At 62.8% G+C, this 56,682-nt stretch carries 52 protein-coding genes and 1 other RNA gene (1 of these 53 only partly in view); 32 read left to right on the forward strand and 21 right to left on the reverse strand.

The window, feature by feature from the left end; genetic code table 11:
* From ACSYDV_RS05915 to ACSYDV_RS05925, 3 genes are all read left to right on the forward strand, one after another.
* Positions 1–371: MDR/zinc-dependent alcohol dehydrogenase-like family protein (locus tag ACSYDV_RS05915; protein ID WP_497198769.1), on the forward strand; the 371-nt coding region annotated here is incomplete at its 5' end.
* A 649-nt stretch (positions 372–1,020) separates the two neighbouring features.
* Positions 1,021–1,800 (forward strand): hypothetical protein, encoded by a 780-nt coding sequence (locus ACSYDV_RS05920; RefSeq protein WP_438322861.1) that lies wholly within the window; start codon positions 1,021–1,023, stop codon positions 1,798–1,800.
* Positions 1,801–1,891: 91 nt separating this feature from the next.
* Positions 1,892–3,199, forward strand: a complete 1,308-nt coding sequence (locus ACSYDV_RS05925; RefSeq protein WP_438322862.1) for a metal-dependent hydrolase family protein — start codon at positions 1,892–1,894, stop codon at positions 3,197–3,199.
* Positions 3,200–3,586: 387 nt separating this feature from the next.
* Here the strand turns inward: ACSYDV_RS05925 and ACSYDV_RS05930 are convergent, their stop codons facing one another.
* Positions 3,587–4,210 (reverse strand): hypothetical protein, encoded by a 624-nt coding sequence (locus tag ACSYDV_RS05930; RefSeq protein ID WP_438322863.1) that lies wholly within the window; start codon positions 4,208–4,210, stop codon positions 3,587–3,589.
* 279 nt (positions 4,211–4,489) lie between these two features.
* On the opposite strand from ACSYDV_RS05930, the gene ACSYDV_RS05935 reads away from it, so the two are divergent.
* From ACSYDV_RS05935 to ACSYDV_RS05945, 3 genes are all read left to right on the forward strand, one after another.
* Complete coding sequence (locus ACSYDV_RS05935) at positions 4,490–5,044, forward strand: response regulator (protein WP_438322864.1); 555 nt, start codon at positions 4,490–4,492, stop codon at positions 5,042–5,044.
* Between the two features lie 89 nt (positions 5,045–5,133).
* Positions 5,134–6,636: an ATPase domain-containing protein gene (locus tag ACSYDV_RS05940; RefSeq protein WP_438322865.1), complete on the forward strand. Its 1,503-nt coding sequence runs from the start codon at positions 5,134–5,136 to the stop codon at positions 6,634–6,636.
* A gap of 68 nt (positions 6,637–6,704) precedes the next feature.
* On the forward strand, positions 6,705–8,639 hold the full coding sequence (locus ACSYDV_RS05945) for a response regulator (RefSeq protein WP_438322866.1): 1,935 nt from the start codon (positions 6,705–6,707) through the stop codon (positions 8,637–8,639).
* An 18-nt stretch (positions 8,640–8,657) separates the two neighbouring features.
* Here the strand turns inward: ACSYDV_RS05945 and ACSYDV_RS05950 are convergent, their stop codons facing one another.
* The gene (locus ACSYDV_RS05950; RefSeq protein ID WP_438322867.1) at positions 8,658–10,565 is read right to left on the reverse strand and encodes an AsmA family protein; all 1,908 of its coding nucleotides are present in this window, start codon (positions 10,563–10,565) and stop codon (positions 8,658–8,660) included.
* Between the two features lie 371 nt (positions 10,566–10,936).
* On the reverse strand, positions 10,937–11,113 hold the full coding sequence (locus tag ACSYDV_RS05955) for a hypothetical protein (RefSeq protein WP_438322868.1): 177 nt from the start codon (positions 11,111–11,113) through the stop codon (positions 10,937–10,939).
* A 198-nt stretch (positions 11,114–11,311) separates the two neighbouring features.
* Here ACSYDV_RS05955 and ACSYDV_RS05960 point away from each other — a divergent pair, with 198 nt between their 5' ends.
* A complete protein-coding gene (locus ACSYDV_RS05960; protein WP_438322869.1) occupies positions 11,312–11,470 on the forward strand; it encodes a hypothetical protein in 159 nt (52 codons plus the stop codon).
* Between the two features lie 227 nt (positions 11,471–11,697).
* Here ACSYDV_RS05960 and ACSYDV_RS05965 read toward each other — a convergent pair whose 3' ends face one another.
* A complete protein-coding gene (locus tag ACSYDV_RS05965) occupies positions 11,698–11,946 on the reverse strand; it encodes a DUF6894 family protein (protein WP_438322870.1) in 249 nt (82 codons plus the stop codon).
* A 37-nt stretch (positions 11,947–11,983) separates the two neighbouring features.
* A complete protein-coding gene (locus ACSYDV_RS05970; protein ID WP_438322871.1) occupies positions 11,984–12,757 on the reverse strand; it encodes a Crp/Fnr family transcriptional regulator in 774 nt (257 codons plus the stop codon).
* A gap of 206 nt (positions 12,758–12,963) precedes the next feature.
* Here ACSYDV_RS05970 and ACSYDV_RS05975 point away from each other — a divergent pair, with 206 nt between their 5' ends.
* Complete coding sequence (locus tag ACSYDV_RS05975) at positions 12,964–13,200, forward strand: hypothetical protein (RefSeq protein ID WP_438322872.1); 237 nt, start codon at positions 12,964–12,966, stop codon at positions 13,198–13,200.
* 190 nt (positions 13,201–13,390) lie between these two features.
* Here the strand turns inward: ACSYDV_RS05975 and ACSYDV_RS05980 are convergent, their stop codons facing one another.
* The 7 genes from ACSYDV_RS05980 to ACSYDV_RS06010 form a co-directional block, all read right to left on the reverse strand.
* Positions 13,391–14,752 (reverse strand): HlyD family type I secretion periplasmic adaptor subunit, encoded by a 1,362-nt coding sequence (locus tag ACSYDV_RS05980; RefSeq protein WP_438322873.1) that lies wholly within the window; start codon positions 14,750–14,752, stop codon positions 13,391–13,393.
* On the reverse strand, positions 14,749–16,506 hold the full coding sequence (locus ACSYDV_RS05985) for a type I secretion system permease/ATPase (RefSeq protein ID WP_438322874.1): 1,758 nt from the start codon (positions 16,504–16,506) through the stop codon (positions 14,749–14,751). The genes ACSYDV_RS05980 and ACSYDV_RS05985 overlap by 4 nt, the downstream gene beginning before the upstream one ends.
* Positions 16,507–16,586: 80 nt before the next feature.
* A complete protein-coding gene (locus ACSYDV_RS05990; RefSeq protein WP_438322875.1) occupies positions 16,587–22,310 on the reverse strand; it encodes a peroxidase family protein in 5,724 nt (1,907 codons plus the stop codon).
* Between the two features lie 300 nt (positions 22,311–22,610).
* A complete protein-coding gene (locus ACSYDV_RS05995) occupies positions 22,611–23,363 on the reverse strand; it encodes a LuxR C-terminal-related transcriptional regulator (RefSeq protein ID WP_438322876.1) in 753 nt (250 codons plus the stop codon).
* A 142-nt stretch (positions 23,364–23,505) separates the two neighbouring features.
* A complete protein-coding gene (locus tag ACSYDV_RS06000) occupies positions 23,506–24,573 on the reverse strand; it encodes a sensor histidine kinase (RefSeq protein WP_438322877.1) in 1,068 nt (355 codons plus the stop codon).
* Positions 24,570–25,247 (reverse strand): response regulator transcription factor, encoded by a 678-nt coding sequence (locus ACSYDV_RS06005; RefSeq protein WP_438322878.1) that lies wholly within the window; start codon positions 25,245–25,247, stop codon positions 24,570–24,572. The genes ACSYDV_RS06000 and ACSYDV_RS06005 overlap by 4 nt, the downstream gene beginning before the upstream one ends.
* A gap of 483 nt (positions 25,248–25,730) precedes the next feature.
* Positions 25,731–26,357 carry a TetR/AcrR family transcriptional regulator gene (locus ACSYDV_RS06010; RefSeq protein ID WP_438322879.1) on the reverse strand — a complete coding sequence of 209 codons (627 nt, stop codon included), beginning with the start codon at positions 26,355–26,357 and terminating at the stop codon, positions 25,731–25,733.
* Between the two features lie 201 nt (positions 26,358–26,558).
* On the opposite strand from ACSYDV_RS06010, the gene ACSYDV_RS06015 reads away from it, so the two are divergent.
* Together ACSYDV_RS06015 and ACSYDV_RS06020 are read left to right on the forward strand one after the other, a co-directional pair.
* Positions 26,559–27,416 (forward strand): metal-dependent hydrolase, encoded by an 858-nt coding sequence (locus ACSYDV_RS06015; RefSeq protein ID WP_438322880.1) that lies wholly within the window; start codon positions 26,559–26,561, stop codon positions 27,414–27,416.
* The gene (locus ACSYDV_RS06020; protein ID WP_438322881.1) at positions 27,413–27,838 is read left to right on the forward strand and encodes a DUF2147 domain-containing protein; all 426 of its coding nucleotides are present in this window, start codon (positions 27,413–27,415) and stop codon (positions 27,836–27,838) included. The genes ACSYDV_RS06015 and ACSYDV_RS06020 overlap by 4 nt, the downstream gene beginning before the upstream one ends.
* Before the next feature lie 49 nt (positions 27,839–27,887).
* Here ACSYDV_RS06020 and ACSYDV_RS06025 read toward each other — a convergent pair whose 3' ends face one another.
* Both ACSYDV_RS06025 and ACSYDV_RS06030 read right to left on the reverse strand, forming a co-directional pair.
* Positions 27,888–28,637 (reverse strand): RES family NAD+ phosphorylase, encoded by a 750-nt coding sequence (locus ACSYDV_RS06025; RefSeq protein ID WP_438322882.1) that lies wholly within the window; start codon positions 28,635–28,637, stop codon positions 27,888–27,890.
* Positions 28,615–28,992 (reverse strand): antitoxin Xre-like helix-turn-helix domain-containing protein, encoded by a 378-nt coding sequence (locus ACSYDV_RS06030; protein ID WP_438322883.1) that lies wholly within the window; start codon positions 28,990–28,992, stop codon positions 28,615–28,617. Before ACSYDV_RS06030 ends, ACSYDV_RS06025 begins: the two co-directional genes overlap by 23 nt.
* 223 nt (positions 28,993–29,215) lie before the next feature.
* Here ACSYDV_RS06030 and guaB point away from each other — a divergent pair, with 223 nt between their 5' ends.
* The 4 genes from guaB (at position 29,216) to ACSYDV_RS06050 (ending at position 32,975) form a co-directional block, all read left to right on the forward strand.
* Positions 29,216–30,673: an IMP dehydrogenase gene (guaB, locus tag ACSYDV_RS06035; RefSeq protein ID WP_438322884.1), complete on the forward strand. Its 1,458-nt coding sequence runs from the start codon at positions 29,216–29,218 to the stop codon at positions 30,671–30,673.
* 129 nt (positions 30,674–30,802) lie between these two features.
* Entirely contained in the window at positions 30,803–31,993 is a 1,191-nt protein-coding gene (locus ACSYDV_RS06040) for an RsmB/NOP family class I SAM-dependent RNA methyltransferase (protein ID WP_438322885.1), read from the forward strand.
* A 10-nt stretch (positions 31,994–32,003) separates the two neighbouring features.
* On the forward strand, positions 32,004–32,540 hold the full coding sequence (locus ACSYDV_RS06045; RefSeq protein ID WP_438322886.1) for a tetratricopeptide repeat protein: 537 nt from the start codon (positions 32,004–32,006) through the stop codon (positions 32,538–32,540).
* Positions 32,541–32,630: 90 nt separating this feature from the next.
* Entirely contained in the window at positions 32,631–32,975 is a 345-nt protein-coding gene (locus tag ACSYDV_RS06050; protein ID WP_438322887.1) for a hypothetical protein, read from the forward strand.
* A 168-nt stretch (positions 32,976–33,143) separates the two neighbouring features.
* Here ACSYDV_RS06050 and mtgA read toward each other — a convergent pair whose 3' ends face one another.
* Positions 33,144–33,824, reverse strand: coding sequence for a monofunctional biosynthetic peptidoglycan transglycosylase (gene mtgA, locus ACSYDV_RS06055; RefSeq protein ID WP_438323645.1), 681 nt, complete (start codon positions 33,822–33,824; stop codon positions 33,144–33,146).
* Between the two features lie 94 nt (positions 33,825–33,918).
* On the opposite strand from mtgA, the gene ACSYDV_RS06060 reads away from it, so the two are divergent.
* A complete protein-coding gene (locus ACSYDV_RS06060; RefSeq protein WP_438322888.1) occupies positions 33,919–34,719 on the forward strand; it encodes a transporter in 801 nt (266 codons plus the stop codon).
* Positions 34,720–34,728: 9 nt separating this feature from the next.
* Here the strand turns inward: ACSYDV_RS06060 and ACSYDV_RS06065 are convergent, their stop codons facing one another.
* From ACSYDV_RS06065 to ACSYDV_RS06075, 3 genes are all read right to left on the reverse strand, one after another.
* Positions 34,729–35,127, reverse strand: coding sequence for a plastocyanin/azurin family copper-binding protein (locus tag ACSYDV_RS06065; RefSeq protein ID WP_438322889.1), 399 nt, complete (start codon positions 35,125–35,127; stop codon positions 34,729–34,731).
* Between the two features lie 61 nt (positions 35,128–35,188).
* Positions 35,189–36,091 (reverse strand): RNA polymerase sigma factor RpoH, encoded by a 903-nt coding sequence (gene rpoH, locus ACSYDV_RS06070; RefSeq protein WP_438322890.1) that lies wholly within the window; start codon positions 36,089–36,091, stop codon positions 35,189–35,191.
* An 84-nt stretch (positions 36,092–36,175) separates the two neighbouring features.
* Complete coding sequence (locus ACSYDV_RS06075) at positions 36,176–37,132, reverse strand: RluA family pseudouridine synthase (protein WP_438322891.1); 957 nt, start codon at positions 37,130–37,132, stop codon at positions 36,176–36,178.
* 275 nt (positions 37,133–37,407) lie between these two features.
* Between ACSYDV_RS06075 and ACSYDV_RS06080 the strand changes: the two genes are divergently transcribed.
* The 9 genes from ACSYDV_RS06080 to ACSYDV_RS06120 all read left to right on the forward strand — a co-directional run bounded on the left by ACSYDV_RS06080 (position 37,408) and on the right by ACSYDV_RS06120 (position 44,799).
* Positions 37,408–38,052 (forward strand): histidine phosphotransferase family protein, encoded by a 645-nt coding sequence (locus ACSYDV_RS06080; RefSeq protein WP_438322892.1) that lies wholly within the window; start codon positions 37,408–37,410, stop codon positions 38,050–38,052.
* A 63-nt stretch (positions 38,053–38,115) separates the two neighbouring features.
* Positions 38,116–40,509, forward strand: coding sequence for a chemotaxis protein CheA (locus ACSYDV_RS06085; RefSeq protein WP_438322893.1), 2,394 nt, complete (start codon positions 38,116–38,118; stop codon positions 40,507–40,509).
* The gene (locus ACSYDV_RS06090; protein ID WP_438322894.1) at positions 40,506–40,943 is read left to right on the forward strand and encodes a chemotaxis protein CheW; all 438 of its coding nucleotides are present in this window, start codon (positions 40,506–40,508) and stop codon (positions 40,941–40,943) included. Before ACSYDV_RS06085 ends, ACSYDV_RS06090 begins: the two co-directional genes overlap by 4 nt.
* 75 nt (positions 40,944–41,018) lie before the next feature.
* Positions 41,019–41,393 carry a response regulator gene (locus ACSYDV_RS06095; RefSeq protein WP_438322895.1) on the forward strand — a complete coding sequence of 125 codons (375 nt, stop codon included), beginning with the start codon at positions 41,019–41,021 and terminating at the stop codon, positions 41,391–41,393.
* 10 nt (positions 41,394–41,403) lie between these two features.
* Entirely contained in the window at positions 41,404–42,510 is a 1,107-nt protein-coding gene (gene cheB / locus ACSYDV_RS06100; RefSeq protein ID WP_438322896.1) for a chemotaxis-specific protein-glutamate methyltransferase CheB, read from the forward strand.
* Positions 42,507–43,364 carry a CheR family methyltransferase gene (locus tag ACSYDV_RS06105; protein ID WP_438322897.1) on the forward strand — a complete coding sequence of 286 codons (858 nt, stop codon included), beginning with the start codon at positions 42,507–42,509 and terminating at the stop codon, positions 43,362–43,364. Before cheB ends, ACSYDV_RS06105 begins: the two co-directional genes overlap by 4 nt.
* 79 nt (positions 43,365–43,443) lie before the next feature.
* Positions 43,444–44,133 (forward strand): N-acetylmuramoyl-L-alanine amidase, encoded by a 690-nt coding sequence (locus tag ACSYDV_RS06110; RefSeq protein WP_438322898.1) that lies wholly within the window; start codon positions 43,444–43,446, stop codon positions 44,131–44,133.
* A 40-nt stretch (positions 44,134–44,173) separates the two neighbouring features.
* Positions 44,174–44,570: RNase P RNA component class A (gene rnpB / locus ACSYDV_RS06115), an RNA gene on the forward strand.
* Between the two features lie 76 nt (positions 44,571–44,646).
* Entirely contained in the window at positions 44,647–44,799 is a 153-nt protein-coding gene (locus ACSYDV_RS06120; RefSeq protein WP_438322899.1) for a hypothetical protein, read from the forward strand.
* A gap of 20 nt (positions 44,800–44,819) precedes the next feature.
* Here the strand turns inward: ACSYDV_RS06120 and ACSYDV_RS06125 are convergent, their stop codons facing one another.
* Entirely contained in the window at positions 44,820–45,476 is a 657-nt protein-coding gene (locus ACSYDV_RS06125; protein ID WP_438322900.1) for a hypothetical protein, read from the reverse strand.
* Positions 45,477–45,646: 170 nt separating this feature from the next.
* Between ACSYDV_RS06125 and ACSYDV_RS06130 the strand changes: the two genes are divergently transcribed.
* Both ACSYDV_RS06130 and ACSYDV_RS06135 read left to right on the forward strand, forming a co-directional pair.
* Positions 45,647–46,783 (forward strand): caspase family protein, encoded by a 1,137-nt coding sequence (locus ACSYDV_RS06130; RefSeq protein WP_438322901.1) that lies wholly within the window; start codon positions 45,647–45,649, stop codon positions 46,781–46,783.
* A complete protein-coding gene (locus ACSYDV_RS06135; RefSeq protein WP_438322902.1) occupies positions 46,759–47,391 on the forward strand; it encodes a tetratricopeptide repeat protein in 633 nt (210 codons plus the stop codon). The genes ACSYDV_RS06130 and ACSYDV_RS06135 overlap by 25 nt, the downstream gene beginning before the upstream one ends.
* A 3-nt stretch (positions 47,392–47,394) precedes the next feature.
* Here the strand turns inward: ACSYDV_RS06135 and greB are convergent, their stop codons facing one another.
* Together greB and ACSYDV_RS06145 are read right to left on the reverse strand one after the other, a co-directional pair.
* Complete coding sequence (gene greB, locus ACSYDV_RS06140) at positions 47,395–47,877, reverse strand: transcription elongation factor GreB (RefSeq protein WP_438322903.1); 483 nt, start codon at positions 47,875–47,877, stop codon at positions 47,395–47,397.
* A 5-nt stretch (positions 47,878–47,882) separates the two neighbouring features.
* A complete protein-coding gene (locus tag ACSYDV_RS06145) occupies positions 47,883–49,913 on the reverse strand; it encodes a lytic transglycosylase domain-containing protein (RefSeq protein WP_438322904.1) in 2,031 nt (676 codons plus the stop codon).
* Between the two features lie 101 nt (positions 49,914–50,014).
* Between ACSYDV_RS06145 and dapA the strand changes: the two genes are divergently transcribed.
* The 6 genes from dapA to ACSYDV_RS06175 form a co-directional block, all read left to right on the forward strand.
* Positions 50,015–50,890 carry a 4-hydroxy-tetrahydrodipicolinate synthase gene (gene dapA / locus ACSYDV_RS06150; RefSeq protein WP_438322905.1) on the forward strand — a complete coding sequence of 292 codons (876 nt, stop codon included), beginning with the start codon at positions 50,015–50,017 and terminating at the stop codon, positions 50,888–50,890.
* A 9-nt stretch (positions 50,891–50,899) separates the two neighbouring features.
* The gene (gene smpB, locus ACSYDV_RS06155; protein WP_438322906.1) at positions 50,900–51,385 is read left to right on the forward strand and encodes an SsrA-binding protein SmpB; all 486 of its coding nucleotides are present in this window, start codon (positions 50,900–50,902) and stop codon (positions 51,383–51,385) included.
* Complete coding sequence (locus ACSYDV_RS06160; RefSeq protein ID WP_438322907.1) at positions 51,382–51,996, forward strand: DUF2062 domain-containing protein; 615 nt, start codon at positions 51,382–51,384, stop codon at positions 51,994–51,996. The genes smpB and ACSYDV_RS06160 overlap by 4 nt, the downstream gene beginning before the upstream one ends.
* 97 nt (positions 51,997–52,093) lie before the next feature.
* Positions 52,094–54,160, forward strand: coding sequence for a M13 family metallopeptidase (locus ACSYDV_RS06165; RefSeq protein ID WP_438322908.1), 2,067 nt, complete (start codon positions 52,094–52,096; stop codon positions 54,158–54,160).
* A gap of 92 nt (positions 54,161–54,252) precedes the next feature.
* Positions 54,253–56,634: a hybrid sensor histidine kinase/response regulator gene (locus ACSYDV_RS06170; RefSeq protein WP_438323646.1), complete on the forward strand. Its 2,382-nt coding sequence runs from the start codon at positions 54,253–54,255 to the stop codon at positions 56,632–56,634.
* Positions 56,624–56,682, forward strand: partial view of a response regulator gene (locus ACSYDV_RS06175; protein ID WP_438322909.1) — the start only. The gene runs 295 nt beyond the window's last position; only the first 59 of its 354 coding nucleotides appear in the window; it begins with the start codon at positions 56,624–56,626; its stop codon lies off the right edge, out of view. The genes ACSYDV_RS06170 and ACSYDV_RS06175 overlap by 11 nt, the downstream gene beginning before the upstream one ends.

Consider the following 56,682-nt stretch of genomic DNA (forward strand, 5'->3'; position numbering starts at 1 on the left):
TTTCACAGCGTGCCCGCGTCAGCGGCGACTGGCTCGTGCGGCTTGCTGACGCGTTCAGCTCGTTTCAGGCGGCGGCGATCGGCACCGCAGGATATACTGCGATGCTCTTCGTTCTTCGCCTGGAACGGCTCGGGCTGCGGCCGGCAGATGGCGATATCCTCGTCACCGGTGCCAGCGGGGGTGTGGGCGGGGTCGCGGTATCGCTCCTCAGCAAGCCCGGCTATCGTGTTGTCGCCGCGACGGGACGACTGAACGAAGCGGATTATCTGACTGCTCTCGGTGCTGCGGAAATCCTTGACCGTGCCGAACTCGCCGAACCTGGGGAACCGATGCAAACTCAGCGCTGGGCTGGGGCGGTCGACACCAGTTGATAATTTCGCCAAGGCGGGCAGTGCCTCTCATTTCTACGGGTAATCAGCTACGATCAGCCTGTCATTCCGCCAGCTTTTCATAGAGCGGCGCGAACGTTTCAGGGCGCCCTGTTGCATCCAGACCCCTATTTTACATGGTTGGCGGGAAATAAAAAAGACGAGGTCATTTAGCCCCACCGCCGCCGCCCATGCCCGGTCGCAAGTCACACCATACAAGCGCGTGGCCTTTATCTGATCGCCGTCCCGGATGGATCGCTGCGCTGGCGATTCGACTATCGCTATGTGGATAAGCGCCGCACTCTGTCGCTTGCTCTCTCTCCCGACGTCACGGGCTCTCTTGCCGGTTGAAGCATGTAACGTCGCGGTAAAATTGCGATAACGATTGGTGTCGCTTTTTCGTAACCGCTCTTTTCAAGATGTCTGACGACTGAAACGAATATGGTTATTGTCCATTAACTTCCTTTTCTGAACGCAACGGACGAATTGCAATTGACAAGGCCTCCCTGCCTCTGCTCGTTTGACGAGCGACAAGAATTCTCACCCGCCGCTCTTTAATCGCGGCCTCGGACGAGCGCTGTCGGGGAAAGGCAACGCCTGCAGCTGGTCCGAGATCGTCCTTCGGTGGTGGGAATCAGCAGGGGTAATGCTGATGAACAAGCAGCTCGAGTCGATGCATGCATCTGCCATCATGGCGTTGGTTTCGTTGGGCTTCGCGTTCCCCGCATATGCACAATCCGAAACCGTTGGCGGCGGGACGACCGTGCAAATTACCCCCTATGTCTGGGCGTCGGGGTTCGGCGGGACGCTTCGCCCGGGACCGGGCGCGCCGACGGTAAATGTCGACAAGAGTTTCGGCGAATTGATGGAGGACGTGGACGCGGCCTTCTTCGTCAGCGGGCTGATCAAGCATGATCGCGTCGTGGTGGTTGCCGATGTCACCCATAGCTCGTCATCGCGTGAAGGACTGGTGCCGACCGGCAATCCGGCGCTCCCTGTGGTTCCTGCCGAAGGTAAGCTCAGCCAGACGTCGGCGACTGCGCTTGTCGGTTACCGGGCGGTCGAGCAGGAAGGGGCTTCGCTCGACGTCCTTGTGGGCGGACGCGCTTGGTGGATTCGTCCCAAGGCCGCGGTGCCAGCACTCAATGTGACAGCGAGCGCGAAGGCAAGCTTCATCGACCCGGTCTTTGCGACACGCCTCAACATCAAGGCATCGCCAGGCCTGTCGTTCCTGCTTTACGGTGATATCGGCGGCTTCGGCGCCGCGTCGGAAGTGACGGGGCAGGCCGTCGCTACGGCGAACCTGCGGGTTGCGAAGAATATCTGGCTCTCGGGTGGCTATCGTTACCTCTATGTCGATTACAAGAGCGGCAATGTCCGGACGAGCGCGGCGCTCGCCGGCCCGCTTCTTGGCGCGAGCTTCACTTTCTGACGGGCTGGAGAGCACCGACACGCCTTCGGCAGACACTTCAAACGGACAGGGGCAGGCGATGAACAAGATGGCTTTACGGTGGGGATGCGGCGTGGCGACGGCGGTCCTGATTTCGTCGCTCCCGGCGCAAGGCGCTCAGGCTCAGGCATCCCGAACACTGTTCCATAATGTTCGCATACTTGATGTGGTGAAGGGGCAATTGGGGGACCCCACCGATGTCCTTGTCGAAGGCGGAAGGATCGCGAAGATCGGCGACAGGGTCACGTCAAGCGGGCCGGTGAAAACCATCGAAGGCGGTGGCCGCACTTTGATGCCCGGCATGATCGACATGCATGTGCATCTGACCTTCAGCGCGTTGACGATGCCGCAGATGCTTTCGCCCGACCTCACGCCGGAGAAGGCCGAAGAGGCGGCTGGGCGCCAGGCGCATGACATGCTGCTGCGCGGTTTTACCGCAGTACGCGACGCCGGCGGGCCAATCTTCAACCTCAAGCGCCGGATCGACGCGGGCGATCTCGTCGGTCCCCGTGTCTGGCCGTCAGGCGCGGTGATTTCGCAGACGAGCGGGCATGGCGATTTCCGGTTGCCGACCGAACGGTCGCGCAAGTTCGGTGGCGGCGTCTCGCGCTCCGAGATGTTCGGCGCAAATTTCATCGCCGACGGAACCAGCGAAGTGCTGACCGCCACGCGCGAGAATTTGCGTTTCGGCGCCAGCCAGATCAAGCTGATGGCGGGCGGCGGCACCTCGTCCGATTATGACCCGATCGACGTCACCCAGTATACGTTCGAGGAGATGAAGGCCGCGGTCGATGCGGCGGAGGACTGGAACACCTATGTGATGGTCCACGCCTATACCCCGCGCGCCGTGCGCCGCGCGATTGATGCCGGCGTGAAGTGTATCGAGCATGGGCAGCTTCTCGACGAAGCGACGCTCCGAGTGATGGCGGACAAGGGCGTATGGCTTTCTACCCAGACGCTATCCGACGACAATCCGAACGTCGATCCCGCGCGCCGGGAGAAACGGCGTGAGATACTCGCCAACAATGCGGCGCTTTGGCAGAATGCGAAGAAGCTTGGTGTGAAGCTCGCCTGGGGCACCGATTTCCTGTTCGACCCGTCTCTCAATGCGGAACAAAACGACTATCTGGTGCGGTTGAAGAGCTGGTTTACGCCGGCTGAGCTTCTCAAGCTCGTGACCCATGACAATGCCGAACTTCTTGCGCTTTCGGGTCCGCGGTCGCCTTACAAGGGCCGGCTTGGAGTGGTCGAGGAAGGCGCGCTGGCCGACCTTCTTCTCGTCGACGGAAACCCGCTCGCACAGATCGACCTGCTTGGCGATCCTGCGAAGAATTTCACGGTCATCATGAAGGGCGGCAAGGTTTACAAGGGCGGGCAATGAGCATGCGGGCCGGGGCGCTGTGTGACGGCTCGGCTAACGGTACCAAAGGCAATGGTTTTCAGCCATTGTTCCGCCAATTGAGTTGCGGGTTTGTGAATTTTTGGATCTGGTTCTGATGTCGCGCCGAGCTGCACTTTTCGTCTTGGCGGCCACGACCGTCGGAGTGGTTCTGGCTGTGGTTTATTGGAGTCGCGAAGCGGCCTGCCAACGGATGCTTCAGACCGCAGAATTGGCTTCCGGCACACAGGTCCGCTCAGGCGTGCTTGGAGGATGCTATATAGTCGGGCCCGACGATGAGACGCATGAAACGCCTCACCGATAACCGCGCGCCAGCAATGACGGCAGGTCAAGGACGCGTGGTGCGGACGTAAGGGACTCAGCCGGCCGTCAGGGTTGCTGCCCTACCCGCAAGCTGTAGCCGCCGAAGCCATTATCTTCTCCCGAGCTGGTCGCGCGGACCAGATATTCGCCGCTTTCATCCGGCGTGAATATGAGGAGGGCGTTCGTCCCGTCACCACCATCGTCGTCGCGCGCAATGGGGTCGTCGCTATAGCGATCTGTGCCGGCGCGCACCTCAATCATTGGGTCGAGACTGTCGGTTTCGCGGTCCATGAAGATCATGACCTGCTTGCCGCCCTCGAAGCGGAACAGATAATCGTCGACACGACGGCCGCGGACCTCGCCGTCAGTTCGTGTGAGAGCCCCGACGTAATTCTTGAACGTGATTTGGCTGCTGCTCGCCGGGGTCGGTCGCTGCGGCGCCGGCAAAGGCGCAAGCTCTCGCACGTGGAGCGCATAGGCCCCCATGCTGTCGTCGACCGCAAGTACGCGGAGCCGATACTGGCCGCTCCGCTCCGGTGTAAATTCGAGATAGGCATTTCTGCCCTCTCCACCATCATCGTCCGTGGCAATTTCTTCGTCTTCCGCATTGGCAAAGGAGAGCCTGAGCGCCGGGTCAAATTCTTTCGATTCCGCACTGAACGCATATCGTTTGCCCGCCTCAAGCGTCATCTGGCGGACCTCATATGGGCGACCATCGCGGCGGCTGTTTTCATCGAGTTGGCCAGAGGATTGCTGATCGCGCGTCTGCGCGGCCGTAGGCCCTCCGAGGCCTAGTGCGCCAGCCACGACGGCAGCGGCAAGCCATTTTGTTCTGGTCCGTGGCATTCGCATCATATCCGTTTCCAAACCCGTAGAAAATCCGCCCGACCGCAAAGGTGCAAGCGATCAAATATCTGTTCCAGCAATGGGGTTAGCGAATGCAGCCGTTATCGACAACATCGATCTTGATTGGCCCGCCTGAGCAAGTCACTGATCATGGTTGATATTCCTTCAATCGGGGCCTCGGGCCGCAGACGAAACTGGCTGGCTTCCGGGCGGCCGGTAACCGCCCGAGGCCTGACACCATCGACGGCAAGAAGGAACGCTTCGAAACGTCGGCGGTTCTTTTCGGACGGAGCAGTTTCACCCCGCCACGGGAGCAAGATGAACGTGCCAGATTTTCAGAATATCCTGATCGTTGAAGACGACGCGATCATTGGCATGCTATTGGAGGAGTTCTTGTCGATGGCGGGCCGCCAGCCCGTTGCCGTTGTCGATTCCGTGGCACCCGCACTTGCGCGGCTCGCCGAAGGCGGGATCGATGCGGCCATCGTCGATCTCAACCTATGTTGTGGCGAGACGTCCGATCCGGTCGCTACCGCGCTGGCAGCTGCGAATATCCCGTTCATCGTTGCAACCGGTGCATTTATCGGTGATCTCGATCCGGTGTGGCGGGATCGACCGTTGCTCGAGAAGCCGTTCACGCTCGCCAGCGTGATGCGATCGCTTGAGGAACTGGGATAACTGGGGGATAGCGGGAACCTGTTCCGTGCTTCGGTCATTTTCAATCGACGGATGACGGCGCGATGTCGAACGCGAAACGAGGAGCGGACATGAGCTTGGATCGTAGAAGCAAGGCCGGGACAGGGGTCGAAGGCCTTGACGATATCATAGCCGGGGGGCTGGCGCGCGGGCGGATTTTCCTGATGGAGGGAGATCCGGGAACGGGCAAGACGACGATTGCAAATCAGTTCCTGCTTGCAGGAGCCGAGAAGGGCGAGCGCTGCCTTTACATCACGCTGTCGGAAACCGAAGAGGAGTTGCGCGAGACTGCCGCATCGCACGGATGGGAATTGCCTGCCAATTTCCACATCTTCGAACTGGTCCCGCCGGAGGCTCTGCTGAACGACGAGCAGCAGCAGAGCTTGCTGTATTCGTCGGACTTGGAGCTGGGCGAAACAACGAAGCGCATCCTCGAGAAATATGAGGAAGTGAAGCCCGATCGCGTCGTTCTGGACAGCCTCTCGGAAATTCGGCTCCTGGCACAAAGTTCGCTTCGCTATCGCCGCCAGATCCTGTCGCTCAAACATTATTTCGCGCGCCACGACGCGACGGTCCTGATGCTCGACGACATGACGTCGGAGAGCGCCGACAAGACGGTACATAGCGTCGCCCATGGTGTGATCCGGCTTGAGGAAATGTCGCCCGATTATGGCGCCGAACGGCGCCGGCTCCGCGTCCTCAAATATCGCGGCCAGCGGTTCCGCGGCGGCTATCATGATTTCGTGATCGAAAAGGGCGGCGTCCGGGCTTTCCCGCGCCTCGTCTCGCTCGAGCACAAGACCGATTTTGCGCGCGACGTGCTGGCGACCGACAATGCGGAACTCAACGCGTTGCTGGGTGGCGGATTCGACGCGGGGTCGAGCGCCCTGATCCTCGGGCCCGCAGGCACCGGCAAGTCGCTCTTCGCGCTCACCTTCGTCCAGAGCGCGATCCGTCGCGGCGGCAAGGCGGCGATGTTCGTGTTCGACGAGGAACTCGGGCTGTTGTTCGCGCGGGCGAAAAACATGGGGCTCAACCTGCAGGAGATGGTCGACAGCGGAAACCTGATCATCGAGCAGGTCGATGCCGCCGAACTCTCGCCCGGCGAATTTTCGCAGCGTGTGCGCCGCTGCGTCGAGAAGCATCATGTCAAGACCGTGGTGATCGACAGCCTCAATGGTTTTCAGGCGGCGATGCCCCAGGAATCGGCCCTCATTCTTCACATGCACGAGTTGCTGCAATATCTGAATCGCCAAGGCGCAATGACCTTTCTGACGGTTGCCCAGCATGGTCTTGTCGGGGACATGAAGGCGCCGGTCGATGTCACCTATCTGGCCGATACGGTCGTACTGCTCCGCTATTTCGAGGCGGCGGGCCGGGTCCGCCGCGCGATTTCGATCATGAAGAAGCGGACCGGGGCGCACGAGCATACGATCCGCGAATATCAGATCAGCGGCGGCGGCATCGCGCTCGGCGAACCGCTCGTCGGCTTTCAGGGCGTGCTACGCGGCGTTCCCGAAATCATCGGCGATACGAAACTGATGGACACGCCGCAGGTCTTGCCCGCCGGATGAACCGGACCTTTTCAGAGCGGGCGATTATTCTCGCGCCGCGAGGAAGGGACGCTGATATCGCGGCTTCGATGCTTCGCGAGGCCGGGATCGAAAGCGAGATCGCACGCGACCTGCCGGCCTTTGTCGATATCCTGCTTCACGGCGCGGGCTTCGCACTCATTACCGATGAAGCGCTGCGCGGTGCCGATCTTCGGGCACTCGACGGGTTCATCAAGGCGCAAGCCGAATGGTCGGATTTTCCGTTCATCCTGCTCACCGAGCGCGGGGGGAGCATCGAGCGCAATCCCGCCGCGGGTCGCTTTCTCGAACTGCTCGGCAATGTCACCTTTATCGAACGACCCTTTCACCCTACCTCGCTGATCAGCATCGCCAAGGCGGCCCTGCGGGGGCGGCGCCGTCAGTATGACGCGCGGGCGCGGCTCCAGTCGATCCATGAGGGCGAGCAGCAGCTGCGCATTGCGCTTTCCGCCGGCAGGCTCGGCGCCTGGACCTTTGACGTGGCTTCGATGAAGCTCGATGCCTCGGCTGACTGCAAGAGCCATTATGGCCGGGAGAGCAACGATCCCTTTCCCTATGAGGCACTCGTGGCAAGCGTACATGAGGAGGACCGCGCGACGATGCAGTCCGAAGTGCAGCGCGCGCTGACGACCGGGGCCGATTACGACATCGAGTATCGCTGTATATGGCCTGACAAGACGATCCACTGGGTGCAGGTGCGCGGCAAGCCCGCACTCGACTCTTCCGGCCGCGCAACGGGCATGACAGGCGTGAGCCAGGAGATCACGGAACGGCGGGCGGCGGAGGAGACGCTGCGGCACTTCGCCGTCGAACTCGAGGCGCGGGTCGAAGAGAGAACGCGCGAGCACGCCGAGGTGATGGCGCAGCTCCACGAAGCCCAGAAACTCGAAACGCTCGGGCAGCTGACTGGCGGCGTTGCGCATGATTTCAACAATCTCCTTACCCCGATCGTTGGCAGTCTCGACATATTGCGGACGAAAATAACGGAGCCTCGGCTTCAGAAACTTCTCGATGGGGCGCTGCAGTCGTCCGAACGCGCACGCACTTTGGTCGCGCGCCTGCTGGCCTTTGCGCGGCGGCAGAATCTCGAAACGCATCCCGTCGACGTGTCCGCGCTGATCGGCGGCATGGTCGAGCTGATCCAGCGGTCGATCGGGCCGACCATTGAGCTGTCCGTCGATCTGGGCGACGATATTCCAGCTGCGATGGTTGATCCGCATCAGCTTGAACTCGCCGTACTCAACCTCGCGGTCAATGCGCGCGACGCCATGTTAAAGGGCGGTCGTCTCTCCATTTCGGTACGCCGGACCGAATTGACGGGGCGGGGTCAGGATTTACCCGCCGGCGCCTACGTCCTCATTTCGGTCGCCGACAGCGGGACGGGAATGGATGCCGAGACGCTTCAACGGGCGGTCGAACCTTTTTACTCCACGAAGGGCGTGGGCAAGGGCACCGGTCTGGGGCTGTCGATGGTCCACGGTCTGGCGGCTCAGTCAGGCGGCCGGTTGACGCTCCGGAGCGAAAAGGGCTGCGGCACCAGCGCGGATATTCTGCTGCCCGCGGCCTCGTCGGCAGCGCTGGCGCATGTTTCGCCGGTCGAAATGCCGTTCGTGGCGTCGCTTCCCATGCGGATATTGCTGGTCGACGACGAGGATGCGGTTCGCGAAGGCACTGCGGCGATGCTGGAGGAAATGGGGCATGTCGTGCAGCAATTGCCCTCGGCAAAGGATGCGCTCGGCCAGATTCGCGCGCATCCGTTCGACGTTGTGGTGACCGATTATCTCATGCCCGGGATGAGTGGTCTCGAACTCGCTCGTGAAGCGCGGAAGATCCGTCCCGACATGCCCGTGCTCATGATAACGGGCTTTGCGGATATCGCGGATGATACCGCGAGCGACGTTCCGCGATTGCCGAAGCCGTTTCGGTCGGCCGAGATGGCGAGAGCCCTTCATGATGCCATCATGAGCAGAGAATTGGCGGACTAGGGAAACCGGAAATTCCGTTTAACGCAACGCTGCTGCCGACAACTCCCGGCAGTTGACCGAACCCGGTTTGGGTAGCGGTTCATCCTTCGCGGGGTCCTTCCGAAGGCCGAGAGCGGTCCCGATCGACCGTCCGACCGCGCCGATGATCCCGCCGCTGTTGCTCTTCTTGCTGGCAGGAGAAAAACTGATCGCGGGCTGCGACAGCGTTCCTTGCACCTTCAATGGATCGACGAGTTTCAGGGCAGCCTTCTCGCTCGCCGCGCCGTTCATCGTCAGGGCCACCGTCTCGCCGTCGAGATTGATCTGGCCGCGTCCGCGTGCGCGGGAAATGGCAGTGTCGATGACGAGCGGGGCGGGCGAGAGCCGTCCGCCCTTGGCCGTGAAAGAGAAAATCGCGCAGCGGATCGGCGTCATTTCATCGTCATCGCCGCCGATTTTCTGTCCGATGGCGCCGCCGAGATCTTGACCGATTACATAGGCGGCAGCGCGGTTGATTGCCCCGCCGTTCGCGACGAACGCGATTTTGCCGCCGCCGCTGGCAAAGGCCTCGCGGACTGTATCGCCGCGTCCTGTGACACGGATGAGGCCTTGCACCGGGCCGCGGATCATGTCGGGCTGACCGATAAAATCTTCTAGCATTGCTCCTTCCACCTTCAACTCAGTGGAAAGAATTGGCGTCGCCTCCCTGGAATCGACTTTGATCCTGCCGGTCATCTTGCCGCGCCCAAGGCCGGCAACGGCATTGTCGAGCCGGAGCACGCGATGATCGAGTTTGAGCGTACCGCTGAGGCTCTGAAAGATCGAACCACCCTTGACCAGCAGACGCTTGATCGACATGCGGATGACCCCGTCGGTTGGTCCCATTTTCGAGAGATTGATGCGCGTGTCGGGGATGATGCGGGGGCCGATGCGGGCCTGCTTTGCGCGGGCGGCTGCAAGCCCCGCATCGTCGGCGAGATCGTCGAAATCGAGTTGGGGTGCGTCAATCGTCGCGTCGATTTTGGTTCGACCCTCCTGCTTGCGGACAGTCGCCTTCGCGCGAATGATCGAGCGGCCGATGGTGCCGGCCAGCCGGTCGATATACCAATCCGCGCCGGCGCGGCGGACGTCTCCGGTAAGATCGATAGCCTGTGTTCCAAAGAGTCCGGCCTCGATGATATAATCGAGTTGCTTGAGGCTGGTGCCGCGCGCGGTGATCGTCATGCGGGCGTTCGCGACGTCGAGAGGGCGGGGCATCGAGCCCTGCGCGGAAAGATCGAGCAGGCCGGACGACAGGCTCGCCGAGAAGGGCCAGCCACGGCTTTTCTGTGCCGGGTCTCCGCCGCGGATCCGCAACCGCGCGGGCGATCCGTTGAAGCGGCCGGTGGCATCGGCGCTCAATCCCGTGGCCGGGTTGGCGTTGATCGTACCGGCTACGTCGAGCCGGCGCTTCGCGTCCTGAAGCGTGAAACGCGCGTTTGTGATCGTTAGCGTATCGAGGCGAAGCGGAGAGCTTTGCTTGCTGCTTTTCCGCTCGTCATTCCCGCCCCAATTGCTCTTTCCGTCAGCATCGCGGACGAGTGCCAGATCCAGACCGTTGATGTCGAGGCTGCGCGGGTCGAAGTTTCCCGTAAGGAGTGAGATAATGGGCACGCGTGTGCTGGCACGGCGCAGCTTCATCATATCGCCCGTGCCTGCCCACCTGGGCTGCCCTATGCGGACATCGCGCATGGTGATGAGCGGCGTAAAGGAGAAGAGGCCATCACGTTCCAGGGCGCCCAGCGCGACGGGTGCGCCAAATTCTGCGGACAATTTGCGTTCCGCTGTGCCGCGCAACAGCCCGACGGGAAAGGCGGCGAGAAGCATGGTTCCGCCGAGGACGAGCAGAAGGAGCGCGATTATCGCGATTTTGAGCTTGGGTGGGATGACGAGCCGGGTGTCGGGCATATGAATAAGCTATGCCGGGGATCGGGTAAGGTTCCGCCGGTGCCGGCTGGATATGGACTTGGCGGCGATTAATCGGGCGAGGTCGACGGTTTTCGACGTGCCATGAATGTGCCCGATAAGACCCATCCGCACAGCCGACTTCATTCGCCGAGCCGAGACCAGAATTCTTTTGCGCTCAGCGGCGGGCGTTCGTCAGGCTTCTTGTCCGGTTCGGTCTCGGCCCAACTCGGATGGGGGAGGGGCGGACTGAAATGCGGCAATTCACTTGCTTCCCGAGTCGATCGGATTGTCATCGTCTTGGTCCTCAGCAAAGAAACGGCCCGCCGGAGCGGGCCGAGGGCGCAGCGCGGGAGCGCTGCGAGGGGAAAGGATCAGTCTTCGGTGCCGGGCTTTCCGGTCTTCGGCGGCTTTCCGTCCTCGACGCGGCCCTCGTTCCTGAGGTCGCGGCCTTCCTGCGCCTTGCGCTGGCTTTCAGGGGAGTCGCCATTCTCATAGGCTTCTTCCTTCACATAGCCTGCGGCTTCTTTCGCTTTGCCTTTGATGCTCATGATAATCTCCTTGTAATGACATGGAGACAACCGCCGGGCCGCGCGCGAGTTGCGCGTTGGAACTCGCCGCGAGGACTATTTTCGCAATCGTCCTAACATGCATCAAGTCGATGATTTATTTAGGAACAACGGTAGTCCGCCGTGCGTCTCCCGAAAGCCTGATCCCCCAGGCAATTTCATCATGAGAGGATGATCGCAATGGCGCAGAACCAGAATCAGCCGGGTGGCAACCAGCCCGCCAAGAACCCTGGCCAGGATAGCCAGCAGGAACAGCAGGACGAAACCCGCCGCCAGCCGGGCACCGACGACGACCGCGAGCAGGCCGGCACCGACGATCAGGATCGTCAGAACCGCTAAGCGAAGCGAAGCGTTAAAATGACCGGGACGCGGAGATCGCGGCCCGGTCTTTTTATGGGGCGGGGCCGTATTAACCTGTGTTGTTTCGGCGGTCTCTCAGACTCGATAAAAGGCCTTTACTTCGACACTCCTTGCGACCCGGGAGCGAAAGTTGGGGGAGGCTGGCGTTCGTACCTTCGGGTGCAGCGAGGCCCGGAGGGCTCTGCCGTAAGGCGGGGCCCTTTTGCTTAACCGGCGCCTTTTGAAAGATCCGCGTCAAGCGCCAGCATGACGATTGAAAAGCGGAGCGCGCCGGCATCGTTGGCGACATGAACCCTCAGATCCTTATCGCGAAGGAGCAGGTCCGGGTCGTCGATGAGCAAACTTCCGCAATATCGAACCGCCTCGCGTCGCGCTGCCGCGTCGTCGGGCATGTCATGCCCCATCTCGTCGATATCGCTGGTGCCGTCGAGGATGTGAAAAAAATAGCGAGGCATAGTCGCCGTTCTCCTGCCGTGTCGCGCGCCCCGCTCTCTAAACCGACGAGATATTGTTTCGATGCAGGTAAAGATCGGAAAATTCGGCAATTTGGCGAAGTATTTTCACATCGCCGGCCGTGAGCTTGCGCGCGATGCGCCGAACCGCGCCGCGTTGTTCGAGAATCTTGATCGTCCGGTTGATATGGACGGGGGTCAGCCCGAGCAAATCTGCAAGCTGCTCCTGCGTCACCGGTATCTCGAAACCGTCGACATTCTCGATCGCGATCTGCTGGACGCGATAATAGAGCTCGCAGAGCAAATGGGCGAGCCGCGCGAGTGCGTTGCGCCGCCCGATGTTGAGAAGCCATTCCCGTCCAATCGAGGCCTCAATCAATATATCGACCAATACGGCGCGGGCGAGGTTGGGCCGGGGCGCGATGATCTTCTCGAAATCCTTGAGCGAGAAAATGGCCACTTCGACCGGCGTCAGCGCCTGGATATTATGGTCTGCCGTCGTGAGGTAGAGCGACTGGAAATCGAGGGCGTCGCCAGGAATCTTGAGTGACACGATCTGCCGCCCGCCGTCGGCAGCGGTTTTCTGTCGATAAGCGAAACCATGTAGAAGGACCGGGCATACCACCGCCCGGTCGCCTTCGCGCAATATATAGTCATTTGCCTCGAGACGGCGAAGCGTGAAGGGAAGCGAGCGAATAGCTTCCTGATCGTCGGCGGACAGGCGGCTGTGGCTCAGCAACTTGCGCAAGAAGATGCCAAGCCGCTCTTCCTTGCCGGCAGGCGCGTCGTCACCCATCCAACGTACCGACGACATAGTCAGGCTTGTACCAGTTCCAGTTCTGATCGTGTCGCATATCCACAGAACATCGGGGCATCCGATCGGTTCCGGCCTGCGAGCATGGAGCCATGCCGAGCCCTCTATGGCGGCGAATAACGCCGACTGTTCCAACATGGGTTAAGTCGGCTCGTCCATCGACGGGGTATGTCGCTTGATCGCGGCGCGGCCGGGAGAGGGATGGCATGGTGTTGATTTCGGAGAAGGTCTGGGCGGCGATGCTTGCGGCCGAAGATGCGCACGGCGAGGCGGCCGAGCGTCACGCACGATCCGAGGCGTCGCTGGCACGCGACGCCGGCGACGACGACCTTGCCCGCATTTGGGAAGATGCCGCGAGCGAGCTCCATACACTCCATACGATCAATCGAACCTGGGCGCGGCCCAAGACGCCGCCGCCGGCTCCTCCGGCCCAGTCGGAATGATGGTCGCGACGTCGGTGTCGATATTGTACGTAAGAGGCTTGTTAGCGATCGGCGCACGCCAGCGCGCCAACCAGATCGGCTTGCCGGCCCGTAAGCCGCGTTTACAGGTGAACGGCCCATTACCCACTGGCTGATTGTTTTGCATGGCGCGTCCAGACCACGCTTCGATCAGAGCTTGGCTTTACGGGGATCAGTTCTCGCGGCCTGCCAGCCATAATGTCTGGGTCAGCGGCTCCACCAGATAGGATAGCGCTGTGCGCTTGCGCAGCGGTATCACGATATCGACGGGAAGTCCCGCGCGCAGCCCGCCATCGCTGCGAACCTGACGAAGCTTTCCAAGCTCATCGGGGGGCACGAGCAGTTCCAGCTTGAAGAAATGCATCCCAGTCCGTTCGTCTTCGAAGCTGTCGGCCGAGACCTTCGAGATCCGGCCGACCAGGATTGGCAGGTTGCGCTCTTGCAATGCGGTGAAGCGGATTTGCGTCTCCATTCCGGGTGTCAGGTCGTCGGCATCGGTGGGCGATGCCTTGGCCTCAATAATCAGGGCGCGATCTTGCGGGACGATTTCCATCACCGTTTCTCCCGCCGAAACGACGCCGCCGACGGTGAATATCTTGAGGCCGACGACGCGGCCGCTGGCCGGGGCCCTGACCGTCGAGCGCACAAGCTGTTCGCGCACCGAGACCAGTTTGGGTTGCAGTTCGTCCAGACGAACCTGCCCTTCGCGCATCTGGGCCGCCACCTCTTCCATCATCTGTTTGTCGAGGCCGACGACCTGCATCCGCGCTTCCCCGATCGCTTCGGACGCGCGGGCGATGTCGGCGCGATAGGCGCCATAAGTCCCGTCGAGTTCGGCCGCCGTGCGTTCCATGCCGCGAATCCGATTGATGGAAACGAAGCCCTTGGGAAGCAGCGAACGCATCCCGTTGAGTTCCTCACCGATCAATCGTTGCTGTTCCAGATTGGACCGCATCTGATGGGCATAGCCGTTGATCTGTTCGGAATGCTGACGCATCCTTTGGCTGAGCACACTGCGTTCGGTCCGGATTGAACTGCGCCGAGCATCAAACAGCAGCCGCTGGCCGTGCAGAGCCTCGGCCGCAAGGGCTCGATCCTCGGGTGCGAGCGACGCGAATTCAGACGGTGCCGCAACCGATGACAGTCCGCCTTGCTCGGCCGTCAGCCGCGCGCGCTGCGCGAGAAGCGCGACGACTTCGCCGGTGAGCCCGCGTTCCGCCGCCACCAGTTCCGATGCCGATATCTTCAGCAATGCCTGCCCCTTGGTCACCGTTTGTCCCTCGACGACGTGAAGCGCGGTGACGATCCCGCCGTCGCGGTGCTGCACCGCCTGCCGGCTTCCCGACACGGCGACGACACCTTGCGCATAGGCTCCGGCATCGAGCGGCGTCATCGCGGCCCATCCAAGCAGGCCGACGAAAAACAGGGCCACAATCGTGCCGCCTATCCGCAATTCGCGATGGGGCTTGTCCACATTTTCATCGTTCGCCGGATCGGTGGTCTCAACCGGTGGGTTTTCCATCGCATCGCTCATGGCCGGGCTCCCTCGTTAATCGGAACGACATTCTGCTGCGCCGCCGATTGCTTCAATGCGGCGAGAATTTCATCGCGCGGCCCAACCGCCACGACCGCGCCGTCGGTGAGCACCGCCAGCCTTTCGGCGCTGGAAAGAATAGCGGCACGATGTGCCACGATCATGATCGCCGCGCTTTGCAACTTCGCTGCCGCGATCGCTCTCGACAGTGCGTCCTCGCCGTCGCTGTCGAGCGCCGAATTCGGCTCATCAAGCACTAGGATTCGCGGTTTTCCATAAAGCGCGCGCGCCAGTGCGATCCGCTGTGCCTGACCGGCGGACAAACGGTGTCCGCTGCCTTCGATGCATGTGTCATAGCCGCCCGGCAGGTGCAGGATCATCTCGTGGACGCCGGCCATCCGGGCGGCCTGGACGACTTCCAGGTCGATGATGGCCTGTTGAATTCCGCGCTCTCCGGCGAAGCGCGAGATATTTTCGGTGATCGTCCCCGGTAGAAGCGCACAATCCTGCGGCAGATAGCCGATATGTTGGGCGAGCTCTTCCGGATCCCAATCCCGCACGCTGGCCCCGTCGATGCGAATTTCGCCGAAATCGGGGGGCAGGGCGCCCGCAACGATGCGTGCCAGCGTCGTCTTGCCGGCACCGGATGGGCCGACAACGCCCAGCGCCTCGCCGGGGACGAGCTTCAGCGATACATTTTTGAGTAGAATTGCGCTGGCGTCGGGGTTGCGCACGACGACGCGGTCGAGTTCCACAAAGCCTTCGGGGTCGGGCAACGTCGTGCGCGTGAAGCTGCTCACCGGAGCGGTATCGAAAAGACGGCCAAGCGTTTGCAGCGCCTGGCGCGACTGGACGATGCTCGGCCACAGGCCCACCAATTGTTCAATCGGTTGCAGCGCGCGGCTCAGCAACACCGATGCAGCGATGATCGCACCGACCGAAATCTGGCCGTTGATGGCGAGCCACGCACCGATTCCCAGTGCGAAGGACTGCATGAACATGCGCACGAATTTGACCAGCCCGTTATAACGGCTGCTCGAAAATTGAAGCTCGGCGGTTGCGTCGAGCCCGACGCTGCGCTGCCGGATGTGCCGCGCCACGAGCGCGCGCCGCATTCCCAACGCCCGCACAAGCTCTGCCTTGCGGAGTGTCGCTTCGTGCGATTCATAGGCGAGGGCGGTGGCCTGATGCGCCTCGTCCGCCTTTGCCTTGCTGCGTTTTTCGTTGCTGATCGCCAGCGCGATCAGGACGCCGCCTGCTCCGAGCACCAGCACGCCCAAAAGCGGGTGGATCAGAAATGCGACCAACAGATAGAGCGGCGTCCACGGGACGTCGAACAGCGCGATCGCGGCGGGGCCGCCCAGCGACTGACGAAATATGTCGAATTCGCGCATCGCCTGTTGCGTCGATGGGTCGCCGGGAAGCGCGCGGCTTCGGGCAAGCAGCCGGTCCAGTATCTCGCCAGACAGCAACCGGTTGAGCCGTAGCGAAGCGCGCGCCATCAATCGGACGCGCATCGCGTCGAGCGCGGACAGTGTCGCAATGGCAACGCCAACGACCAATGTGATGAAGACCAGCGTCAAGACGCCGTTGGTCGGCACCACCCGGTCGTAAACCTGCATCATATAGATGGTCGGTGCGAGATAGAGGATATTGATCAGCGCGCTGAACGCTGCGGCGAGCAGAAAATGGGTCCGGCAGGCGCGGACGGCTTCGACCAATGCAGGCGGCACGGGCATCCAGAACAGGCGCATGAGAAACTCCCGGGAAGCTATTGGTGGATAAGTGGCGCCGGGCCCTTTCGGGGGCTTGGGACAGGCCCGGCGCCTAGGCTTCACGGGATCAGGAAATCAGACCCATGGCCTATAAAGTTCCTGAAGTGCGACACGTCGGAGAAGGCGTCGTGGAGCGCATCCCATATCGGCGAATGCCGCAGGGAATGGGTGTCGGGTCCCCGGGCGGACCCGCCTGAATCGCCGCGTCCGTTGCCCATATTTACGACATCCTGCGGACGAAGGTCGCCGATCACCTGATCGTTGCCACCGCCTGCATTGAACACCAGCCGGTGTTCGGACGTCAGGCCGGAGATATTGACCGTGTCGGCGCCCCGACCACCATTCACCGTGATGGTATTGAAGTTCAGGCTGGTGGGGTTGAAATCGCCGATCACCAAAATCGTGTCGCCGCCGTTGTTCCCCGTTCCGCCCGGCCCCACGCCGCCGGGTGACGAAACATTCAGGGCGTTGACGTTGATTTCCTCGATATTGTCGAGTTCCGCAATGATCTGGGCATTGCCTGTGCCGTTGCGGGTAACGACAATCTCGGTGGTCGCATCGAGGCCGGTCATGCCCGCCGCTTCTGCCGCGGCCCTGGCATAGATGCGGAAGGTTTCCGCACCGGCCACGCCGTTGAGAATGTAAGTGTCGGTACCGGCCCCGCCATTGACCAGATCGCGCCCGCCGGTTCCCCCGGTCTGCGTGATGGTGTCGGTCCCGTCGCCGGCGTGGATCACGTCGTTGCCACCGCCGCCATTGATCGTGTCATTGCCCGCAAATCCGAACACCGCCTGTGAACCGCCCGAACCGCCATTGCCGTTGAGGTTGGCGTTGTTACCGGTCGTTCCGGACACGACGTCATAATTGGCGCCATTGAACCGAAGCGTCTCGACGTTGTTGCTGACCGTGTCGACGCCTTCGGCGCCTGTATTGTCGGTGACGACAATCGATGTTCCGACGGTATTGAAGCTGAAGTTTCCGATCGGTCCGGCGAACACCGCAACGTCGTTGCCGCCATCGCCAACGACGCTGTCATTGCCCGCGCCGCCGGTGAGCGTGTCATTGCCGCCCCCGCCGGTCAGCGTATCGTTGCCAGCGCCGCCTGTGATGGTGTCGTTGCCGGCATCGCCATTCAGCGCATCGTTTCCACCATTGCCCGACAGCGTATCATTGCCGCCGCCGCCGTCCGCGATATCGTCGCCTTCTGTACCGATCAGGCTGTTGTTGTTGCCGTTACCGTCCCAATTGACTCCGGTCGGTCCCGTCGCAGCCGATATGACCTGTTCGGCCGAACCGCCACCATCGGTGAAGTTCACAACCACCCGGAGCCGCAACCCGGCCTGGGCGCCAAAGGTCGTCCCCCCCGGATTGGCGGGCGTGAAGGTCGCCGCCGTGGCCCCGCCGATATTGGCCCAGGTCACGCCATCGACCGACTGTTGCCATTGATAGTTGAAGGCGCCGAGCCCGTTTCCGTCAGCGATCCCGGCGGTATTCAATGTCAGTTGCTGGCCTTCGGTCGGTGTCAGGTCGCTGATGACGGGCTGACCCGTCGCCGGCTGATTGACCCCAATCTCGACATCGGAAAAGCGCATCCGTTCGATATTGCGCAGATTGTCCGTGCCATCGAGTTGCGTACCGCGATTGTGCGCTACGCTGATCGAGCCATTGGCATTGTAGGTGATGTCGTAATTGGCCCGGAGGTCGGAGAATATGGCGACGTCGGTGTCGGCCACATTATCCCCGGTGCTGAGGATTTCGCGGACGATGACAAGTTGTCCCGGGTTATACTCCCGGTTGAACATCTTGGTCACCAATTGCGTCATGCTGTTGGCGCTGAAGATTTCTGCGCCCGTGCCGCCGTTCGGGCCGACATTCTCCCGAACGCTGATCCTTACATTCAGCCATTTGTCGCCGTCGATGATATCGTCACCGGCATTGCCCCGGATCAGATCGCTGCCGTCGCCGCCAAGGATGATGTCGCCAGCGTTATAGGATGTAACGCCAGCGCCCACGACAGCCTGGAGCCCCGTGATGCGCGCGATGCCCGCTGCATCCAGATTGCTGCCCGTAAAGCCTTCCGATCCGGCGATGAGCGGATCGGGGTCGAAGGGCGCGCGCTCGGCTGCAGTGATGTCAGATCCCGACAGGACATCGTTGAAACGTGACCCCGACAGCCCCTCGACGCTTTCATAGGCGTCTTGCGTCGCATTTGGCGGAGGCGTCGGATTCTCGTCGAACACGATCCCGCGCGTCAGGTCGGCGTCGGTGCCGGCGATATTATCCTTATAGATCGCCCAGTCCCAACCCGACATGCCGGCCATCTTGGCGCGACCGGGGCTGCCGACCATGATGTCGTCGCCACCTTCGGCAATAAACTCGTCGAAACCGCCGAGGCCGAAGAACACATCATGGCCGACGACACCATCCTGCGCGAAAATTTCATCGAAATTGTCGCCGGGGGCGCCGTCGAAGGTGCCATGTTCGATCCAGTCGTCGCCCTCGTTGCCGAGGATGCGCTCTGCGGTGATGTTGCCGAGGATGAAGTCATTGCCTTCACCCGCAAAGACTTCCGACCCGGCATCGGTGCCGAGGACGATGAAGTCCTGACCGCGCCCACCCAGCACGAGGTCGAGACCCGGGCCGGTGTTGATCACATCATGGCCGTCGCCGAGCTTGATGTTGTCGTCGCCGCCGATATCGCGGACGACGTCGTCGCCCGCGCCGGCATTGATGATGTCGTTGCCCGCACCGCCCTCCAGCGTGTCGTTGCCGCCGTCGCCGAAGATCGTATCGTCGCCTTCGCTGCCGATGATGATATCGGCGCTTTCGGTACCGCCCAGCACCACATGCTCATCGCCGGTATAGCGGAGATAGTTGGTGTCGGGGCCGACCGTGGCCGGGTTGTTGCGGACGACGAGCGGGGTCAGAATGCCGCCGCCGGTCGGATCGGTGCTCTCAAGGTCGCCGTCGCCGTCCAGATCGTTGAACTGCCGCGTCCGGTCGACCTCCAGGATCAGTCCGGGCGTCGAGAAGACGTCGGAGGGAAGATGCGTCGCATTGGTGTTGCGCATGATCATCCCGGCGAAGCTGTTGCCTTCCATCTCGCTGAACAGATGCAGGCCGTCGAGGCGCTGGAGATAATAGAAGCGGTCGGCGTTTTGCAGTTGTTCCATCTGTACTTCGAAGACGAAGTTGAAGGTCGAACCGAGCATGCCGCCAAAGGGCAGAATCTTTTCGGCAAGACCGCCAATCCACAGGTCGACATTGTCGAGCCCCGTTATGGTCACGCCATTCGGGCCGCTCGTCCAGGCGCCCTCGCCATTGAGGAAGTCGACGGCGTCTGGCGGCGCGAGTATCACGCGATCGTCGAGCGGATCGTTCGGATCGCCGACCACGGTCTGGTCGACACCGAAGATGATCGCCATCGCCGCGGCGCGTTTGCCTTCTACCGTCGTTTCGCCGGTGATCAGCGAATGCGTACCATAAGCCGCGACGAAGTTGATGATCGACGCCTCATTCTTGAGATTTCCGGCGAAATCGACCCAGCTCTCATAGGGTTTCAGCCGCGCGTCATTGTTGGTTACGTCATAGAATTCGCGGCGCGCGGCATTCAGTGAAGGAACGCCGGTGTCGCGGCCGCGGGCAAGGTTGATCGTCGCGAGATCGAGCGGCAGGCCGAGCAGGTTGTTGCGCAGCGCGCTGGTAACAAATTCGTCGATCTCGTTACCGACCTGACGCGTCATGCCGCGGATAATATCGCCCGCCGCAAGGCCGTCGTCGATGACGCCGTCGACCCCGTTGAACGCCGTGGGGTTCAGGAAGCCGTCGATCAGGCTGATATCGTCTGGCGTGAAGGTCGGGCCGAACCGGGATATATCTTCCGTCAGCATCGAGTGGCCGAAGCGGTACACGACGTGGGCAAATTCGGCGACGATGTCCGGATTGATCGTCGTGTCGAACCCGTCAGGCACGATGAAGAAGTCGACCTGCGGCTGGATCTTTCGCGCGAACTCCTCGAACACGAGGTGCTGATATTGCATCTCGGTGCCGAATTTCGCGGCCTGGAACAGGCGTTCGCCGTCCCATACCAGCGCCGCGATTTGCGCCGGCGTGGTCGGAAGTGACGCCACGTCATCGGCCAGCCATTCGTTGAGGAACGCCAGGTCGCCCGAGGCAAGGACGACCTCCTTGGTATGTTCGACCAGCCGGTTATGTTCGGCATGGAACACATGATGGACCGCAGTCAGGCCGATATTCTCGTTCACCCGGCCATCGCCCGCCATGAAATGGGCGTCGAGCAGTTCATCGTCATAGACCAGCGGGTTGTTGCCCGGATTTTGCAAGCCAATGGTGATGTCGCCGTCTTCGATGCCGTTCGGCACCGCGGTGTGGGCGATATCGGCGAGGAAGGCGCTGTTGGTGCGGATCGCGGTCGCAAGACTCACCGGCGCCGTCGGCGTTCCCGAAATCACGATATCGTCGGCGGTGTTCGGAATCCCGTCGGCACCGATGCCGGTGATGACTTGCGCATAGCCGGCAGCGTTCGGAATGAAATTGCCATAGGCGTCGGTACGCAGCAGCGGCACCTTGCCTACGTCCTGATCGGTCAGCAGGATGCCTAGCATCAGCGCCTGTTCCTTGACCTCGGCCCAGGTCGCCATGCCGCCGGGGGAGCCGCCGACACCCTCGATCAGCTTGCCGGTCGCGACGGGGTGGCCTGCCGCGTTCACCTCATACTGGCGCAGAAAGACCTGATGCGAAGAGTGCGAGGCATAGGTCTGGTTCTGATCGACATAGGAGGTGGTTGTGTTGACCGGCCGCACATCGTCGGCGGTGCCCATGATATTGTCTGCGCCGGCGGAAACCGTGGCACGGGTCAGCACCATGAAGTTGGTGTGGCTACCCTCGACATATAGCGGATCGTCGGGCTGAAGCGGGATGAAGACGGTGCCGCTGCCCCCCTTGTTGACCAGATCGAGACCGTGATCGAAGAATTGGCCGAACAGGGTGAACCACGAGTTGAACGACGCCGACAGGCCGCCGTCGGGTGAAATATTCGGCAGATGGACATTGTCGCCATCCATCTCGATTCCAAAGGGAACAAGCGCAGCGTCGCGAACGACACGCGCTGCCTCCAGATCGGCAACGGTTCCGTCATGCGCGGCGGTCGCTGCTGCGAGCGCGGCCTGCGCGGCGGTCTCGGCCGGTGTGTCGCCGGGCAGCCCATCGTCTGCGATGGTCGCATCCGTCTGCGCGGTCTGCTTGGCGACGCGTGCCTGATATTCGGCGTCGGATGCCGGTTTGAAGCTTTGATAGATCGCGGTGATCGCCGACAGTTCGGTCAGGGGATCGGCGCTGCCCGCGCGGGCCAGACCCTCGAGAATAGCGGCGGGGTTGCCCAGCGTCTGATCGACCAGCAGGTTGGAAATCGTCCGGAGGCTGCTGTCGAAGACGAGCGAGTTCGAGTTGTTCGACGGGTTATAATTGGGCGACGTCGGCATCGCCGGAGCAGGCCCGGGTCCGTCGGGGTCGAACAGCGTGCCATCCGCCGGCCGGTAGACCGGATCGAGCAGCGACGGGAACTGCACGTTGGACGCGCCCCATTGTTCCTGGCCTGGGAGCAGGTGGTTGTTACTTCCGTCAACGGCGCGCAGGCCGAACGAAAGATTGTAGGCGGGGACGAGGCCGCCCGGCCCGTAGAGCGGCTGGCCAGCGGCGTGCGCCTCTGCGATCTTGATCTGATCGAGAATGAATTCGAGATCGCTACGGATATAGGTAACCATGATTCCCTCCCTGCGGTTGATCTGGATCGAGCGACCGCCATTCGGTCACCTTCTACGCCCGACAGGCGTTCGGCTTGCAGATCACATGGGAGGGAGTTTATCGCTTGCCGGGCGCGGGCGTCGAGTTGGACTCGTGGACTATTACATTACCGCCACGCTCTATTCCTGGCGCCTGCAGGTCTATTACTTTTTATATAGAGGACTTGAGGTGGTCTGCGGGCGCGGCGAGCGCATGCCATCGGCACCGAGCAAGCCGGGCAGGTTTCAAGCAGTCTGGGAGCTATGGATTGGCTTGAGCCGTTAGCGTCTATACGAAACTTGCGGCATCCGGTCGTGGCCTGGACGAAAAATCGACGATCGACCGGCGTCATCGAGTAGCCCGGGCAGATATGTATCGACGCGTTCTTTGTGCGAGGTGCGCGCCCGCAAGGCGGCAGCTGCGCTGACCCGGTTGTGGACGCCGAGCATGCGAAATGCCGCAGCGATATGCACTTTCACCGTTCCCTCCGCGATGCACAGCAAGCGCGCGATTTCCTTGTTCGAGCGCCCCGCTGCCAGCAATTTCAGCACTTCATACTGGCGATCGGTGAGCACGGCGTCATGCGCCGGGCTATCCGTGGTGGCATCGTCGTTCCGCGCGTTCAAATCCGACAGAAGGAGGGGGACGTACATCTGCCCGGCGAGGACCATCCGCAATGCGGCAAGCATTTCATCGACGGGAGCATCCTTGGGAATATAGCCGTGAACGCCAGCGCAAAGTGCATCGAGCACCAGATCGCGGTCGCGGGTTGCCGCGACGACGACGACGCGGACTGCCGGGAATTTGATACGAAGATCGCGCAAGCCTTCATCCTTGCGCAATCCCGGGAGGCCGAGGTCGATAGTGACGAGTCCGATCGAGGGAGTCGCTGCTAGTCTGGTGAAAATAGTGGGGAAGTCATGCGCTTCATATATGTCAGAGAAGCCAAGGTTTCGTGCAAAAAGGGTGGTCAGTCCCTCGCGGCAAAGCGGATGGTCATCCGCCACCAAAACCTGTTCTATGTTGTTCGTCACGGACTTTCCCCCCCACGGGCCAATTCACCCCAGCGCACGTCGGCGATGAATCCTTACCGGCGTCCACCCCGGGCTCCGCGACCCGCCCGGAAAGGATTGTTTTGGGTAAGGTACGACTCGACAACTGTTAAACCGTAAGGGGTCAACCTGACGGCAACCTGACGGGATTAACTTCGTCTTCCGCATCATTGCTTCGGGATGCGTCATACACTTCGGAAAACGATAGGATAATTTCTTTTCGATCGGGTTTTGTGGTTAGTTTCGCATGGTGAATATTGACAATTCTGGCCACGATCGCGAGCCCGAGGCCAGCTCCGGCAGCGCTCGCATGATCGGCGCGCACGAACCGCTCGCTGAGCGCCCCGAGTTCCGTTGTTGTCAGGCCCGGCCCACCATCTCTGACGCTCATCCGCGCGCCCGGGCCTGCGGCGATGATAACCGTCCCGCCAACAGGCGTTACCCGCAGGCCATTGTCGGCCAGATTGCCAATCGCTGCGACAAGCATCTCCTTGATGCCGACGACCATCACCGGATCGTGGATTTCAAGTTCGATATGCTTATCCTGCATTGCCGCGATGGGTGCGAAGCGCGTCGTCACGTCCATGGCAATATCTTCGAGTGAAACAGGATCGCAGGGGGTCGGTGTCGCCTCGACCTGCGCCATCAGCAGGATCTGGCCGACGAGGCGGTTCATGGCCGTCACATCCTGTTTAAGCCTGAGGGCGTCGGATGACCCAAGCTTGTCCAGCTCGGCCATCAGGATGGCCAGTGGCGTCCTGAGTTCGTGGGCTATGTTTGCGGCAAAGGCTTCGCGTTGCTCCGCCACATCATCCAGGCGCTTCAGCAAATTGTTGAGCGCAGCGGCAAAAGGCTGCGCCTCGATCGGCAGATCTTCGAGTTCCAGCCGGAAACCGCGGTCGGTGCCCGACGCCGCATCCATGCGCGTTGCAGCCGCACCCAGCGGTGCGAGCGACGTTCGGATCACCCATCGCGCGGCAATGAACATCGGGGCCATCAGCACGACCAGCGGAAAGATCACATGCTCGGCGATCTCCAGCCACGCGCCGTGCCAGCCCACCGCAGTCGACTGTTGTTCGAGCATGACTTCGACATCGAAGCTGACAAAGATAATCAGGGCGAGCCCGCCGAGCAGGCCGATCCATGTGAACCCGCGCGTAAGGCGTCGCGATACAGAAAGCGGCGGTCTCAATCGCCGGGGTCCTTGAGCAAATACCCCATGCCGCGCACAGTGATCAACACGTCGGGGTGGCCGACCTCGCTCAGCTTGTGCCGCAGCCGCGAAACGATTGCCTCGACCGCATTCGGGGTGACCGGCTCGTCAAAGCGGTACAGCGCATCCTCGATTGTCGACCGACGCACCACCGTGCCTGTGCGGCGGATCAGCAATTCCAGCAAATCGGCTTCGCGGCGAGTCAGTTCCATCGACTGATCCCCACTTCGCGCGGAACGCGCCGCCACGTCGAACGCGAGCCTGCCTGCCCGGATGACAGGCAGACTGCGTGGGCCTGGTCTGCGCAAAAGCGCGCGCAGGCGCGCGGCCAGTTCCTCGATCTCGATCGGCTTGACCAGATAGTCGTCGGCCCCTGCATCGAGCCCGGCGACGCGATCCCCCAAGCCGTCTCGCGCAGTCAGGACGAGAACGGGGGGCAGCGGGGCCTTGGGGCGAGCCCGGCGCAGCCATGTCAGCCCGTCGCCATCCGGCAATCCCAGATCGAGGATCGCCGCGTCATAGCTTGCCCCGACCAGTGCGGCTTCGGCCTGATGAATGCTGCCCACAAGGTCGGGGCTGAAACCGCGCTGCGCAATCCCATGTCCCATGAGATCCGCCAGACGGGCGTTGTCCTCGACAATCAGGACGCGCATGAGGCAGTGACTGGAAGCATGTTCTCCCGCCAGTGGCATGGCCGATGTGACGTCTTGAACTCTACTCCAGTGGTCAGGCCGCGGCTAGCGCCGAAATAGCCAGCAATCCGAAGTAATGGGGGCATCCTGGCAGGAAAGGGCGGAGTGGGGCAGCGCGCTGCAAGTGCTCGCGCCTGCATAGTTTTTTCGCATTTCGCGGACGGCAATGTCATTTTTTGTTTGACATCAATGTTAATTAGAGAAATATTGCGTGCAGGGGAAACGTCCCCGCCAGTGGATGAAGAGCCTTCCGTTGCTGCCTTTTCGTGCATGGTCGCGAACGCGCAATCTGATGGGCTCGTCTACGACGGATTGTTTCCCTGACTCGCTTCTCCACCGGGGCCGGTGCTAGAACGGCTGCGGTGCTCCACTCATGGGCGCACGAAAACGTGCGCCCATATTTTTGATGGGCGAGGGACGTCTACAGACAGCGCAGCTCGTGGTTCAGGATATGGCGGGAGGGATTCCCGCAGGGAGCAGGAACAGCGGCAGGATACGCGCGATCAGATCGCGCATCGCATCATCCTTCTGATCCAGCATCTCGCGCACATGGGGGCCGATCATCGCATCGCCGAATGCAGTTACGGCCATCATCAGCACCGCCACGCGCACGCGCTCCGGGGCGTTGTCATCGGCGGACTGGCCCACGATCGCGTCGACCAGCGACTGCACAGCTTTGCGGACGGGCTCGAGATGCCCGACGTCGCCCGACAGGATGATCCACGCGGCGAGGGGGCCGGCGCCGCCCTTGTCAAACGCGTCGAACACCATATCGGCCACCGCGCGCGGCGCGGCAGCGTCGGTCTTGAGCAGTTCGACGACATGATCGAGCGCGACGGTCAAATCGTTGATCATCGAGCCCATCAAGGCCGACTGCAGGCTGGCTGCCGAACCGAAGTGATGCAGGACATTGGCATGCGACATGCCGATTTCGTCGCCGATATTTGCCAGTGTGACCGCCGAGGGGCCCCCCTTCAGCAAAAGTCCCCGGGCTGCCGCCAGACCTTCCTCGCGCACTTCCGGGCCCAGGCGCTTGCGCCGCTTGATGCGCGGTGGCGCTTGATTGTCCATTTTCTTCGTTCCTTGTCGCGGCCCCACCCCTGGGCCGTTTCGGGGGCTTTAGCGCAAAGCGCGCAAAAATCATAATGTGATGCTGTATCAAAATGGGTCTTGGAATGCTTTGAAAACCCAAAGAAATCACGGCTTGCATCGTTTGTCACGTCTTAATATATACATTGATGTTAATGTAATTGATTCGTTATGAGGTATGCCATGACCCATTCTCTTCCTACGCCCCACGACCTTAAAATCGAAAAGCGCGACATGAAGTTCGGGCGCGACATGCCGCCTCCGCGCTGGTGGCACGGCGGCGATCCAGGCCGCACGGCCTTTTTCAATGCGTTGTCCTCGACCTTTCCGGTGGGGGAGAAGTTTTTCATGACCGCCGTGCGACATTATCGCGACGGGACGCCCCAGCCGCTGCGCAGCCAGATCGACGATTTTCTTTATCAGGAATCGATGCACACGCGCGAGCATGTGGTGTTCAATCGTCAGGCGGAGGATGCCGGATTCGATATCGCTCCATTGGAAGAACGCGCCCGCCGTACCATCGCATGGGCCAAGCAGCGCTCACCGATCCAGCAACTCGCGGCGACCTGCGCCCTCGAACATTTTACTGCGACGCTGGCGCATGACCTGTTGGCCGACCCGCGCCAACTTGGTGGAGCCACGGAGGAAACTGCGCGCCTGTGGCAATGGCATGCGATCGAGGAGGTGGAACATAAGGCGGTGGCCTATGACACCTATCTCCATGCGACCCGCGACATGCTGCCGCTACGCCGCTGGCTCAAGCGTAGTTCCGTGATGTTGGTCACCTCGATCCGCTTTCACTATGTCCTGTTCCGCGGCATTGCGGACCTGTTGCGGCAGGACGGGCGGAACGATCTGGCGACGTGGCGCGGTTTGATGGCCTATCTTTACGGCCGTTCGGGGCTGATGCGGCCGCTGTTCCGGGAAATGTTCGCCTATATGCGGCCGGGCTTCCATCCGTGGGATACCGACGATCGGCCGTTGCTGGCCAAGGCGCTGGCGGCCTTTGAGAGCGCCGCGCCGCGGAGTCAGGCCGCATGAGCCGGTTTGTTCTGACATTCGCCGCTGCCGCCGGCCTGCTCGCCATGCCTGCGACCGCAAGCGCCGCCGATATCACCGGCATCTGGGCGACCGGCACCGAGGGAGGGCGCGTTCAAATCTATCGGTGCGGCGCCGCGCTGTGCGGAAAGATCGTCGGCGCCAGCCGGCTGCGCGCCAACCCTGATCTGCGCGATGAGCGCAATTCCGACGCCAAGCTGCGCACGCGCAAAATCAAGGGGCTGGTGGTGCTGAGGGGGTTCACCGGCGGCCCGCGTGAATGGAAGGGCGGGCCGGTCTATGACCCCGAAACGGGCGATGGGGCGCCGACAGGTCATTTGAAGCTGCTCGGCGGCGGCAAGCTGGAGCTCAAGGGCTGCGTTGCCGTGTTCTGCCGCACCAAGGTCTGGACGAAGGTCAGCTAATTGCTCGCCAGGCGGCGCGGGGCGGGATCGCTCCGCACCGCCTGAGGGCCTAAAGCGGCGTCGGGTCCAGCCCGAATTGTTCGAAGGTGAAGGCGTGGCGTTCGTCGGAGGGCAGGGCGGCAAAAGCCGTCATCTGCCCGCCTTCGAACCGGAAATGCCATGTCTGCTCGATTTTCGGCGCGGGCGCGGCAAAGCCCGACGGGTCGAACAGCGCGACATTGGCGCGGTGCGCGGGATCGCGAACCGACGCATAGCGGATAGCCTGCGCGGCGATGCCCCGCGCACGGCCGGCGAAATCCTGACACGGGTCATAATCCTGCGAGGCCATCCACAGCGCGGCGTGGTCAGACAGCGGCGGCCGGGTGAGGTCGATCAGTTGCGCGAGCTTGACCGGCACGCTGATCGCCGAATGTTCGACGACGGCTGACGGCGGCTGAAACCCCGGCGAGCGTGAAAAGAAGAGCAGGCGCCAATAGGCGGTTTCGGCGACCGCAATGGCGACCTGTTCCGACGCATAAAAAATGCCCGGCCGCTCGCCCGCGCGGCGAAACCGCGACGCCTTCATATGCCCATAGCGAAAGGGTGTCGCGAGCAGATAGTGGAGGTCGCGTGCCGCGGGCGGCAGCATCGGCTTCACTTCGTCGACCAGTTGCTCGAGGATCGCCTGATCGGCGGTGCCGCTGGCGAGCCGGTTGGTCGAGATGCGATGCTGCGCCTCTACGAGCCGCCACAGCTTTGCGTGATAGGGACGGAAATGCTCCGGCTGTGGCGCCGGGTCAGACTTGCGCGCGATAGTCATCGACATAATCCGTCACGTCGCCGAGGCCGCGAATGCTGCGGATGAGGTCGATCGGCCGCCCGCCGAGATCGAGGTTCGCGGTCTTGAGCCAGGATATCGCGGCGCGATCGTCGCTTCCCATCAAGGCATCGAGGCTGCGGAACAGGCGGATCAGATATTGGCCGAGCTCGAACGACTTGCCCGACCGGTCGAGCTGGAAGCCGCCCGAGCGCAGCCGCGATGCGGTCGCAGGCGACAGGCCCAATATCGCGCCAAGTTGTTCGTTGGTCAGTTGCCAGCAGCCTGCGACGCGTACCACAGCCTCCGAAAGAATACGGTTCTGGTCGGCCTCTGGCGCAAGTTGAACGGTTGCCATGGTCATTCCCTTGAATGAAATTTCTTCATATCATTCATAAGAATGATTGCGTGTTTTTGCAAGAGGCGACGCCTGCAGCCGCAGGCACTGGCGCCTTGAAATAATCAGTCGCCCCCACTGGCGCCTTTGGGCTCGACTGGTTACATGGGCCGCCACCAAACGAATCGCGTGTGCCGCCCCGAACGCCCGGGGCAGGCGCCGCCCGCACCAGAAAGTGGCCCACATGGAAATCATCACCGGTTTGACCTTCGACGACGTGCTGCTGGTGCCCGGCCCGTCGGACATGCTGCCGTCAGAAGCCAATTTGTCGACTCAGTTGACCAGCGAAATCAACCTCAACATCCCGATCCTGTCGTCGGCCATGGACACGGTGACCGAGGCGGACATGGCGATATTGATGGCGCAGATCGGCGGGATCGGCGTTCTCCACCGTAATCTGACGGTCGAGGAGCAGGCCGCGGCGGTGCGTCAGGTCAAGCGGTTCGAAAGCGGGATGATCGTCAACCCGATCACCATCACCCCCGACGCGCCCTTGTCCTATGCGACCGCGTTGATGGGCCAGCACAAGATTTCGGGCATTCCGGTTGTTGAAACCGGCGGCAAGCTGGTCGGCATCTTGACCAACCGCGACGTGCGCTTTGCCGCCAACCCCGACCAGCCGGTGCGTGAGTTGATGACCGCCGAGAATCTTGCGACCGTCCGCCCCGGCGTCGGTCAGGATGAAGCGCGCAAATTGCTGCACCAGCGCCGCATCGAAAAGCTGCTCGTCGTCGACGATGATTATCGCTGCATCGGCCTGATCACCGTCAAGGACATGGAAAAGGCCGTGAACTTCCCCGACGCGACCAAGGATGCTACCGGCCGCTTGCGCGTCGCCGCGGCGACCAACACCGGGGATTCGGGCGTCGAACGCGCCGAGGCGCTGCTCGATGCCGAATGCGACCTGATCGTCGTCGACACCGCGCACGGCCACAGCAAGATGGTCGCGCAGACGGTCGAGCGGATCAAGAAATTGTCGAACCGTGTCCAGATCCTCGCCGGCAATGTCGCCACGGGCGACGCGACCAAGGCGTTGATCGACGCGGGTGCCGACGGGATCAAGGTCGGCATCGGCCCCGGATCGATCTGCACCACCCGCATCGTGGCGGGCGTCGGCGTGCCGCAGCTCACCGCGATCCTCGGCAGTGTCGAAGCCGCCGCCAAGCTGAACATTCCGGTCATCGCCGACGGCGGTCTGCGCACTTCGGGCGATATCGCCAAGGCGCTGGCGGCGGGCGCGTCGAGCGTGATGGTCGGATCGCTGCTCGCCGGCACCGCCGAGGCGCCGGGCGAAACCTTCCTGTTCCAGGGCCGCACGTACAAAAGCTATCGCGGCATGGGCAGCGTCGGTGCAATGGCGCGCGGCTCGGCCGACCGCTATTTCCAGCAGGACATCAAGGACCAGATGAAGCTGGTCCCCGAAGGGATCGAAGGTCAGGTGCCGTTCAAGGGCCCCGCCAAGGATGTCATCCACCAGCTCGTCGGCGGCGTGAAGGCCGCGATGGGCTATACCGGCAGCCGCACCCTCAAGGATTTCCGCGAGCGCGCGAAGTTCGTCCGCATCACCAATGCGGGCCTGCGCGAAAGCCATGTTCACGACGTCGCGATCACCCGCGAGGCGCCGAATTACCCGGTTGGTTGACGGTTTCGTTATTGCGGGGACCGCAGCGACGAAGCCATCTCCAGCTATCGTAGCGCATTCCGATGGCGGGGAATTGCTTCGCCCGGCTTTCGCCGGGGTCGCAATGACGAAAAGAAAGAAACCGAATCTATGACTCCCGCTGCCCGCGTCCAAACCGCGATCGAAATCCTCGACAACATCGCCGCATCGGCGCGCGAAGGCGGTCCGCCCGCCGATGCGATCGTCGCGGAGGCGATGCGCCAGCGCCGCTATGCCGGGTCCAAGGACCGCCGCGCGATCCGCAACCTTGTCTATGACGCGATCCGCGCGATCCGTCTGGCCCCCAAGTCGGGCCGCGCCGCGATGTTGACGCTGGCCGCGGGCGATCCCGAACTCGCCGCGCTGTTCGACGGCACGCTTTATGGCCCGGCGAAAATTGTCGGGAACGAACCGCGCGCCGAACGCGGCCTTGTGGCGCCGCATCTGATTGAGATGTTCGACCCGTTGGTCGGCGCCGACGAAGCCGCCGCGATGCTCGCGCGTGCGCCGCTCGATTTGCGCGCCAACCGCCTGCTCAGCGATCGCGCGGCGGTGGCAGGGCTGTTCGCCGACGCCCAGCCGATCGCGGGGCTCGCCGATGCTGTCCGCCTGCCGTCCGAAACCGCCGCTGTGCAGGACGCGGCCTATTCCGCCGGGCTGTTCGAGGTACAGGACGCCGCGAGCCAGCACGCCGCGATCGCGCTTGACGCTGCGCCGCAGCACAATGTCATCGATCTGTGCGCAGGGGCGGGGGGCAAGACGCTCGCCATCGCGGCAGCAACTGGCGATCAGGCCGACATATTGGCCGCCGACACCAACCGCGCGCGGCTTCAGCAACTCGCGCCGCGTGCCCACCGCGCCGGGGCGACGCGGATCAAGACGCTGTTGCTGAACCCGGGGCAGGAGGCGGAGATGCTCGCCGACCGCATCGGCAGCGCCGACCGCGTCATCGTCGATGCGCCATGTTCGGGATCGGGTACCTGGCGCCGCAGCCCCGAACTGCGCTGGCGGCTCACCTCCGCGCGGCTCAGCCGGCATGTCGCCGATCAGGCGAAACTGTTTGACCTGGGCGCCGAACTGGTGGCGCCGGGCGGCAAACTCCTCTATGCTGTCTGTTCGATCATTGCACGCGAGGGGCGGGCTCAGGTGGACGAATTTTTGACCCGGCATCCGGGCTGGACCGTCGATGACGGCATCCTGCCCGATGGTATTGGACGGCCCGCGGGGGGCGGTTTTCTGCTGACTCCGGGGCATGATGGCTGCGACGGGTTTTTCCTCGCGCGGCTGACGGCGCCATGTTAGGCTTGGCCGAATGAAGCGATGGGAGAATGTGATGCGCGTCAGTTTTCTGGCCCTCGGTGCCGGTCTTGTTCTCGCCAGCATGCCCACGGCTTCCGACGCGCAGCGTGCCGACAATGACATTCTTCCGCGCTCGATCCTGCTTCAGGAACAAGGCGTGAAGGCGCAGCAAGCGGGCGAGCTCAACACGGCCATCGACTATTATGAATCGGCGCTCACCGCCGATCCCCGCAACCGGTCGGCGATCATCGCGCTAGCGCAGGTCGCGCGCGCGCAGGGTCTGCCGGGCAAGGCGATCGGCCTGTATCGCGAGGCGTTGCTGCTTGAACCCAATGATCTTGTCGCGCTGACCGGGCAGGGCGAAGCCCTCGCCGACAAGGGTGCACTCGAACTGGCGCGCGAGAAGCTGGCCGAGGCAAAGCGGGTTTGCGCATCGCAATGCCCGCAGGTCGCGGCGCTGGAAAAGAAGATTGCGACGAGTTCGGACAAAAAGGTCGTCGCGGCCGAGGCGTTGGTGCCCAAGACGGTCGTCACCACCGGGCAGAATTAATCCGGAGTTTGCGTTCCTGACCCGGATGAGGGGAGCGCCGTCGGCAATCGACCGATTGCGGACATTCATGATGCGGACTAGACTGGTGCGATGAATGTATCAGGCTTTGACGCGCTGATGCACGTGGCGTGCGTCAATTGGGGTTTTTGTGGATGTATGAAGCGCGGAGAACCGCTTCATGTCACTATGCTGATTCCACCGACCGGGCCAGTTCACGCGTCCCAGTTTGCCGAATGGCTTATCTTGGCTGACAATCTTAATCCTAACCTGCCTGATTTTGCATGCCACAAGGCCGCGCTGATGGAAGCGTTCGTGATCCACATGGGCGCGGAGACGGTGGATGCCTCATTATTACGCTGGAGCGATTGCGAGCCGGAAACCGATCAGCCGGAGCTCAAATACAGAGGTACGATAGACGATAATCTTGACGATTAGCGACGTCTGCTTCCGACCGAACTCCGTCATTCCCGCGAAGGCGGGAATCCCGCTTGTTCCTCACCGGCGTTAAGCGGGATCCCCGCCTTCGCGGGGATGACGACAATTGCCGGAAACGACCGCTTCCCACCCCAAAGCCGACATGGGCGATCAAACCGCGCAACCTCCTTATTTATACACGCACGCGTCCAGTCCGTCGCGTTTCACCACGCCGATGCGCGCCCGGATCGTGTTGCCGTAGCGGCGGGTGAAGCCCGACGGGGTGACCGCCTCGCGCTTCTTGGGCAGCGGCAGGATCGCGGCGATGCGTGCGGCCTCGGCGGGGGTCAGCTTGCCTGCGCCATGGTTGAAATAGCGCTGCGCGCCTGCTTCGACGCCATAGGTGCCGATGCCAGTCTCCGCGATGTTCAGATAGACTTCCATGATCCGCCGCTTGCCCCAGATTTTCTCGATCAGGAAGGTGAACCACACTTCGGGAACCTTGCGGACATAGCGGGTCCAGCCGGTGCCCTGCCACAGAAAGGCATTCTTTGCGGTCTGCTGGCTGATCGTCGATCCGCCGCGCATGCGCTTGCCCTTCGCGTTGCGCTCGATCGCCTGTTCGATCGCGTCGCGGTCGAACCCGTCGTGGCTGCAGAACTTCCCGTCCTCGGCGGCGATCACGGCGCGTACCATGTTGCGGTCGATGTCGGACAGGCTCGTCCAGTCCTTGGTCATTCCGTTGCTGTCCGCCAGCATGGTGAAGGTCGCGGGCGGCGGCACGACGGCATAGAGCAACACCCAGAGCACCGAGATCAGGACAAAGCCGATGACGGCTTTGACGGTGAATTTCAATATTCCCAACATCATCGGAGTCGTGCGCGCCATGCTTTGCTGTTGCAGTCGATTTGGCCTAGTCCAAGGATCGGAAAAGGAAAAGTGCGGATCGTGGAAGGCGGGTGACATGGTGATGTGGCGGACGTTCGGGATGGTGGCGGCGCTGATCGTCGGAGCTCCGGCCGGAGCGGAAGAGCGGCGCGATCTGTGTCCCGATCGGCCCGGGCTGGGAACCCCGGCCTGCACGGTCGATGAAGGCGATATGGTCCTCGAAGTCGGAATTGGCGACTGGACGCGCGATCGCGAGGGCGCGCTCAGGACCGACACCATTGTCGCGGGCGATGCCTTGTTGCGCGTCGGGCTGACGCCTTCGCTGGAGGCGCAGATCGGCTGGACCGCCGTGGGACGGGTTCGCGAGCGCGACCGGGCGTCGGGAACGGCCGCGACGCGGACCGACGTTGGCGATGTGATGATTGCGCTGCGTCAGAACTTCCGCACCCCCGATGGTTCGGGCTTCTCCGTGGCCGCGATGCCCTATGTCACCCTTCCTGTGGGCGGGTCAGCGATCGGTGCTGGCGATTGGGGCGCGGGTTTGCTGCTTCCCGCCAGCGTCGAGGTCGGCAATGTGTCGCTTGGCCTGACGCCGCAGGTCGCCGCTGCGACCGACGGCGACGGCAAAGGGCGGCACCTTGCCTATGGCGCGACCGCGGGGGTCGGCTTTGGCGTGACGGATAGCGTGTCGATGGCGCTCGAACTGGCGGCGGTGCGCGATCATGATCCCGAGGGGCACGCCACCGAATTGCTCGGCGGGGTTTCGGCAGGCTGGCAGCCCGATGAAGACAGCCAATGGGATATTGGCGCGAACATCGGCCTCAACCGCGATAGCCCCGATATGCAAATCTATATGGGGTTCGTGCAGCGTTACTGACGCGGCGGGTCAATCGACCGATATCTTCCCCTTCATGCCCAGGCTGCTGTGCATGAAGTGCGAACAATGGACCTTGTAGCTTCCCGCCGCCGGGGTCAGGGTGACGTCCAGGCTTTCACCCTTGCCCAGCGAGACGCGGCCTTTGGTTCCGCCTACTTTCGCACGGTTGCTGGCGTCCATCGTCGCGGCGGCGAAAAATTCGGGGGCGGTGAAATCATGTCCGCCAGACCCGTTGTTGACGAAATGGATTGTCGTGCTGCGCCCTGATTTCAGGTGCAGATCGGCTGGAGCATAATTGAAATTGGCCATCGCGACCGTCACCTTGTCCGTCTGCTCGGCGGCGGTGACGGGGATGGCGGCGGGGACGGCCAGCGTCAAGGCGACGGCGGCGAGCGACAGGAAACGCATGATATGCACTCCTTCTGCCGGACAATCCGGCTATGCCCGCCGCGCAGTCGAGCCCGTGGGCTCAGGCGTTGATCAGCCGCCGGTCGCCGGCGAGCTTCAGCATCGCCTTTTGCAGCTTTTCGAACGCGCGTACCTCGATCTGGCGGACGCGTTCGCGGCTGACGTCGTAAACCTGGCTCAGATCCTCGAGAGTCTTGGGATCGTCGGTCAGGCGTCGTTCGGTCAGGATGTGACGCTCCCGCTCGTTCAGTGTGTCGAGCGCTTCGTTGAGCAGCCCGTGGCGAACGTCGCGTTCCTGTGCTTCGGCAACGCGCTCGTCCTGAAGCGGACCTTCGTCGCCGAGAAGATCTTGCCACTGGCTGTCGCCATCCTCGCCCATCGGGACGTTCAGCGAGGTGTCGCCACCCATCGCCATGCGGCGATTCATGCTGACGACTTCGTCTTCGGTGACGCCGAGGTCGGTCGCGATCTTGGTCAGATGCTCGGGCGACAGGTCGCCATCCTCGAACGCTTCCAGATTATTCTTCATCCGGCGCAGGTTGAAGAACAGCTTCTTCTGCGCTGCGGTGGTGCCCATCTTCACGAGGCTCCACGACCGCAGGATAAACTCCTGGATCGACGCGCGGATCCACCACATCGCATAGGTGGCGAGGCGGAAACCGCGTTCGGGGTCGAATTTCTTCACCCCCTGCATCAGGCCGATATTGCCTTCGGAGATGAGTTCGCTGACCGGCAGGCCATAGCCGCGATAACCCATGGCAATCTTTGCCACGAGCCGAAGATGCGACGTCACGAGCTGTGCCGCAGCCTCGTTATCGCCATGCTCGTGAAAACGCTTCGCGAGCATATATTCCTGTTCGGGGGTGAGCAGGGGGAATTTGCGGATTTCCGACAGATAGCGATTCAGGCTGGCTTCGCCGCCAAGCGCTGGAACCGTGGCCGGAACATTGCTTTTATTCGCCATTTTCAGAGCGTCTTCCCTAATAATACTAGAGCCTAAATATGCCGCGGTTGCGTCCGGCGGTCGAGATAGATTTTCATTCGAAACTTAAACGCGCAGTTCGTCGATCAGTTCCCGCATGTCGGCGGGCATGTCACTGTCGAGCGCGATCCTGTTACCGGTCACCGGATGAATAAAGCCCAAACGGGCCGCGTGCAATGCTTGCCGCACGAAATTCCGCGCTTTCAGCACGTCCGACAGCGGCTTTCTGGCGCGTCCATAGACCGGATCGCCGAGCAATGGATGGCCGATATGCGCCATATGGACGCGCACCTGATGGGTTCGCCCGGTTTCGAGTCGGCATTCGACCAGCGTTGCCCCCTTCAGCGGTTCGACGGTGCGATAGTGGGTGATCGCATGCTTGCCGCGTCCTTCGGCGACGACAGCCATTTTCTTGCGGTTCGTGCTCGACCGGCCAAGCGACGCATCCACCGTGCCATTGGCGGGCATCGGGCGACCCGTTACGATCGCCAGATAGCGGCGGTCGATGCTGTGCGCGGCGAATTGCTTTGCCAGTCCTTCGTGCGCGCGGTCGTGCTTGGCGGCGACGATCAGCCCGCTGGTATCCTTGTCGATACGGTGGACGATCCCCGGCCGCGCGACACCGCCGACGCCCGAAAGCTGTCCGGCGCAATGGTGGAGCAGCGCGTTGACGAGGGTGCCGTCGAAATTGCCCGCCGCGGGATGGACGACCATTCCCGCAGGCTTATCGACCACGATCAGATGCTCGTCTTCATAGGCGATCGCCAGATCCAAATCCTGTGCGACATTGTGCGTCGGCGCAGGTTTGGGCATCCGCAGTTCTATCACACCGGCGGCGACGGTCTTGGCCGAGGGATCGAGCAACAGCGCGCCGCTGGCATCGGCGACATGTCCGCTCTTGATCAGGCTCTTGACCCGCTCGCGCGACAGGTCGGGCAAAGCCTCGGCAAGCGCCCGGTCCAGGCGCAGCCCGGCTGCGCTGTCGCCCAGCGCGACGGTCAATATGTCGTCATCCCCCTGCATCGGCTTCGATGTGGTTTTCGGGCGCCGAAATTCAAGGGGCGAGGCGTGTTGGCACCGCTTTCATCATGCCAGGCCGATCCGGCATCCATTGGGCGGCGGCATGGACCCCGGATCAAGTCGGGAGTGACCAAGGGGCGCGAAGGGTGACGAAGGCGCGTGAAGGAGAGAAGGGCAGGTGCTTCGGCGCATCGCGCTTGCCCTTCGGGGCATGCGTGCCCTAGGAGCGGGCTCATGCCGGGGACGTCCGGATACTGCGCTGGGGAGCCACTTCAATCATGACCGACGATCGCGTCGATTTCGCCTCTATGCTGGCTTCGCGCCTGTGCCATGATCTGCTCAGCCCGGTCGGCGCTTTCGCCAACGGCCTCGAACTGCTTGCCGACGAAAAAGACCCGGCGATGCGCGAGCGCTGCTTCGAACTGCTCGAACAAAGTGCGCGAACGTCGGCGAACAAACTGAAATTCTTTCGTCTTGCGTTCGGATCCGCTGGTGGCTTTGGCGAACTGGTCCCCGCTGACGAGGCCAAATCGGCTATTCAGGGGATCATCGGCGACCGCGCGATCGACCTTAACTGGATGATCGGGTCGGACCCGCTGCCCAAGCCGGCGGTGAAGATCATTCTGAACCTGTCGCTGCTGCTCGTCGATGCGCTGGTGCGGGGCGGTCGGCTCGATGTCGGGTGCGAAAAACAGGGCGATGCCATTGAAATCGCACTGCATGTGGAGGCAGAGCGCATGTTCCTGGATGCCGACGTCGAGCGCATTCTCGCCGAGGGAGAGGCCGCAACCCCAATGACTTCGCGCACTGCGCCAGCGGTATTGGTTCAGGCGGTTGCGGCGCAGAACAATGGCACGGTCATGCTGGCGCGCGAAACGCCGACGACCTTGCTGGTCGGTGCGGTGCTGCGCGGGCGGGAGTAAAGCCTCCTTTAACCATTGTCGTCCATGGTCTGACCTCAGTTTTTGGGGCGCACCGGTAACGCAATGGACGATCTGCTGAACGACTTTCTCGCTGAAACGGCGGAAATTCTTGCCGAAGCTGGCGGGGCGCTGGTGGCGTGGGAGGCCGATCCCGCTGATCGCGAGCGGCTGGACGCCATTTTTCGCCTTGTCCACACGATCAAGGGCAGCTCGGGTTTCCTGTCGCTGCCGCGCGTCACCGCATTATCGCACGCGGCCGAGGATGCGCTCGATCAGGTTCGTCGGGGCAACCGGCCGGCCGATGGCGCGCTGGTGAGCGCGGTGCTGGGCATTATCGATCGTCTCTCCGAATTGTGCGACAGTCTCGCCGCCACCGGAACCGAGCCTGCGGGCGATGACAGCGTCGTCATCGGCGCGCTGGCGACCATGGAGACGGTTCCGGCGACGGAACCCGCCGCCGTCGAAATCCAGCTGCGCCGCGAAGATGACCTCAGCGCCGAATTGCGGGGCTGGCGCTCAATCCGCGTGCCCTTGCCGCTGCTCGACAGCGTGATGACGGGGGTCACCGACATCGTTCTCGCGCGCAACGAATTTGCCCGGATGCTGCGCGAGTCAGGCGCCGACGCCTCGGTCATTTCTTCCTTTGAACGCCTCTCCGATTCGATCGCCGGCATGCGTCAGTCGGTCAGTCAGATGCGGATGCAGCGCATCGATAAATTGTTCGCCCCATTGCCGCGCATCGTTCGCGATCTCGCGCGCGATCTGGACAAAAAGGTGAAATTCGCGACCAGTGGCGGCGAAGTCGAACTGGATCGCGAGATGATGGAGAATATCCGCGACCCGCTGATCCACATCGTTCGCAACGCGATCGACCATGGCATCGAGGCAATCGATGGACGTGTCGCGGCGGGCAAGGATGTCACCGCGACGATTTTCGTTTCGGCGCGTCAGTCGGGCAATCAGATTGAAATCGCGATCCGCGACGATGGCCGCGGCCTGTCGCCCGACGCGTTGGTCGCCAAGGCGATCGCGGCGCGTGTCGTCACCGCGACCGAGGCGCGCGCGCTGAGTTCGCGTGAGAAGCTGGAGTTGGTCTTCCGGCCCGGATTTTCGACTGCGGCGGAGATTACCTCGATTTCGGGGCGCGGCGTGGGCATGGATATCGTCAAATCCAATGTCGAGAAGATCGGCGGCGTCGTCGAACTGCGCAACGAAGAGGGGCGCGGGCTGACCATATTGCTTCGCGTACCGATGACGCTGACGATTATTTCGGGGTTGATGGTGCGCGCGGCGGGTCATGAATTTGCCATTCCGCGCGGATCTGTGCGCGAAATCCTGCTCGAAAGCAGCGATACGGTGCGGATCGATCATATCGGCGGCGGCGAGATTGCGACGGTGCGCGGCGAGCCATTTCCGCTGTTGAGGCTTGAGTCCGTACTGGGGCGGGCGCGTGATCACCGCGACGACGTCGACGACCGCGCGCTGGTCATTGTCCGGCCGGGGCAGGGGCAAAGCTATGCGCTCAGCGTCGCGGCGATCCATGATCAGGAAGAATTGGTGATCAAGCCGGCCGCGCCAATGATCATGGCGACGGGCCTCTATGCCGGCACGACCTTGCCAGACAACGGCCGCCCGGTGCTGTTGCTGGATGTCCAAGGCATACTCGCCGTAGCGGGCATCGATGCGAGCGAGGCGGGACGCAATCAGGACCATGGGTCCGAAGCCGCGGCCGAGGCGATAGCGGCGCGCGACGCGGTACAGCTTTTGCTGTTCCGCGACGTGGGGGATCGCATTCGCGGCGTCCGCCTGTCGGTGATCGAGCGCGTCGAGGAAGTGCCCGTATCGGCGCTGTTCGAAAGCGCGGGCCACATCCAGGTGCAGATTGGCGGCGATATTTTCCCCGTCCACGCCGGAAAATTGCCCGACGAACAGGGCAGCGTGAAGCTGCTCCGCCTCTATGATGGCCGCGCCGTGCTTTGCTATCCGATCGCGGCTGTGATCGACATCGTCCGCCTGCCCGACGGTGTCCAGCCCGCCGCCGCGCCCGGCCTGATTGCCGGGGTCGCGCTCGTCGGCGGAAATCCGGTTGAATTGATCGATCCCTATTGGTTGATGGAACAGTATGCGTCGGGCGCGGCGGCGCCGGCGCTGCGTCAGCCGCTTTGCCATCTTGCCGATGATCATGACGGCTGGGGCGACAATTTCCTTGCACCGATCCTGCGTCACGCCGGTTATCGGGTCGCCAGCAGCGATGCGGAGGGGGACGAAACGCCCGATGTGCTGCTTTGTCTTTCGGGCGAAGAGGGCGCGCACGCCCACGCGGCCGGTGACGTGCCGGTGATCCGGCTGCGCACCGCCGCCGCCGCGACGGGCCCCGATGATCGGACCGTCTATCGTTACGACCGCCAGGCGTTGCTCGACGCACTGCATCATCATGTCATGGGAGGCCGCGCATGATGGACAAGCTTTATCTTGTCGCACGCATTGCCGACACGCGCGTCGCGCTGCGCAGCCGCGCGATCCATTCGGTGGTGACCGTCGGCGCGCCGGTCGAGGTGCCGGCCGCGCCGCCGCATGTCGCCGGGCTGTTCGCGTTGCGCAGCCGCGTCTTCACGCTGATCGACCCGCACGTCGTCATCGGTCTGCCGGCAGTCGCCGTTGCCGAGGGGCAGCGGGTCATCGTCGTTGACGTCGCCGATCATGGCTATGCGCTGCTCGCCGATGAAATCGAGGATGTATGTTTCATCGAAGCGCCCGAGACGCGCATCGCGGGCAAATTGCTGCCCGGCTGGGCGCGCGTCGCCGAAGCGATGATCGAACATGACGGCGCGGCGCTGCTCGTCGTCGACCCGTCGCATTTCATCACGTTACCGGTCGCAAAAGCGGCGTGAACATCCATGTCATTAACGGGCTGGATACTCCTTCACCGTAGATTGCAGGAAACCCCGGGGGGTCGGAGTATTAGAATGTCGAAATCTTGTTTGGTCGTCGACGACAGCAAAGTTATTCGCAAGGTCGCGCGCCATATCCTTGAAAGCATGTCCTTTGCGGTCGATGAGGCTGCTGACGGGCTGGAGGCGCTGACATTTTGTCGCGCCAATCGTCCCGATGTCATTCTGCTCGACTGGAATATGCCGGTGATGAGCGGGATGGAGTTTCTGGGCGCCTTCAACGACCTGGACTATGGGCATGAAGAGCGGCCGCGCGTCGTCTTTTGCACGACGGAGAACAGCATCGACCATATCCGGACCGCGATCGAAGCGGGAGCCGACGAATATGTGATGAAGCCGTTCGACCGCGAAACGCTCGAGGGGAAATTACAGCTCGTCGGCGTCGCCTGAGGCCGTCGCTATGGCCCGGCCGCAACCCCTGATTTCGGATCCTGCGCGATCTACGCGCACGATTCGGGTCATGTTGGTCGACGATAGTCTGGTCGTGCGCAGCATCCTCGAACGCATTGTCGATCAGCATCCGGCCTTGAAAATCTGCGCCTCGGTCGCCTCGGCGCACGACGCGCTCGCCTATCTGGCGTGCGAATCGGTCGATGTCGTCATCCTCGACATCGAAATGCCGGGGATGAACGGCATCGACGCGCTGCCGCATATCCTGGAACGCGCCGCGAAAGCGCGGGTGCTGATCCTGTCTTCCAACTGTGTCGAGGGCGGTCCCGCCGCGATTGAGGCGCTGTCGCTGGGTGCTAGCGACACTCTCGCCAAGCCGGGCCGCGGCAGCTTCTCCGGGCGCTTTGCCGAGGTGCTGACCGAACGTATCCTGACCTTGGGCGACCAGCCGCCGCTTACCGCGACGATCCGCGTTTTGCAGCGTCCCGTCCCGGCGTCCGCGCCGACCACTGTCAGCGTCGACATCGACCAGCCGATCGAATGTATCGCCGTGGCGGCCTCGACCGGCGGCATCCCGGCTTTCGCCAATTTTCTCGCCCATCTCGACACGCGCATTACCGCGCCGATCCTGCTGACGCAGCATCTGCCCGACGCCTTCATGGAATTTTACGCGAAGCAGATCGCGACGATGACCAGGCGGCAGGTCCATGTGGCCGAAGCCGGCATGGCGGTCGAGCGCGGTCATATCTATCTTGCGCCGGGCGATGCGCATCTGACGGTTGTCGCCAATGGCCGCCGGCGCGAAATCGCGCTGGCCCGCCACCCGGTCGAAAATGGCTGTTGTCCATCGGCCGATCCGATGCTGGATGCAGTCGCCGAAGTCTATGGCAAGCGCGGCGTCGCCGTGATCCTGAGCGGCATGGGGCGCGATGGGGTGCTGGGCGCGGCGCGATTAAAGGCTGTGGGGGGAATGATCTTTGCACAGGCACCGGAAAGCTGCGTCGTCTGGGGCATGCCAGGAGCGGTCGCCAAGGCGGGGCTGACCGCTGCCACGCTCAATCCCGACGCGATCGCGCTGACGCTCGGAGCCTTTCTGCCCGGACGCCGCAAGCCATGATGGACGGCACCGCCAGCGAATCGGCTTATCGCATCCTGATGGGCGTTCTTGAATCGCGGACGGGGCAGACGCTGTCGCCGAACCGCATCTGGCGTATCGAAATGTCGCTGAAGCCGGTGATGCAGCGCCATGGCATCGCCGATCTCGACGCGCTCGTCGCTGCGCTCGTCACCTCGAACAGCCGGCAGTTGCTCGACGATACGGTCGATGCGATGCTGAACAATGAGACGTTTTTTTATCGCGAACATAGTGTGTTCGATGATATTGCTGTCAACGCACTTGAGAAGCTTCGCGTCATCAATGCCGACAGGCGGCGCCTGACCGTCTGGCATTGCGGCGTGTCGACAGGGCAGGAGGCCTATTCGCTGGCGATGCTGATCGCCGAACAGGGCGAGAAATGGGCGGGATGGCAGGTCGATATCGTCGGCACCGACGTCAGCTATCACGCGATCGGCCGCGCGCGCATCGGGCTTTACAGCCAGTTTGAAATTCAGCGCGGCCTGCCGGTGCAGCGCATGGTGCGCTGGTTCGACCAGACCGAGACGGGATGGCTGGCGAAGGCGGATTTGCGCCGCCGGATCGATTTTTCGGTGCAGAATATGCTGACCGACCGGCCACCGCTGGGGCGTTCCGCCGATCTGATCTTTTGCCGCAACCTGCTGCTCTATTTCTCGGCATCGATGCGGCAAAAGGCTTTTGCCCGGTTGCGCGCGATGGCAGCGCCGCAGAGCTTCCTTGTGCTCGGGGCGGGGGAGACGGTGCTGGGACAGACCGACCAGTTTGTCGCCAGTCCGCGCTTGCGCGGCCTCTATGAGCCCGCCGATCAGCAGGTGCGCCGAGCCGTGGCCGCCTGAGCTTGCAATTTGCCCGGCGCTGGCGCAGGTCAGGCCTCTTCCCGCACCGGGGCGGGGCAAAACATGGGTCGCGAACCGCATGAGCGATTTTATTGAACGCTGGTCACCCAATTTCGACGAGCGCGGACTGCCCATTTCGATGATCGTGCTTCACTATACCGGTATGAAGACAGGCGCCGAAGCCATTGATCGGCTTACCGATCCCGATGCCAAAGTGTCTGCCCATTATTGCGTCAGCGAGGATGGCCAGATCACCTGGATGGTGCCCGAGGAAAAGCGCGCCTGGCACGCCGGCAAGTCGCACTGGCGCGGCATCAGCGACATTAATTCGGCGAGCGTCGGGATCGAGATCGTCAATCCGGGGCATGAATGGGGCTATGTTCCCTTTCCCGATCCGCAGGTCGCATCGGTCGTCCGACTGGTCCACCAGATCAAGGATCGCCACGCGATCACGCGCGGCAATGTCGTCGGCCATTCGGACATCGCACCCACGCGCAAGCAGGATCCGGGGGAGCTGTTCCCGTGGGAGGAACTGGCGCGCCGCCGTCTAGCGCTGCCGCGGCCGACCAAGAAACTGACCGATCCTTTGTGGACCGACGCGGGTTTTCTGCTCGCGCTCGAGCGCTTTGGATATGATGTGACCGACGGTTTCGCCGCGACGGTGGCCTTTCAGCGCCGCTTCCGTCCCGAGCTCATCGACGGCACAGTCGATGGCGAATGCCGTGCGATCCTGCTGGCGCTGTTGCTGCCCCAGCCCGAGGGCAATTGATTTCTCGTCAATCCGCCCAATCATCGCTATAATGGCGTGGCCAGAGGGTCGGGCGATCGCCGCCGGTGGGGTATCCCGCCGGGGGAGGAAAGTCCGGGCTCCACGGAAACCACGGTGCCGGATAACGTCCGGCGGATCGGGCTTCGGCCAGGTTCAGGGAAAGTGCCACAGAGAGTAGATCGCCAAAGGTTTCGGCCCGGCGAAAGGTGAAAGGGTGCGGTAAGAGCGCACCGCGCAGCTGGTAACAGATGCGGCACGGCAAACCCCACCGGGAGCAAGGTCGAATAGGGATGGTGCGGAGCAATCCAGGGTCGGTTCCGGCCCAGCCGTCCGGGTTGACTGCTTGAGCGTTCGGGTAACCGTTCGCCTAGAGGAATGATCGCCCATCCCCTGTCAAAAGGGGTGGACAGAACCCGGCTTACAGACCCTCTGGCAATACTCTCCCAAATTCTGCGCGGGAACCCCCCGTGGGTGGGCCGCGTTCTAAAGGGACCAGCACAAGGGAGGCGAGCCATGAAAGTCGTCGACGAACATATTGAAGTCACCGAGACCGAAGCGAGCAGCGGCGTCAAAGGACATAATGTCCGCTACGTGCTGGCAATCTCGTTACTGGCTGCGGTGCTCGTCCTGTCCGCAGTGTGGATTGTTCCCGCGCTGCTGAAATAGGTTCGAGGCAGGCGGGGGGCTTATTTGCCCTCCATGATCAGGTTTAGCTCGTCCTCGGGGTCCGGGGTGTTTTCCATATAGATGGGGCTCGCTGGCCGCCGTGCGCGTTTGGCGCCGACTTTGTCATAGCTGCGATCGCTGTCGTCCGGCTTGACCGCCAACTGCGCCGTGACGATGTCGCCGGTCAGCAGATTCCAGCTCATCTCGGCGCCGTCGTGCGAATAGGTCCGGCTATAGGCGGTCGCGTCGAGGCCGATCAGGCGCAGTTTCGGCGCGGCGTCATCGCCGCGAAAACGGTAGGTCGCCGATGTCGCGGATGTGCCGCCGGTCAAATCGCGGATGATCAGTACGCCCTTATCAACCGTCAGTTCGGCGGGCCCCAATGCCCCGGGCAGCAGGTTGAACGTGCCGGCTGCGACATGATGGATGCGGGCGCCATTACGCGCGGTAAAAAAGGCACGGACCGTGCGGAGGTCGTCCTTTGCCAGAACCACCACGGTGTCGACGTCGCCATCGCCGTTAAGGTCGCCGTCAACGCGCGCCTCCATCTCTTCGCCCGGCGTCATCAGGCGCGCTATTGCGGCCTCGCTCATCGCCGGTGCGGCGGGTGACGGGGATGCGGCATCGGCTCCGGCCGGTGCGAGCAGGATCGCAAGAAAAACCAGGCTTCGTTCCACGGCACCCCTCCTTTTGGCCGAATCCAAGTCCTTTTATGTCTATCGGGCCATCATGCCCGGCATTGTGATGATGATCACAGGGCAAAACGCGCTTTCCTACATGGCGCGGCTGACCTAACCCTTGTTGCGGCGGGGGGGGCATGGCGATGGCGCGAATAGGTGGTTTCAGAGTGAAGTTGCGCAGATTTCTGCGGATATTCAACGCGCGCCCGATCGCGTTTTCGGCCTTGCCATTCCTCGCTGTGCTGGCCGGGTCTCCCACGGCGCAGGCCCAGCCCGCGGCCGCATGCGGCACCGCACCGCTCGACGGTGATCGGGTCGCGCTGCTCATCGGTAACAGCGCCTATAATGACTGGGAATGGCCGTCGCTGAAGAACGCAGTCAACGATATCGATGTCGTGTGCGGAGCTTTCGCGCGTGCTGGAATTGCGCCCCGTATCGTTCGCAATGCCGACAAAAATACGCTCGACGCCGAACTGGCGCGTTTCGCGGCGGAGGCGAAGGGCGCGAAGTCGGTCCTGATCTATTATGCTGGCCATGGCTTTGAATATGGCGGGCGCAACTGGTTGGTGCCCATGGATGCCCCGCCCGCGACGCGCCGCGCCGATGTCGAAAAACGCTATCTTTCGATCGAGGCGCTGGTGAAACATGTCGTCCCGAGCGGCGCCTTCACGCTGTTGTTCGTCGATGCCTGCCGCACTGCAGAGCCGGTCGTGCGGGTCGAGGATGCGGACATAAAGAGCGGAGAGGCCGGATCGGCGCCGCTCGGCCTGCTTGATATCGGGCAGGGAGCGGTCTTCTATTCGACCGCGAAAGGGCGTCCAGCACTCGATTTTGCGCCGGTCGGATCGCCCGTCAGCCCCTTCGCTGCGGCAGTGGTCAAGGAACTGGCCATCCCCGGCCTCGAAATTTCCGACTATTTCAAGGTCGTATCGCGAGAGGTTTACAAGCGGACCTATGGCATGGAGTTGGGGCCACAACAGCCGTTCCATTATGGCAGCTGGTTCGACGATTATTATCTGGTGGCGCCGCCCGATGTCCCGGCCGCGCCAGAGGCACCCGCTGCCATTGCGACCCCGGTGCCCGGCGCCGTCGCGGTGCCGCCCGCGACCCGCGGCGCGCTCAAGCCCGCCGCCGACCCGCTGGCCGATGTCTCGCTCGACCGGCTGGCGATCGAGGATGAACCGATCATCGTGGCCGAGGTGCTATCGCGCCATCCGGCGGCGGAACTGATCGCGCTTGCGATGGCGGCCATCCGCTCGCGCAGCATCTCGCGGGCTATATGTTCTCGCTCGGTGTCGGGGTGAAGAAGGATGTGCCGCGCGCCCGGGCCTATCTGGAGCAATCAGCCGCGCGGAGCTTCGCCGCAGGGCAACAGGAACTGGCCTATCTTCTGCTCGAAACCGATCCGACGCCGGACAATGTGAAGCGTGCGTTCGACCTGCATACTGCGGCATCGAACGCCGGCTTTTCAAAGGCGAAGACGCATCTGGCCTATCGGCTGACGGCGGGCACCTTTGGAAGGCCCGACCTCGTCCGCTCGCAGGCGCTTTATATGGAAGCGGCGGAAAAGGGGCATCCTGCCGCCATCTTCGCGCTGACCTATTTCCCCGGCACGCGCCCCGCCAATCTGGCGCGGCTGCGGAGCATCGCCGATGGAGGTAATCCGGAGGGCAATCATTGGCTGTGCGAAGCGCATTTCGCCGACAAGACGCTGACAGCCGCGATCGAGGATTGCGGAGTCGCCGCGCGCGCAGGCTTTGCAGGCTCGCGTGCCATTCTCGCCAGTGCCTATGCCAAGGGAGCAGGCGTGGCGATCGACCCGAAGGAGGCCGTTCATTGGGCTAAGCTGGCGCGGGACCTGCCCGAACTGCGAAAGGATCAGCGCGACCTTATTGCCGGGATCGGCGAATAGCGATCAGGGGTAACTGACCGCCATCACCTCCCATTCCTTGGGCCCTGCGGGCAATTGCACGGTGCGCAAATCGCCCACCGCCGCGCCGCGCAGCGACCGGGCGAGGGGGCTGTTCCAGCCAATCCGGCCGGTGCCGGCGTCGGCTTCGTCATCGCCGACCAATGTGACGACCCGCCGGGCATCGTCATCATCGGCGAGTTCGACCGTGGCGCCGAACCAGATGCGGTTCTTGTCGGGCTGTTCGGCGGGGTCGACAACCCGCGCCGCCTTCATTCGCCGCGCGAGGAAGCTCAGCCGCCGGTCGATCTCGCGCAATCGCTTGCGGCCATAGATATAGTCGCCATTTTCGCTGCGGTCGCCATTGCCCGCGGCCCAGCTGATGACCTCGACCAGCTTTGGCCGTTCATCGCCGAACAGCACGTCATATTCTGCGCGCAGCGCGGCGAAGCCCGCCGGGCTGATGACGTTCGTCTTTTCCCCGGCCATGCCTGTCAGCCGGGCGTGCGCTTGCCGAGGTAGAAGCTGAGCGGCGCCTGCGACCGCGACCCGCCGCCTTCACGCAATGTGTCGTAAACGACCGCATTTTCCAGCACGCGCTGGACATAGTTTTTGGTCTCGAAGATCGGGATCGCCTCGATCCAGTCGAGCATCTCGATCCCGCCGCCGCGCGGATCGCCATTGGCGCGCAGCCATTTGTTCACATTGCCGGGCCCCGCATTATAGGCCGCGACCGCGAGCGGATAGCTGCCGCCGAAATAGCGCAGCATCTGCTGAAAATAGGTCGATCCCAGCATCATGTTATAATTGGTGTCGGCAGTCAGCGACCCGACGTCATAGCTCAGCCCCAGCTTGCCCGCGACTTCGCGCGCCGTTCCCGGCATCAACTGCATCATCCCGCGCGCGCCGGCATGGCTCACGGCCTGGCGATCGAACTGGCTTTCCTGCCGGGTGATCGCGTGGATGAAGGTCCAGTTGCTTTCATGCCCCGTGGGGACGCGAACGGTCGGGAAGCCCGACACTTCGACCGCGTCGAGGCTGTTCGCCTGCGCGCTGCGGCCGATCATAACGCCCAGGTCGGGGCGGCCGATCTGCGTGGAAAGCTGCCCCGCCAGCACATGGTCGGCAGGCGAGGTTGCCTTTTGCGCGATGGCGCGGAGGAACAGCGACTGTTCGCGCCACGCGCCGATTTCGCCGAGCGCGCGCGACGCGCGGACCAGCCGATCATCCTCGAACGCGCGCTTTTCGCTGCTCGCGACCTGGATATTCGGCATGGCGGCGGGCTTGGGTTGCGGGCGGTTGAGGCGCTCGAGCGACAATTGACCGTAAAATTGGTCATAATGCTGCGCGGCGTCGTTGAAATGTTCATTGGCGGTGGAGCGATCGCCGGCCGCCAGCGCGGCGCGGCCGGCCCAGTAAAATCCCTTGGTGCGTGTCTGCGCCGAGCGCGCGGCTTCGCCATAAGTGTGGAACAGGCGTACCGCTTCGGCCGGGCGGCGAAGATCCTTGAAGGCGAGCTGGCCGGCGAGCCAGGCGAGCGAGGTGTAATCGTCGCGGACGCTGAGGCCGGTCTCGCGGATGACGGTGCCGGGCGGGAACGCGTCGTCGAGCTGGCGCGCGATATTATAGGCGGTCTGCTTGTCGCCTGCGGCGTCGGCCTGACGCGCGTTGGTGAGCAGCGTTTCCAGCCATTCTTCGGTATCGGTCGGCGCTTTTGCGAGCGAGCGCGGCCCGGCGAGCAGCGCACGCGCTTCGCCGACGCGGCCGGCCTTGCGGAGCCATGTCGCCTTGTCGGTGATATAGCCTGCGTCGGTGCGGGTGAGCGACGGATTGGCGCTTTCGACCGCCGATGCCTGTAGCGCGGCGTCGACCGCGCCGCTGCGCATGGCAAGGCGCGCGGCAAAGACGCTCCGCTTGTCGGAAGAGGTATAGCCGAGCTGGCGGCTGGCGGCAGCGGTGGCGCCCGACCAGAGCAACCGGTCCATCCGCGCATCATGGTCGGCAAGGCTGATCGCGCCGGGGAACAGGCCGAGTACGCGGCTTGTTTCGGCTTCGTCGAGCGTGCCGCCCCGCCATGCGCGGCGAACCGCGACATTGGCTTCGTCGCGGCGGCCACTGGCATTGAGTGCCAGCGCATAGCGCAAATTCCCGCTCGCGGTTTGCGGAGGATAGGCTTGAAAATAAGCGAGGGTGCGGGCCGGGTCGAAGCTGTCGATCGCGATCGCCTTTTCGGCACGCGTCCGCATCTTGTCGGCGTCGGGCCAGCCCTTGTTGGTCATCAGGAAGCGCGACAGCTGATCGAAGGAAGCACCGGTGTTTGCCGTCAACCGGCGCCACTCCATCACCGCATCGCCGACCGAGCTGGTCGATGGCGGCGGCCCCGACGTGGCGGCAAGGCCCATCTGGGCGCGATACCAAGCCATTTGTTCGGGGGTCAGTTCGCTCGCCGTTGCGGCGGTCGGGATGAGAAGGGCCGCGGCAAGCGCGAGGCGGGAAATATGGGACAGCGAGATCATAGCGGCCATGCTAGTGCCAAACTCCTTGCGGGTCGCTGAATAGGCGTCCATTAGCGGGCGCGCTCGGCCGTCTTATCGGTCGTGGGCCTGTTTTTGTAAAGGAGTCCAGCATGTTTTCCGGGTCGATTCCCGCCTTGGTGACGCCATTTCGCGACGGGGCGTTTGACGCACCGGCGTTCAAACGGTTCGTCGACTGGCAGGTCGGTGAAGGAACAAGCGCGCTGGTTCCATGCGGCACAACGGGCGAAAGCGCGACGCTGGGCTTTGACGAACATTATCACGTGATCGATTGCTGCATCGAGGCGGCGGCGGGCCGGGTGCCGGTGATCGCCGGATGCGGATCGAACGACACCGCGACCGCGATTCGCCACATGCGCCATGCACAGGCAGCCGGCGCCACGGCTGCGCTGGTCGTCGCGCCCTATTATAATCGCCCGAGCCAAGACGGCATTCTTGCGCATTTCAAGGCGCTCGCGGATGCCAGCGACCTGCCGATCGTCGTCTATAATGTCCCGGGGCGCACCGTGACCGACATCAGTACCGAAGCGATGAGCAAGCTGAGCGAGATCGCATCGGTCGTCGCGATCAAGGACGCCAGCGGCGACCTCGCTCGCGTAACGGCGCTCCGTGCCGGGGCGGGGCATGATTTCTGCCAGCTCAGCGGCAATGACGATCTGTGGCTTCCGCACGCATCGCTGGGTGGCGTCGGCTGCATCTCCGTCACCGCGAATGTCGCGCCGCGCCTGTGCGCGCAGTTTGCGGCGGCTTGCGCCTCCGCCGACTGGGCGGCCGCGCTGGCGCTGCACGAACGGCTGTTCCCGCTACACAATGCAATGTTCTCCGACACGTCGCCGGCGCCTGTCAAATATGCGCTGTCGCGCGTGCACGACTGGTTCGATCCCGAAGTTCGCCTGCCGATCATTCCGGCGAACGACGCGGGGCGCAGTGCGATCGATGCTGCGCTGGCGTCGGCGGGAGTGCTATAGGCTTTCGTCATGGCCCGTCCGCAGTCCGCACCCGAATTCGATAAAAAGAAGGTCGTCGCCGAAAACCGGCGCGCGCGCTTCGACTTTGCCATCGAACAGGTGTTCGAGGCGGGGATCGCGCTGCAGGGCACCGAGGTGAAGGCGCTGCGTTTCGGGGAGGGGACGATCGCCGAAAGCTACGCCGAGGTGAAGGGGCATGAGGTGTGGCTGGTCAACAGCAATATCCCCGAATTCAGCCACGGCAACCGGCACAATCATGAGCCCAAGCGTCCGCGCAAATTGTTGCTCAGCGGGCGCGAAATCAACAAGATGCATGCGGCGGTGGCGCGGCAGGGCATGACGCTGGTCCCGCTGTCGGTCTATTTCAACAGCCGCGGCCGCGCCAAGGTCGAACTGGCGATCGCCAAGGGCAAGAAGGCGCACGACAAGCGCGAATCAATCAAAGAACGCGACTGGAAGCGCGACAAGCAGCGCTTGATGAAGGATCGCGGATGAGCGGCGGCAAGCCTCGCGACAAGGCGGCGGTGATGAACTGGATTCGCCGCAACTCGCCGACGCGCGAAGAGCTTCTCGCGAGCCGATTCGTTCGGCCTTTCGCGCATCGCGTCGCGCACAGCCATTTGTGGCGCTTCACCCGGACGTCGGTGCCGCGCGGCACGGCATTGGGGCTGTTCATCGGTATCTTTTTCTTGCTTCCCGGTGTGCAGATTTTGGGCGTCGCCTTGCTGGCGCTACCATTCCGCGCGAACATCCCGATCGGCGCGGCAATGACTTTCCTGTCGAACCCCGCGACGACGCCGTTCATCATCGCCGCATCGGTGTGGCTCGGCGACAGCATGTTCGGGCTTCACGCTAATGTCGCGACCTTCTCGATCATGCTCGAAAAGGGTGCGTCGGTTGGCGAATGGACCCGCTGGGTCGTGTCCGATGCCGCGCCGGCGCTGATCGCCGGGCTTTTCGTCATCTCGCTTGTTTCGGCGATCGTCGGCTACCTCCTTGCGACCTTGTTCTGGGACAATTGGATTCGCCTGCGTTGGCGGCGGAAATTGCGTCGGTCGCGCGACAAACGACTTGAGGCATCGACGAGCGACACGCCCGCCGGTTGAACCGCGGGGTCGCGCGGTTATAGCTGTTCCCATCGCAAAGTCTTGCCGTGCCGTTCGCGCGGCAAATTTCGTTTGTCTTGAAAATCCGGGGAATATCATGATCCGTTTGACTCATACTTCACATTTGATGGTGACCGCTGCGCTGGGCGCGTTGCTGCTGGGGATCGCTCCCGCGACCAGTGTCGCCGCCAAGGACAAGGCGGCTGCGCCTGTCGCCGAGGCCGCCGCGAAGCCTGCACTTGGCACGTTCGGTTTCGACGCCACGGGCATGGACAAGACGGTCCAGCCGGGCGACGATTTCTATGCCTTTGCCAACGGCACCTGGGCGAAGAACACCGCGATTCCGGCAGACAAGTCGAACTATGGCATGTTCACCGCGCTTGGCGATCTGTCGCAGGAACGCACCCGCGGCATATTGGAGGCCGCCAAGGGCGACGCCAATAGCATGATCGGCCGTGCCTATGCCGCCTATCTTGACGGGGCGACGGTCGAGGCGAAAGGGCTGGCGCCGATCCAGCCGTGGCTGAACAAAGTGCGCGCCGTCGACAAGGCGGGACTTCCCGCGCTGCTCGCCGAAGCCGATCGCAACGGCATCCAGCATTTCTTCGGCAGCTATGTCGGCCAGGACGACAAGAACCCCGACGTCTATATCTATTCGATGTATCAGGGCGGCTTGGGGATGCCCGATCGCGATTTCTATCTGAAGGACAATGAGCGCAACACCAAGCTGCAGGCGGCCTATCTCAAGCATGTGGAAAATGTGCTGACGTTGGCGGGTGAAAAGGACGCCGCAGCGCGGGCCAAGGCAATCTATGATTTCGAAAAGCAGATTGCGGCCGTCCATTGGGACAAGAATGACAGCAGCGACGCGACCAAAGTCTATAATAAGCTGACTATCGCCGAACTGACCAAGGCAGCGCCCGGCTTCGACTGGGCGACCTTCATCCGCGGTATCGGGGTCAAGGAAGATGCATTGCTGGTCGCGCAGCCGAGCGCCTTTACGGGCGAAGCCAAGCTGGTGGCCGACGCGCCGATCGGCGTGGTTCGCGACCTGCTGCTCGTGCGCAGCCTCGACAGCTTCGCCGACGTCCTGCCCGACGCGGTCGCGCAGGAGAGTTTCTCCTTTTACAGCACCGCGCTGTCGGGCACGCCGCAGATGCAGGAACGCTGGAAGCGCGCGGTCGACTTCACGAAGGACAATATGGGCGAAGCGGTCGGCAAGGACTATGTCGCGAAATATTTCCCGCCTGAAACCAAGGCGGCGATGGATGTGCTGGTCAAGAATGTTCTTGCGGCGCTCGACACCCGTATCGGCAACCTCAGCTGGATGCAGCCGCAGACCAAGGTGAAGGCGAAGAAGAAACTCGCCAATTTCACCACCAAGATCGGCTATCCCGACCGCTGGCAGGATTATAGCAAGCTGGAAATCCGGGCCGACGATCTGTTCGGCAACGCGCTGCGTTCGAACCAGTTCGCCCACGACGATAATATCAGCCGCCTCGGTGGCCCGATCCGTCGCTGGGAATGGGGAATGACCCCGATGGAGGTCAATGCTTACGCCAATTTCGGAATGAACGAGATTGTGTTCCCGGCTGCGATCCTGCAGCCGCCCTTCTTTGATCCCCATGCCGACGCTGCGATCAACTATGGCGGTATCGGCGCGGTGATCGGCCATGAGATCAGCCATCATTTCGACGATCAGGGCGCGAAATATGATGAAAATGGCCGGCTCGCCGACTGGTGGACCCCCGCCGACGTCGCGGCGTTCGAAGCCGCCGGCAAGGCACTGATCGCGCAATATGACGCCTATGAAATCCTGCCCGGCGAGCATCTGGACGGCACCTTCACGCTGGGCGAGAATATCGGCGATCTGGCCGGCCTGACCATCGCCTATGACGCCTATAAAAAATCGCTGGGCGGCAAGCCGGCGCCGGTGATCGACGGTCTGACCGGCGACCAGCGTTTCTTCTTGGGCTGGGCGCAGGTTTGGCGCCGCAACTATCGCGAACAGAATCTGTCGCAGCGTATCACGACCGATCCGCATTCGCCCTCGATCCAGCGGGCTTGGGTCTCGCGCAACCTTGACGCATGGTATAAGGCCTATCAGGTGAAGGAAGGTCAGAAGCTTTATCTGGCGCCGAAGGATCGTGTTCGCATCTGGTGATGCGCCAATAAGAAAGACTGTCATTGACCGCGCAAAGCCTGCCTTCCGCTGATACTGATTTCAGCAGGGGGGCAGGCTCTGCCGCGCCGCTGCTGGCGCCGCCGCGCCTTTCGCGTACCGACGCAGCGGCGCTCGGCGGGCTCGCCTTGCTGTCGGTGGCGCTGCTGTTCTGGGCCACCGACGATATGATTCTCGCGGCGGGGTTCCTCGCGGGGATCGCCGTCGCGGTTGGCGGCGTCTTGCTGGCGCGCCGGTTGTTTCCCGCCGCTGTGACCGGCGAGGCCGCGCTGCCCGACTGGACGATGTTGCGCGCCGCGGTCAATCACGACGATATCGCGATCGCAGTGACCGACCGCGCCGGCCGCCTCGTTTGTGCCAATGATCTGTTCGCGACCTGGATGGGCGGTTTCGTGACCCCGCCGGGCTTGCCGCTGGAGGGGCGCGGGCCCGACCTGCTAAAACATGCCGGACGCACCGCGTGGCGCGACGGCGAAGGCATAGTCGACGAGATCGCGATCGGCGCCCTGCGGATGCGTGCGCAGGTAGTGCGCACCGGACAGGCCGAAGATTATCTGGTTTGGCGCTTCTCCGCGCTCGAACGGCTCGACCTCGCGTCGGAAATCGTCCGCCATCTCGACGGCCCGGCGGGCCGGACGCTGGGGCAGGCGGGGGTGATGACCGCGCTGGTCAATGCCGAGGGGCGGCTACGCGTCGCCAATCAGGCCTTTCTGCTCCGCGCTCTGGGTGAGGGCGGCACGGCCCAATATACCGGGCGCGACGTCGCCGCGATGCTGCGGCTCGACGATTCGGGTTCCCTCTATTTCGCGCGCGAGGGCGATCGCGCGACCCCGGTGCGGATGCTGCAGATTCCGCTGGCTCCCGCAGACAGCAACGGTCCGATGTTGCTGGCGATGCTCGACGAAGAAATGGGGCCGGCCGATCGCGGCACGGCGCAGGCCTATGTCGAGACTTTGCTGTCGCTGCTTCCCTTTGGTCTCGCGATGGTCGATCGCGATGGCCGCTTTCTCTATATGAACCGCGCCTTCATTCGTGCCGCCGGGGTCGCCGAAGGCAAGACGCCGCGCTATCCCGGCGATATTGTCGTTGGCGAGGACAAGGGCGCGCTCTCCGATATGATCCGTCGGCACAGCAGCGGGCAGCAGGTCGGCGGCGATCTGTCGATCCGGCTTGCGGGGCAAAGCGACGAGCCCGTGTCGATCCGCGTCGTCGGGGTGCGCGGGCTGGGCGAGGCGGCGGTGCTGCTGAGCCTCAAGGATTCGAGCGAGGAATCGCGGCTCAAGCGCCAAGTCGCGCAGGCGTCGAAGATGCAGGCGGTGGGGCAGCTGGCGGGCGGCGTCGCGCACGACTTCAACAATATATTGACCGCGGTTCTCGGCAGCTGCGACCTGATGCTGATGCGGCATACGCCCGGCGACAGCGACTATGACGATATTCAGCAGATCCGCAGCAACGCCAATCGTGCCGCCAGCCTGACGCGGCAGTTGCTTGCCTTTTCGCGCCAACAGACGCTGCGCCCGCAAATCCTGCAACTGCCCGACGTGATTTCGGAGGTGTCGCATCTGTTGAAGCGGTTGATCAGCGACACGATCCAGCTGTCGGTGCATCATGGCCGCGGCTTGGGGGCGGTGCGCGCCGATCCCGGCCAGCTCGAACAGGTGATCGTCAATCTGGCGGTCAATGCGCGCGACGCGATGCTGGGCGGCGGCACGCTGACCATCGACACCTATCCGGTATCGGCGGCCGAAGCCCGGCTGCTAGGCAATGATATCATGCCGCCCGCTGATTATAGCGCCTTGAAGGTCAGCGACACCGGCACCGGTATTCCGGCCGACGTCCTGCCCAAGATTTTCGAGCCTTTTTTCACAACCAAGGACATCGGCAAGGGGACGGGGCTGGGACTGTCGACCGTTTACGGGATCATCAAGCAGTCGGCAGGCTTCATCTTTGCCGACAGCAAACCGGGGCAGGGGACCAGCTTCACCATCTATCTGCCTGTCCACCGTGCCGATGGCGATGCGCCCGCGGTGCCCGTGCCGCCGGTCAAACCCAAGAAGAGCCAGTGGGGAACCGGAACCATATTGCTGGTCGAGGATGAGGACATGGTGCGGGCGGTTGCCGAGCGCGCGCTGACGCGTGCCGGCTACACCGTCATCACCGCATCACAGGGTGAAGAAGGGCTCGAACGCTTTGCACAAATGGAGAAGGTCGATTTGATCATCACCGACGTCGTGATGCCGACAATGGACGGACCGGCGATGGTGCGTGCGCTGCGCGCCAAGCGTTCCGATCTGCCCGTGCTCTTTATGTCGGGCTACGCCGAGGAGCAGTTGCGGCAATCGATCGACATTGACGATGTTGCCTTCCTGCCCAAGCCCTTCTCTGTCGCACAGCTTACCGAAGCGACCTCGGTTGCACTCGATGAAGCCGCACGCCGGACATCGCATGATGGATAGTCGCCGTATTTTGCTCGTCGAGGACGATGTGCTGATCGGCATGATGCT

It is taken from the genome of Sphingopyxis selenitireducens (assembly GCF_051550705.1).
In the GTDB taxonomy this organism is placed as follows: Bacteria; Pseudomonadota; Alphaproteobacteria; order Sphingomonadales; family Sphingomonadaceae; genus Sphingopyxis.

What these genes read in the sequence shown, in the direction of transcription:
- ACSYDV_RS05920 (WP_438322861.1), top strand. Translation starts at nt 1,021, where the DNA reads ATGAACAAGCAGCTCGAGTCGATGCATGCATCTGCCATCATGGCGTTG.
- ACSYDV_RS05930 (WP_438322863.1), bottom strand. Translation starts at nt 4,210, where the DNA reads ATGACGCTTGAGGCGGGCAAACGATATGCGTTCAGTGCGGAATCGAAA.
- ACSYDV_RS05940 (WP_438322865.1), top strand. Translation starts at nt 5,134, where the DNA reads ATGAGCTTGGATCGTAGAAGCAAGGCCGGGACAGGGGTCGAAGGCCTT.
- ACSYDV_RS05945 (WP_438322866.1), top strand. Translation starts at nt 6,705, where the DNA reads ATGCTTCGCGAGGCCGGGATCGAAAGCGAGATCGCACGCGACCTGCCG.
- ACSYDV_RS05950 (WP_438322867.1), bottom strand. Translation starts at nt 10,565, where the DNA reads ATGCCCGACACCCGGCTCGTCATCCCACCCAAGCTCAAAATCGCGATA.
- ACSYDV_RS05955 (WP_438322868.1), bottom strand. Translation starts at nt 11,113, where the DNA reads ATGAGCATCAAAGGCAAAGCGAAAGAAGCCGCAGGCTATGTGAAGGAA.
- ACSYDV_RS05960 (WP_438322869.1), top strand. Translation starts at nt 11,312, where the DNA reads ATGGCGCAGAACCAGAATCAGCCGGGTGGCAACCAGCCCGCCAAGAAC.
- ACSYDV_RS05965 (WP_438322870.1), bottom strand. Translation starts at nt 11,946, where the DNA reads ATGCCTCGCTATTTTTTTCACATCCTCGACGGCACCAGCGATATCGAC.
- ACSYDV_RS05970 (WP_438322871.1), bottom strand. Translation starts at nt 12,757, where the DNA reads ATGTCGTCGGTACGTTGGATGGGTGACGACGCGCCTGCCGGCAAGGAA.
- ACSYDV_RS05975 (WP_438322872.1), top strand. Translation starts at nt 12,964, where the DNA reads ATGGTGTTGATTTCGGAGAAGGTCTGGGCGGCGATGCTTGCGGCCGAA.
- ACSYDV_RS05980 (WP_438322873.1), bottom strand. Translation starts at nt 14,752, where the DNA reads ATGAGCGATGCGATGGAAAACCCACCGGTTGAGACCACCGATCCGGCG.
- ACSYDV_RS05985 (WP_438322874.1), bottom strand. Translation starts at nt 16,506, where the DNA reads ATGCGCCTGTTCTGGATGCCCGTGCCGCCTGCATTGGTCGAAGCCGTC.
- ACSYDV_RS05990 (WP_438322875.1), bottom strand. Translation starts at nt 22,310, where the DNA reads ATGGTTACCTATATCCGTAGCGATCTCGAATTCATTCTCGATCAGATC.
- ACSYDV_RS06005 (WP_438322878.1), bottom strand. Translation starts at nt 25,247, where the DNA reads ATGCGCGTCCTGATTGTCGAGGACAACGCCCGTCTGGCGGATCTCATG.
- ACSYDV_RS06010 (WP_438322879.1), bottom strand. Translation starts at nt 26,357, where the DNA reads ATGGACAATCAAGCGCCACCGCGCATCAAGCGGCGCAAGCGCCTGGGC.
- ACSYDV_RS06015 (WP_438322880.1), top strand. Translation starts at nt 26,559, where the DNA reads ATGACCCATTCTCTTCCTACGCCCCACGACCTTAAAATCGAAAAGCGC.
- ACSYDV_RS06020 (WP_438322881.1), top strand. Translation starts at nt 27,413, where the DNA reads ATGAGCCGGTTTGTTCTGACATTCGCCGCTGCCGCCGGCCTGCTCGCC.
- ACSYDV_RS06025 (WP_438322882.1), bottom strand. Translation starts at nt 28,637, where the DNA reads ATGACTATCGCGCGCAAGTCTGACCCGGCGCCACAGCCGGAGCATTTC.
- ACSYDV_RS06030 (WP_438322883.1), bottom strand. Translation starts at nt 28,992, where the DNA reads ATGGCAACCGTTCAACTTGCGCCAGAGGCCGACCAGAACCGTATTCTT.
- guaB (WP_438322884.1), top strand. Translation starts at nt 29,216, where the DNA reads ATGGAAATCATCACCGGTTTGACCTTCGACGACGTGCTGCTGGTGCCC.
- ACSYDV_RS06040 (WP_438322885.1), top strand. Translation starts at nt 30,803, where the DNA reads ATGACTCCCGCTGCCCGCGTCCAAACCGCGATCGAAATCCTCGACAAC.
- ACSYDV_RS06045 (WP_438322886.1), top strand. Translation starts at nt 32,004, where the DNA reads ATGAAGCGATGGGAGAATGTGATGCGCGTCAGTTTTCTGGCCCTCGGT.
- ACSYDV_RS06050 (WP_438322887.1), top strand. Translation starts at nt 32,631, where the DNA reads ATGAATGTATCAGGCTTTGACGCGCTGATGCACGTGGCGTGCGTCAAT.
- mtgA (WP_438323645.1), bottom strand. Translation starts at nt 33,824, where the DNA reads ATGATGTTGGGAATATTGAAATTCACCGTCAAAGCCGTCATCGGCTTT.
- ACSYDV_RS06060 (WP_438322888.1), top strand. Translation starts at nt 33,919, where the DNA reads ATGGTGATGTGGCGGACGTTCGGGATGGTGGCGGCGCTGATCGTCGGA.
- ACSYDV_RS06065 (WP_438322889.1), bottom strand. Translation starts at nt 35,127, where the DNA reads ATGCGTTTCCTGTCGCTCGCCGCCGTCGCCTTGACGCTGGCCGTCCCC.
- rpoH (WP_438322890.1), bottom strand. Translation starts at nt 36,091, where the DNA reads ATGGCGAATAAAAGCAATGTTCCGGCCACGGTTCCAGCGCTTGGCGGC.
- ACSYDV_RS06075 (WP_438322891.1), bottom strand. Translation starts at nt 37,132, where the DNA reads ATGCAGGGGGATGACGACATATTGACCGTCGCGCTGGGCGACAGCGCA.
- ACSYDV_RS06080 (WP_438322892.1), top strand. Translation starts at nt 37,408, where the DNA reads ATGACCGACGATCGCGTCGATTTCGCCTCTATGCTGGCTTCGCGCCTG.
- ACSYDV_RS06085 (WP_438322893.1), top strand. Translation starts at nt 38,116, where the DNA reads ATGGACGATCTGCTGAACGACTTTCTCGCTGAAACGGCGGAAATTCTT.
- ACSYDV_RS06090 (WP_438322894.1), top strand. Translation starts at nt 40,506, where the DNA reads ATGATGGACAAGCTTTATCTTGTCGCACGCATTGCCGACACGCGCGTC.
- ACSYDV_RS06095 (WP_438322895.1), top strand. Translation starts at nt 41,019, where the DNA reads ATGTCGAAATCTTGTTTGGTCGTCGACGACAGCAAAGTTATTCGCAAG.
- cheB (WP_438322896.1), top strand. Translation starts at nt 41,404, where the DNA reads ATGGCCCGGCCGCAACCCCTGATTTCGGATCCTGCGCGATCTACGCGC.
- ACSYDV_RS06105 (WP_438322897.1), top strand. Translation starts at nt 42,507, where the DNA reads ATGATGGACGGCACCGCCAGCGAATCGGCTTATCGCATCCTGATGGGC.
- ACSYDV_RS06110 (WP_438322898.1), top strand. Translation starts at nt 43,444, where the DNA reads ATGAGCGATTTTATTGAACGCTGGTCACCCAATTTCGACGAGCGCGGA.
- ACSYDV_RS06120 (WP_438322899.1), top strand. Translation starts at nt 44,647, where the DNA reads ATGAAAGTCGTCGACGAACATATTGAAGTCACCGAGACCGAAGCGAGC.
- ACSYDV_RS06135 (WP_438322902.1), top strand. Translation starts at nt 46,759, where the DNA reads ATGTTCTCGCTCGGTGTCGGGGTGAAGAAGGATGTGCCGCGCGCCCGG.
- greB (WP_438322903.1), bottom strand. Translation starts at nt 47,877, where the DNA reads ATGGCCGGGGAAAAGACGAACGTCATCAGCCCGGCGGGCTTCGCCGCG.
- ACSYDV_RS06145 (WP_438322904.1), bottom strand. Translation starts at nt 49,913, where the DNA reads ATGGCCGCTATGATCTCGCTGTCCCATATTTCCCGCCTCGCGCTTGCC.
- dapA (WP_438322905.1), top strand. Translation starts at nt 50,015, where the DNA reads ATGTTTTCCGGGTCGATTCCCGCCTTGGTGACGCCATTTCGCGACGGG.
- smpB (WP_438322906.1), top strand. Translation starts at nt 50,900, where the DNA reads ATGGCCCGTCCGCAGTCCGCACCCGAATTCGATAAAAAGAAGGTCGTC.
- ACSYDV_RS06160 (WP_438322907.1), top strand. Translation starts at nt 51,382, where the DNA reads ATGAGCGGCGGCAAGCCTCGCGACAAGGCGGCGGTGATGAACTGGATT.
- ACSYDV_RS06165 (WP_438322908.1), top strand. Translation starts at nt 52,094, where the DNA reads ATGATCCGTTTGACTCATACTTCACATTTGATGGTGACCGCTGCGCTG.